Source organism: Sphingobium mellinum (assembly GCF_037860795.1).
GTDB lineage: Bacteria > Pseudomonadota > Alphaproteobacteria > Sphingomonadales > Sphingomonadaceae > Sphingobium > Sphingobium mellinum.
Map to the genome: position 1 here is coordinate 56,743 of NZ_JBANRK010000012.1, position 44,217 is coordinate 100,959.

Consider the following 44,217-nt stretch of genomic DNA (forward strand, 5'->3'; position numbering starts at 1 on the left):
CATGCAGAAATAGAAAGCGATCTCCACCGTCAGCGTCCAATAGGCGCCGTCCACTTCGGGCAGGAAGGCAAAGCCCTGCAACATCGTCATATTGGCCAGGATCGCGCCCGGCCCGATCAATAGTTGTGACGCCTTGGCAAGATATTCTATTGCCAGCGTCAGCAGCATCGCGGTCAGATAGGCGGGATAAAGCCGGGCGAAGCGGTTGACCACGAAGTCGGCGACGCTGCCGATCCGTTCCAGCGTGAAGAAGATCGCAAAGCCCGAAATCGCGAAGAACAGCAACACCCGGTAATTGCCGCCCGGAAAGCTGAAAGGCACATGCGCCGCCTGCGGAAACAACTCATGGAAGCGCGTGGAATAATGAAACACCAGCACGCACAGCGCCCCAATGCCGCGCAAGGCGTCCAGTTCCGTCAATCGGCCACGAGGCAGCGCTTCACTCACGCAAGCGCGATAGCAACCAAACAGCAATCAATCGTTAAAAATGAGCGGGATAAGCGCGCCGGAAATGCGCAACCGTTCACCAGGCAGCGGTCATGCTGGAGACTGCCCCTGCCCGCCACGCAGGGGCACCGCCTTACAGAAAAGGCCCCTGCCCCTGCCTCCCCCGCGTCGGGTGGCGGCATTGGCGCTACAGCTATGCCTAGCTTGCCACCATCTGGAAGGTCGAGCCAGAATGGCGACACACGGTGGCGCTATCGGCCGCGATGTCGGCATTGTTATCGATCGCGAACCCTGCCTCGCTGCGGTCCGTGACGGCAGAATGGGCCGGAGCGGCCATCGCCACACCCGCCCATCCCACAGTGATGATCTTGCGCATTTCCATGCCCTCCATATCGAAGGGCCACCTGGCTCAGCCGGCCTTGCCGTCCAAGATGGCGGCGATCGCGACCGTCACATCGTCCATGTCGGCCATGCCGTCGACCCGCGCCACAATGCCGCGCGCCTCGTAGATCGGCAGGATGGGCGCGGTCTTGGCGCGATATTCGGCCATGCGTGTGCGCACCGTGTCCTCATTATCGTCCGGCCGGCGCTTGAATTCGTGGCCGTGGCACTTGTCGCACTCGCCCTCGACCTTGGGCTGCTTGAACCTGTCGTGATAGCCTTCGCCGCAATTGGCGCAGGTGAAACGGCCCGTAATACGCTCGACCAGCGCGTCCTCGTCCACCTCAAGCTCGATCACATGATCGAGCGAGCGACCGCGCTCGGCCAGGATCGCATCGAGTGAATGGGCCTGTGCTTCAGTGCGCGGATAGCCGTCGAAGATCACGCCCGTGCCGGCCGACAACCCATCCAGCGCCTCGCCGATGATGCCCGACACGATTTCGTCAGACACCAGTTCGCCTGCTTCCATGACCGCCTTGGCCTTGAGGCCGATCGGCGTGCCAGCCTTGACGGCGGCGCGCAGCATGTCGCCTGTGGACAGCTGCACCATGCCGCGGCTTTCCACCAGACGGGTGGCCTGGGTTCCCTTGCCAGCTCCCGGAGGGCCGAGCAGAATGATGTTCATGTCGCGCATTCTCCCCTGATTTCGCGCTCTTTGATCCTGTGCGGCTTAGCGCAGGCGCCCCTTCAGCTTCGCCTTCTTGATTAGGTCGCCATATTGATGAGCAAGCAGATGGCTCTGGATCTGCGTGACCGTGTCGACCGTCACATTGACCACGATCAACAGGCTGGTGCCACCCAGATAGAAGGGAATGCCCGCCCGGGCGATGGCGAATTCCGGCACCAGGCAGATGACCGCCAGATAGGCCGCGCCGATCACCGTGATCCGGGTCAGCACATAGTCGAGATAGTGTTCGGTATTCTTGCCCGGGCGAATGCCCGGAATGAAGCCGCCATTGCGCTTCAGATTGTCCGCCGTCTCTTCCGGATTGAACACGACAGCCGTGTAGAAGAAGCAGAAGAAGACGATGCCCAGGCCATAGAGCGCCATGTAGACCGGGCTGCCGTGGGAGAGATACTGGTTCAGCGTCAGCACGAAATCGCCCAGCTTGCTCTCGCCCGCCACAGTCCGCCCGGCAAATTGCGAGATGGTCAGCGGCATCAGCAGCAGCGAACTGGCGAAGATCGGCGGAATGACACCGGCGGTATTCACCTTCAGCGGCAGGTGGCTGCGATCCGCCTGCATCAGCCCTTGGCGCGTCTGACGCTTGGGATATTGAATCAGCACGCGCCGTTGCGCCCGTTCCATGAAGCAGATGAGCAATATGAGCCCCACCGCCATCGCGATGACCAGCACGATCAGCAAGCCGGAGATCGACCCTTCGCTACCCGACTTGAACAGGTTGCTGAGCGTCACCGGGAGCTGCGCGACGATTCCGGCCATGATGATGAGCGACACGCCGTTGCCAATGCCGCGCGAGGTGATCTGCTCACCCAGCCACATCAGGAACATCGTGCCCCCGATCAGCGAGATGACTGCCGCGATCCGGAACAGAAATCCGGGATCGACCACCGCCTGCACGCCGGACTGGGCGCCAAAGCTTTCAAGGCCCATGGCGATGAAATAACCCTGCACCGCGGTCAGGCCGACCGTGCCATAGCGGGTATATTGATTGAGCTTCTTCCGGCCGCTTTCACCTTCCTTCTTGATCGCGGCCAGTTGCGGCGAAAGGCTTGCAGCCAGCTGCACCACGATCGACGCGGTGATATAGGGCATCACGCCCAGCGCAATGAGGCTCATGCGCGAGAGCGAACCACCCGAAAAGGTGTTGAAAATGTCCAGGATGCCGCCATTGGTCTGCTTGTAAAGCTGCGACAGCGCGGTCGGATCGACACCCGGCAGCGGCACGAAGCTCAGGAAGCGGAATACGATCAGCGCGCCGAGCGTGAACCACAGGCGCTTCTTGAGGTCGGTCGCCTGGCTGAACTTCGCCAGGCTGAGATTGGATGCGAGCTGGTCGGCTCTCGATGCCATCGTGGCTGCCCTTCAAAACATCTTGCCGGAGTCACGCCCCGGCCTGAATCGCTAACCCCTTAGCGGGGTCGTGGGGCGCTGTCGAACCAGGAATTGCCGTCGTCCGCTCTGACCCGCCATTGCGTATCTGCGCTCAGGACAACGGATATGGCCGGCCCGCCCCGAAACACGAGACCCCGCCAGCCCATATCGGGCAGCGGGGTCGTGCTTGCAAGACTTTGCAGCCGGATCAGGCCTTCGCTGCGGCCTTCTTGGCGGCAAGGGCGGTGCCCTTCTTCGCCTTGGCTTTCTCAGCGGCGGGAACGACCTCGATCACTTCGACCTTGCCGCCAGCCTTTTCGACCGCCTCGACCGCGCCCTTCGACGCCCCGGCAACCAGCAGGTTGACCTTGGCGGTCAGTTCGCCCTTGCCGAGCAGGCGCACGCCGTCCTTGCCGCCACGGGCAAGCGCGGCCGCCTTGAGCGCCGCATGATCGATGGTCCCGTTGACGTCCAGCTTGCCGGCGTCGATAGCCTTCTGCACCGCGCCCAGGTTCACGATCGCATAATCCTTGGCGAAGATGTTGTTGAAGCCGCGCTTCGGCAGACGCATGTGGAGCGGCATCTGGCCACCCTCGAAGCCATTGATGGCGACGCCCGAACGCGCCTTCGCACCCTTTTGGCCGCGACCGGCGGTCTTGCCCTTGCCCGAGCCGATACCACGGCCAACGCGCATCCGCCCCTTGCGGGCACCGGCATTATCGTTGAGTTCGTTGAGTTTCATGATCTGCACTCGCTTTCGCTATGTTCGCGCGAAGGTTCGCTCCTTACGGACCGAACCGGGGCCCCAGCAAAAGCTGGGGCCGGTTTGATCTGGACGCTTCCTCCCGGAAATCGTCCGTGGCCGGCGGTCTCCTCATCGAGGACGCACCATCCGGCCCGAGATCCCAGCCTGCGCCGGGATGACGAAAGCGCCCTTTAGCGCCCCGTCATAAAGAACGAAAGAGGGGCTTCCCCCTCTCCCGCTTTATCCCGATGCGGTCGGAAGCTTTAGCCTTCGACCACGGCCACCATGTGGGGAAGCTTCTTGATGGCACCGCGGACTTCCGCGGTATCTTCCAGCTCCACCACGCGGTGCATCTTGCCAAGGCCCAGGCCGATCAGAATCTTCTTCTGGTCGGCAGGGCGACGGATCGGCGAACCGATCTGCTTGATCTTGATCTTCGCCATATCGTCTTACTCCGCAATCGCTTCGGCATCAGCCTGCGCGACTTCGGCCGAGGCACCACCGCGGCGCAGAAGGTCGGCGACCTTCTTGCCACGGCGCTGCGCCACCGACTTGGGGCTGGTCTGTTCGCCCAACGCCGCAAAGGTCGCACGGATCATGTTATAGGGGTTCGACGTGCCGTTCGACTTCGTCACAACGTCAGCGACGCCGAGGCTTTCGAACACCGCGCGCATCGGACCGCCGGCGATGATGCCCGTACCGGCCGGGGCCGAACGAACCGTCACCTTGCCCGCACCGAAATGACCAAGGCCATCATGATGCAGCGTGCGGCCTTCCTTGAGCGGAACGCGGACCATCGCCTTCTTGGCCGAAGCGGTCGCCTTGCTGATGGCTTCAGGCACTTCGCGGGCCTTGCCATGACCAAAGCCGGCACGGCCCTTGCCGTCGCCGACCACGACCAGAGCCGCAAAGCCGAAGCGCTTGCCGCCCTTCACGGTCTTCGAGACGCGGTTGATGTGAACAAGCTTTTCGATCAGCTCCTCTCCCTGTTCCTCGTCCCGATTGCCGCGACGGTCGTCGCGGCGGCCACGGCCGCCGCGCTCGCCACGGTTGCGGTCGCCACCACGGCCACGGCCACGGCCGGGACCACGACCCTCGGTCGGTGCGGCGTCGCCGCCCTCGACAGCAGCGGGAGCACCCGCCTGCGACTGGATATCGTTTTCGTCAGCCATGATCAGAACTCCAGCCCGCCTTCGCGGGCGGCATCGGCCAGCGCCTTGACGCGGCCATGGAACAGGAAGCCACCGCGGTCGAACACAACCTTGGTGACGCCGGCGGCGGTCGCCGCGGCGGCGACGCGCTTGCCGACATCGGCCGCAGCTTCAGCGGTGGCGCCGGTCTTGCTGCGCACATCCTTGTCCAGCGTCGATGCAGCGGCCAGGGTCTTGCCCTGCGCGTCATCGATGATCTGGGCGTAAATGTGACGGCCCGAACGGTGGACGCTCAGACGGGGCTTGTGACCCGAAACCGCCTTGAGCGCCGTGCGGACGCGGCGACGACGCCGCGCGAAGAGGGAAAGCTTTGCCATCTTACTTCTTCTTCCCTTCCTTGCGGAAGATGAACTCGCCGGCGTACTTGATACCCTTGCCCTTATAGGGTTCGGGCTTGCGCCAGCGGCGGATCTCGGCGGCAACCTGGCCCACCTTCTGCTTGTCGATGCCGCTGATCTCGACCGTGGTGTTATCCGGGGTCTTGATCTCGATGCCTTCGGGCACCGCGAAATCGACGTCGTGCGAATAGCCGAGCTGCAGCTTCAGGGTCTTGCCCTGCGCGTTGGCGCGGTAGCCGACACCCGTGATCAAAAGCTTCTTCGAAAAGCCTTCGGTCACGCCGGTGACCAGGTTCTGGACCAGCGTGCGCTGCATGCCCCAGAAGGCGCGAGCCTGCTTGGTCTTGTTGGCCGGCTGCACCGAAATGCCGTCATTCTCGACCGTATAGCTGATCTCGTCGCGCAGCGGCATGGCGAGCGTCCCCTTGGGACCCTTCACCGACAGCTGCCCGCCTTCGATGGTCGCGGTAACCCCGGCAGGGATCGCGACCGGCTTTTTACCGATGCGGCTCATCAGAACACCTCCGCCAGCACTTCGCCGCCGACATTCTGTTCGCGCGCTTCCGCGTCGGACAGAACGCCCTTGGGCGTCGAGACAATGGTGATGCCTAGGCCGTTGCGCACCACCGGCAGTTCCTTGGAACCCGAATAGACACGGCGGCCGGGCTTCGACACGCGGGCGACATGCTTGATCGCCGGCTGGCCTTCGAAATATTTGAGCTCGATGCGAAGGCCCGGATGCTTGCCGAGCGCTTCCTCGGAATAGCCGCGGATATAACCTTCGCGCTGCAGCACGTCGAGCACGCGGGCACGCAGCTTCGAAGCGGGGGACACAACGCTGTCCTTCTTCGCCTGCTGCCCGTTGCGGATGCGGGTGAGCATATCACCCAGGGGATCGGTCAATGCCATCTCAAATGATCCTTACCAGCTCGACTTGGTGACGCCGGGGATCAGGCCCTTGTTGGCCAGATCGCGCAGCTGCACGCGGCAGAGGCGGAATTTGCGGTAGTATGCGCGGGGACGCCCCGTCAGTTCGCAGCGGTTCCGAACGCGGGTCGGATTGCCGTTGCGGGGGATCTCCGCCATCTTCAGACGCGCGATCAGACGATCGCTGTCATCGGCCGCGGTATCATTCGCGATCGCCTTGAGCTTTGCATAGCGGCCGGCATATTTCTTCACCAGCTTCTTGCGGCGCTCGTTCTTGTTGATCGAACTCAGTTTCGCCATGACTTAAGTTCTCTTCCTTTGTCTATGCAATGGGAGAGAAGCGGGACCCGTTCAGGCCGCCTGCTTCTGCTCTTCAAGCGGGAAGGGGAAGCCGAAGAGACGCAGCAGTTCGCGCGCTTCCTCGTCCGTCTTCGCCGTGGTGGTCACGATCACGTCCATGCCGCGCACCTTGTCGATGCGGTCATAGTTGATCTCGGGGAAGATGAGCTGCTCCTTGATGCCAAAGGCATAGTTGCCGCGGCCATCGAAGCTCTTGGGGTTCAGACCACGAAAGTCGCGAACGCGAGGCAGAGCAATGTTGATCAGCCGGTCCAGGAACTCATACATGCGCTCGCGGCGCATCGTCACCTTGGCACCGATCGGCATGCCTTCACGCAGCTTGAACTGCGCGATCGACTTGCGGGCCTTGGTGATGACCGGCTTCTGGCCGGCGATCAGTTCCATCTCTTCCGCGGCGGACGTGACCTTCTTCTTGTCCTGCGTCGCTTCGCCCACACCCATGTTGAGGGTGATCTTCTCGATCTTCGGGACTTCCATCACATTCTTGTAACCGAACTTCTCGGTCATCGCCTTGATGATGGATTCATCATACTGCGCCTTGGAGCGCGGGATGTACTTGTCGGCCATTACAGCACCTCACCGGACTTGACGGCCACGCGGACCTTCTTGCCGTCGCGTTCCTCGAAACGGACGCGGGTCGGCTTGCCATCCTTGTCGGCGACCGCCACGTTCGAAATGTGGAGCGGCGCCGGCTTGCGGTCGATGCCACCCTGCGGGTTCGCCTGGTCGGGCTTGCGGTGACGCGCATGCACGTTGATGCCTTCGACGAGGATCTTGTCCTCCTTCGGCAGCACCTGCAGGACGGCGCCGGTGCGGCCCTTGTCCTTGCCAGCGAGCACGACGACCTTGTCGCCCTTCTTGATTCTAGCAGCGCTCATTACAGCACCTCGGGCGCAAGGCTGATGATCTTCATGTGCTGCTTCGCGCGCAGCTCACGAACGACCGGGCCAAAGATACGGGTGCCGATCGGCTCCTGGTTCTTGTTGATCAGCACCGCGGCATTGCCGTCGAAGCGGATCACCGAACCGTCGGCGCGACGGATGTCCTTGGCAGTGCGGACGATGACGGCGCGGTGCACGTCGCCCTTCTTCACCTTGCCGCGAGGCGCCGCTTCCTTGATCGAGACGACAATGATGTCGCCCACGCCCGCGAAGCGCCGCTTCGAGCCGCCCAGCACCTTGATGCACTGGACGCGCTTGGCGCCGCTATTGTCAGCGACGTCAAGATTGGATTGCATCTGGATCATGGATCCGGTTCCTTCTTATTTGGCCTACCGGGACAATCCCGGCGGTTCCGAATTCGTGGTTTCGACCGGAAGATTCGAAATACGAAGCGCGGGCCTGTAACCCCTTCTTTCAGAAAAGGCCAGCCCCGCGTCCGAAATTTCGACCTTCAAGGTCGGTGACTGGCCTCAGGCCGCCGTTTCGGGCGACTTGTGGGTGTCCACGCGCTCAATGACCTTCCAGGTCTTCAGCTTGGAAATCGGGGCGGTCTCCTCGATGCGGACCGTCTCGCCTTCCTTGTAGACATTGCCCTCGTCATGGGCATGATATTTCTTCGAACGGCGGATGATCTTACCGTAGAGCGCATGCTTTACCTTGCGCTCCACGCGAACCACCACCGTCTTGTCGGTCTTGTCGGAAACCACCGTTCCCGTCAGCACGCGCTTGGGCATCGTGTGTTTCCTTCTTACTTCGCAGCCGAGCGCGAACGCTCGGACTGAAGGGTCTTGATCTGCGCGATCGACCGGCGGACTTCCTTCACCCGGCTGGGCTTTTCCAGCTGGTTGGTCGCCGCCTGGAAACGCAGGTTGAACTGCTCGCGCTTCAGGTTGTTCAGCTCGGTCGACAGTTCGTCGTCCGTCTTGGTCTTGAGGTCAGCTACATTCGCCACGGATTAACCCTCCAGGTGGGAGGTGTCGCCGAGGCGAGCGACAACCTTCGTCTTGATCGGCAGCTTCATCGCGGCGCGCGAGAAAGCCTCTGCTGCGAGCGGGCCAGGAACGCCGTCCAGTTCGAACAGAATGCGGCCGGGCTTCACGCGGGCGGCCCAATATTCCACCGAACCCTTGCCCTTGCCCTGACGGACTTCGGCGGGCTTCTTCGAAACCGGCACATCGGGGAACACGCGGATCCACAAACGGCCCTGACGGCGAATGTGGCGGGTGATCGCGCGGCGGGCCGCCTCGATCTGACGGGCGGTGACGCGCTCGGGTTCCAGGGCCTTGAGACCATAGGAGCCGAAATTCAGGTCCGAACCGCCCTTGGCGTCGCCCTTGATCCGGCCCTTGAAGGTCTTCCGGAACTTCATCTTCTTCGGTTGCAGCATGACGCTATTACCTTCTTATCTTCAGCGCGCCGGGCGCACGCCGGAGGTCTGAGCCTCCAGCATCAGCCGGTCGGTGGCCATCGGATCGTGGCCCAGAATCTCACCCTTGAAGATCCAGACCTTGATGCCGCAGACGCCATAAGCGGTATGGGCTTCGGCTTCGGCATAGTCGACGTTCGCACGCAGCGTGTGCAGCGGAACGCGGCCTTCGCGATACCATTCGACGCGGGCGATCTCCGCGCCGCCCAGACGGCCGCCGCAGGTGATCTTGATGCCCTCGGCGCCCAGACGCAGCGCCGACTGCACCGCACGCTTCATCGCCCGGCGAAAAGCCACGCGGCGTTCGAGCTGGTCGGCGATGCCCTGCGCCACGAGCTTGGAATCGATTTCCGGCTTGCGAATTTCGACGATGTTCAGGCTGACGTCCGAAGAGGTCAGGCTGCCCAGCTTCTTGCGCAGCTTTTCGATATCCGCGCCTTTCTTGCCGATGATGACACCGGGACGGGCAGCGTAGATCGACACGCGGCACAGCTTGGCCGGACGTTCGATCACGACCTTGGAGATCGCGGCCTGCGGCAGGTTCTTCATGATATACTGGCGGATCTTCAGATCCTCCAGCAGCAGGCGGCCATAGTCGGCGCCTTCCGCGAACCAGCGGCTGTCCCAGGTACGGTTGATCTGCAGGCGCAGACCGATCGGATTGCTCTTGTGACCCATGTGCTTAGGCCTCCGCTTCTTCGCCAGCTTCACGCACGACGATGCGCACGCGGCTGAAGGGCTTGAGGATCCGGGTCGACTTGCCGCGGCCGCGCGCATGGAAGCGCTTCAGGGTGAAGCTCTTGCCCACCGAAGCCTCCGCGACGACCAGAGAGTCGACGTCCAGATTGTGATTGTTTTCCGCGTTGGCGATGGCCGAAGCCAGCACCTTGCGCACGTCGACCGCCATCGCCTTCTTGGAGAAGGCGAGGATGTTGAGCGCTTCCTCGACCTTGCGGCCGCGGATGAGCGTGGCGACCAGATTCAGCTTCTGCGCCGAACCTCGGATCTGCGTGCCAACGGCCAGGGCCTCATTGTCGGCGACGCGACGGGGAGCCTTTTCCTTGCTCATTAGCGCTTGCCCTTCTTGTCGGCGGCGTGGCCGGGGAAGTAGCGGGTCGGGGCGAATTCGCCCAGCTTGTGACCCACCATCTCCTCGTTCACGGAGACCGGAACATGCTTGCGGCCATTATAGACGTTGAACGTCAGGCCGACGAACTGCGGCAGGATGGTCGAACGGCGCGACCAGGTCTTGATCGGACCCGAACGGCCATTGTTATCCTGCGCGGCTTCCGCCTTCTTCAGAAGGCTGAGGTCCACGAACGGACCTTTCCAGACGGAACGAGCCATCTCGCTTACCTCTTCTTCTTCGCGTGGCGGCTACGGATGATGAACTTGTCCGTCGCCTTGTTGTGGCGGGTGCGCGCACCCTTGGTCGGCTTGCCCCAGGGGGTGACCGGATGACGGCCGCCCGAGGTCCGGCCTTCACCACCGCCATGCGGGTGGTCAACCGGGTTCTTCGCCACACCGCGGGTCAGCGGACGCTTGCCCAGCCAGCGATTGCGGCCGGCCTTGGCAAGGTTGGTGTTGGCATTGTCAGGGTTGCTGACGGCGCCGACGGTGCCCATGCAGTCCGAACGGATGTAGCGCTGCTCGCCCGAGGACAGGCGGACCATCACCATGCCACGATCGCGACCGACCAGCTGGGCGTAGGTGCCGGCCGAACGGCAGAGCTGACCGCCCTTGCCGGGCTTCATCTCGATATTGTGGATGATGGTGCCGACCGGCATCTGGCCGAGTTCCATCGCATTGCCCGGCTTCACGTCGGTCTTCTTGCCGGCGATCACCTTGTCGCCGGGCGCCAGACGCTGCGGCGCCAGGATATAGGCCTGGGTGCCGTCGGGATAGTTGACCAGCGCGATGAAGGCAGTGCGGTTGGGGTCATATTCCAGACGCTCGACCGTACCCTCGACATCCCACAAGCGGCGCTTGAAGTCGATGATGCGATAGCGCTGCTTGTGACCGCCAGCGATGCCGCGCGAGGTCACATGACCCTTGTTGTTGCGCCCACCGGTCTTGCGCTTGCCCTCGGTCAGCGCCTTGACGGGCTTGCCCTTGTGCAGCGCGCTGCGGTCGACGAGGATAAGGCCGCGCTGGGCCGGGCTCGTCGGGTTGTAGCTCTTAAGCGCCATGGTCAGCGCACTCCTTCGGTGATGTCGATCGACTGGCCATCAGCTAGGCGAACGATCGCCTTCTTCACGTCCGAACGCGTGTAGGGCTTGCCCTTCCACTTCTTCGTCTTGCCCTTCGCGACCAGCGTGTTCACGCTCTTGACGGTCACGCCCCAGAGCGCCTCGACGGCAGCCTTGATCTCCGGCTTGGTCGCGTCATTGGCGACCTTGAAGACGACGGCGTTGTTTTCGGAGAGAAGCGTCGACTTCTCGGTGATGACCGGAGCGACAACGACGTCATAATGACGGTTGTCGACCGTTGCGGCCTGCTTCTTAGCCATTGAAACGCGCCTCCAGCTTTTCGACCGCGGCGCGCGTCAGCACCAGCGAATCCGCCTTCAAGATGTCGTAGACATTGGCGCCGACGGCCGGCAGCAGGTCCACGCCGACGATGTTCGCCGAAGCCTTCGCAAAGCTGACATTCACCGCGTCGCCGTCGATGAACAGCGCCTTGTTGAGGTTCAGCTTGGCGAGGTGCGCGACCAGAGCCTTGGTCTTGCCTTCCGCCACGTCGAGATTGTCGAGCACGATCAGCGAACCGTTCTTCGCCTTCGATGACAGCGCCATCTTCAGGCCCAGCGCGCGCACCTTCTTGTTGAGGTCGTGGCCGAAGGTGCGGGCGCGGGCGCCGTGCGCCTTACCACCGCCGATGAAGATCGGCGCCTTGCGGTCGCCGTGACGGGCCGTGCCGCCCCCCTTCTGCCGACCGAACTTCTTGCCGGTGCGGGCGACGTCGGAACGTTCGCGGGTGGCGCGAGCCGGGGCGCGACGCTTTTCCAGCTGCCAGGTGACGACGCGGTGCAGGATGTCGGTGCGGGGCTCGACGCCAAACACGGCATCGTTCAGTTCCACATCACCAGCGGCCTGCGCGTCGAGGGTCTGTACCTTGACCTTCATGATTAGCCCTCCTGGCCTTCGGTGGCTTCGGGAGCGACGGCTTCTTCAGCCGGCGTCTCGGCCGGAGCATTGTTGCTGTTGGCAGCCTGCTTCAGGCTCGCCGGATAGGGAACGTCGGCCGGACGCTTCACCTTCACGGCATCGCACACGGTCAGCCAGGTGCCCTTGGCGCCAGGAACGCTGCCCTTGACGAACAGCAGGCCACGCTCGACGTCGGTACGGACGATCTCGAGATTCTGCTGGGTCCGCTCACGGTCACCCATGTGACCCGCCATCTTCTTGTTCTTGAAGACGCGACCCGGATCCTGCCGGTTACCGGTCGAACCATGGGCACGGTGGCTGATCGACACGCCGTGGGTGGCGCGCATACCGCCGAAGCCCCAGCGCTTCATGGCGCCGGCGAAACCCTTGCCCTGGGTGTGGCCGGCCACGTCGACCAGCTGGCCGGCGATGAAATGATCGGCCGCGATCTCGGCGCCGACGTCGAGGAGCGCATCCTCGGCGACCCGGAATTCGACCAGACGCTGCTTGGGCTCGACTTCCGCCTTCGCGAAGTGCCCGCGCTGCGGCTTGGCAACATTCTTGACCTTGGCGACACCCGCGCCCAGCTGAACCGCGACATAGCCGTCACGTTCGACTTCCTTGCGGGCCACGACCTGATTGCCCTCAAGGGCCAGAACCGTAACCGGTATATGACGTCCGTCCTCCTGGAACAGACGGGTCATCCCGACTTTCTTAGCGATCACGCCTGTGCGCATCACTGTTACTCCCATAGAGGCCCGCCTTAGCAGCGGGCGTATCCAACGAAAAAGACCGCTCAGGATCTCTCCCTCGCGGCCCAACCCCATGATAGATCACCCCGTCCGGGTTGGATGCCGACCCCTGCTCGGGACCGGCGACGGGGGACCAGGACCACGAGCCTTTCCGGTTCACCGGAGGGGCCGTGCGGTATCCCTTGTGTCCTTTGGGCTCACGCCTTGGCGTAATACCCGATACCCTGCCATCCTTGTCGGATAGCAGGGACTTGCCAGCCGTCAGGCCAGCTTGATTTCGACGTTCACGCCGGCAGCCAGGTCCAGCTTCATTAGCGCGTCGACCGTCTGGGGCGTCGGCTGCACAATGTCAAGCATACGCTTGTAGGTGCGGACCTCGAACTGCTCGCGCGACTTCTTGTCGATGTGCGGGCCACGGTTGACCGTGAACTTTTCGATGCGCGTCGGAAGGGGAATCGGACCGCGGATAAGAGCGCCGGTGCGGCGGGCGGTGTCGGCGATGTCGCCGGTCGCCTGATCAAGCACGCGATGATCGAACGCCTTGAGGCGGATGCGGATGTTGCTGTCCATTGTTCCTGTACCGATGCGAAAGAGCCAAAAACAAACCGCCCCGCTTACTGCCCTTCTAGCTCAGCAAGAGCCGGAGAAAGGCGATCCGGGGCGGTAAAAATTCCGAGCGGCGCGAATCAGGCGATTCGCGCCGCTGCGGTCCTATATTACTTCGAGATCGTGCCGACAACCCCGGCGCCGACGGTGCGGCCGCCTTCACGGATGGCGAAGCGGAGACCCGCGTCCATCGCGATCGGGGCGATCAGCTTCACGCCGAGCTTCACGTTATCGCCAGGCATGACCATCTCGGTGCCCTCGGGCAGGATCACTTCGCCGGTCACGTCGGTGGTGCGGAAGTAGAACTGCGGGCGATAGTTCGCGAAGAACGGGGTGTGACGGCCGCCTTCTTCCTTCGACAGGACGTAGACTTCCGCGTCGAATTCGGTGTGCGGGGTGATCGTGCCGGGCTTGGCCAGAACCTGACCACGCTCGACTTCCTCACGCTTCGTGCCGCGCACCAGCGCGCCGATATTGTCGCCCGCACGACCTTCGTCGAGCAGCTTGCGGAACATTTCCACGCCAGTGACGGTGGTCTTGGCAGTGTCCTTGAGGCCGACGATCTCGACTTCTTCACCAACCTTGATGATGCCGGTTTCGACGCGGCCAGTGACGACGGTGCCGCGACCCGAGATCGAGAACACGTCTTCGATCGGCATCAGGAACGGCTTGTCGACCGGACGCTCGGGCTGCGGGATGAAGGCGTCGACCGCTTCCATCAGCTTCAGAACGGCGTTCTTGCCGATCTCGTCATTCGAACCGTCCAGCGCCTTCACGGCCGAGCCGGGGATGATCGGAATATTGTCGCCGTCGAAGTCGTAGGACGACAGCAGCTCACGGATTTCCAGCTCGACCAGCTCGAGGATTTCCGGATCGTCGACCAGGTCGACCTTGTTCATGAACACGACCAGCTGCGGCACGCCGACCTGGCGGGCGAGCAGGATGTGCTCGCGGGTCTGCGGCATCGGACCGTCGGTGGCCGATACGACCAGGATGGCGCCGTCCATCTGGGCCGCACCGGTGATCATGTTCTTGACGTAGTCCGCGTGGCCCGGGCAGTCGACGTGCGCATAGTGGCGGGCTTCGGTCTCATATTCGACGTGGGCGGTCGAGATGGTGATGCCGCGCTCGCGCTCTTCGGGGGCCTTGTCGATATTGGCATAGTCAACGAAGGTCGCGCCGCCGGTTTCGGCCAGCACCTTGGTGATCGCCGCGGTCAGCGAGGTCTTGCCATGGTCGACGTGACCGATGGTGCCGATGTTGCAGTGCGGCTTGTTCCGCTCAAACTTAGCCTTAGCCATTTTTTCCTACCTTCTAATCAAATCAGCTTGGTCAGACCGCTCGGCCGCGCCTCGCGAAGGCGCGTCCATAGCAGCAAATTCACAGATTACCAGCCCAAAACCGAGCCGCCTGCGCGGCCCGCTTTTGGGAAATCTTCAGGCCATCTTCGCCTTGACTTCGTCCGCCACATTCTGGGGCACTTCGTCATAATGCGAGAAGATCATCGAGTAATTCGCGCGGCCCTGGGTGAAGGAGCGCAGCGAATTTACGTAGCCGAACATGTTGGCCAGCGGCACCATCGCCTCGACCACCTGGGCGTTGCCGCGCGTGTCGGTGCCCTGGATCTGGCCGCGACGGCTGTTCATGTCGCCGATGACGTCGCCCAGATATTCCTCAGGGGTGACGACCTCGACCTTCATGATCGGTTCGAGCAGGGTGATGCCTGCTTTCTGCGCCGCTTCGCGCATCGCGGCGCGGCCAGTGATTTCGAACGCCAGCGCGGACGAGTCGACGTCGTGATAAGCGCCGTCATAGAGCAGGATTTCGAAATCGATGATCGGGAAGCCGATCAGCGAGCCGGTGGCCGCCGTCTCGCGCATGCCCTTTTCGATCGCGGGGATATATTCCTTGGGAATATTGCCGCCCTTGATCTCGTCCTTGAAGATGATGCCCGCACCACGCTCGCCCGGCGTCAGCTTCACCTTGATGCGGCCGAACTGGCCGGTGCCGCCCGACTGCTTCTTGTGGGTGTAGTCGATGTCGACCGGCTTCTTGAGATATTCGCGATAGGCGACCTGCGGGGCACCGACATTCGCCTCGACCTTGAACTCGCGCTTCATGCGGTCGACCAGGATTTCGAGGTGCAGTTCGCCCATGCCCTTGATGATGGTCTGGCCCGATTCGTGATCGGTCGTGACGCGGAAGGACGGATCTTCGGCAGCCAGGCGGTTGAGCGCGACGCCCATCTTTTCCTGGTCCGCCTTGGTCTTGGGTTCGACCGACAGCTCGATGACCGGCTCGGGGAATTCCATCCGCTCCAGGATGATCGGCTGGCGCTCGGCGCACAGCGTATCACCGGTGGTGGTTTCCTTCATGCCGGCCAGCGCGACGATGTCGCCAGCATAAGCGGCATCGATGTCCTCACGCGAGTTCGCGTGCATAAGGAGCATACGGCCGATCTTTTCCTTCTTGTCCTTGACCGAGTTCAGATAGGTGCCCTTGGTCAAGGTGCCCGAATACACGCGCAGGAAGGTGAGCGAACCGACGAACGGATCGTTCATGATCTTGAACGCCAGGCCCGAGAAGGGCGCGTCGTCTGAGGTCGCACGGCTGTCAGGCTGATCGTTGTCGGGGTTGATGCCCTGAACGTCTTCGATATCGAGCGGCGAAGGCAGATAGTCCACGACCGCGTCGAGCAGCGGCTGCACGCCCTTGTTCTTGAACGCCGATCCGCACAGCACCGGCACGAACGACTGGTTCAGCGTACCCTTGCGGATCAGCTTCTTGAGCGTTGCGGTGTCGGGCAGATTGCCTTCCAGATAGGCTTCCATCGCCTCGTCGTCCTGTTCGACGGCAAGTTCGATCAGCTTTTCGCGATAGTCGGCGGCCTTGTCGGCGAGGTCGGCGGGAATTTCCTCATAGGAGAATTCGGCGCCCAGATTCTCATCCTTCCAGATGATGGCGCGGTTCTCGACCAGGTCGACCAGGCCCTTAAACTCCGACTCCGCACCGATGGGCAGATAGAGGACGGCCGGGGTGGCGCCCAGGCGATCGATGATCGTCTGCACGCAATAATAGAAGTTGGCGCCGGTGCGGTCGAGCTTGTTGATGAAGCACATCCGCGGAACCTTGTACTTATCCGCCTGGCGCCACACGGTTTCCGACTGCGGCTCGACGCCGGCAACGCCGTCGAACGCGGCGACCGCGCCGTCCAGCACGCGCAGCGAACGCTCGACTTCGATGGTGAAGTCGACGTGGCCGGGGGTGTCGATGATGTTCAGACGATGCTCGGGGCCCTTGCCCTCTTCGGCCTTCCAAACGCAGGTCGTCGCAGCCGAGGTGATGGTGATACCACGCTCCTGCTCCTGCTCCATCCAGTCCATGGTGGCGGCGCCGTCATGGACTTCGCCGATCTTGTAGGACTTGCCGGTATAGTAAAGGATGCGCTCGGTCGTCGTGGTCTTGCCGGCGTCGATATGCGCCATGATACCGAAATTGCGATAGCGTTCGAGCGGATGGCTGCGGGCCATGATGCTTCTCCGTTGCCGGCACACCGGCGGTGAGTGAATGAGTCTTGCGGCTGGCCCCTAAACCAATCCGTCCGCCATGGGTAGCCCCACGGCGAACGGACCGATATTCAAAACCAGAATGGCGAAGCGGGCACACAAGCGCCCGCTTCTCTTTACCAGCGGTAGTGCGAGAAGGCGCGGTTCGCTTCCGCCATGCGGTGCGTGTCTTCGCGCTTCTTGACGGCATTGCCGCGGTTGTTGGCGGCGTCCAGCAGCTCGCCCGACAGGCGGGCAGCCATGGTGGTTTCGCTGCGGTTGCGCGAAGCCGTGATCAGCCAGCGGATCGCCAGCGCCTGGGCGCGCTCGGGGCGCACCTCGACGGGGACCTGGTAGGTCGCACCGCCGACACGGCGGCTGCGGACTTCGATGCCGGGCTTCACATTGTTCAGCGCATCATGGAACATCGCGATCGGGTCCTTCTTGGACTTCGTCTCGACGGTTTCGAGCGCACCGTAGACGATGGACTCGGCGACGGCCTTCTTGCCGTCCTGCATGATGCTGTTCATGAACTTCGACAGCACGATATCACCGAACTTGGGATCGGGCAGGATAACGCGCTTTTCGGGGCGACGACGACGTGACATATTCTAGTCTCCCTTACTTCGGACGCTTCGCGCCGTACTTCGAACGGCTCTGCTTGCGGTCCTTGACGCCCTGGGTATCCAGAACGCCGCGCAGCACATGATAGCGCACACCGGGAAGGTCGCGAACGCGGCCGCCGCGGATCAGCACGACGCTGTGCTCCTGAAGATTGTGGCCTTCACCCGGAATATAGGTGATGACTTCGCGCTGGTTGACCAGGCGCACCTTCGCCACCTTGCGGAGAGCCGAGTTCGGCTTCTTCGGGGTCGTGGTGTAGACACGGGTGCAAACGCCGCGCTTTTGCGGGTTCGCTTCCATGGCAGGGACCTTCGACTTGGTCTTCTGCAATTCGCGGCCTTTGCGGACCAGCTGGTTGATCGTTGGCATGAAGCCCTTCACCTTTTTCAGTTACTTTACCGCATGCATTCCCGCTTGTCCTTGCCGCAAGGAAGCAATCGCGTCCAAACAGCAAAGGCCCCGGCGGCGATAACCGCCCGGAGCCGCAAGAGCACCGGCAATGTTCAGCTCTGACGCCCCAAGAGCCAGATTGAGCGAACGAATCCGTCCAGCCAGGTGCTTTGGGCAGGCGGGCCTATAGCGATGCGGGTTCGACGGGTCAAGGATGCGGCTGGACCGTTTGTCCGGACCCACGGAACCGCCGCAGGAATTTTCGCCAGACCACGGAACAAATGGATCGCGAGCACGTTCTGCCCCACCTTCGTTTCGACTCGTCACGACTCCGCCTTGCCGGATTCGCGCGATCACGCGGCTTTTGCTAGCGGCCCGATTCTCAAGAGAAGTCGGGGTCGCAATTGTCGCAGCATATATTCCGGAGGGCTTGCGCCTTCCGACGTCGTCTCATTGCCTTGTGCCCGGATCGAGAGTTGTATCTCCATTCGAACGGCGAATTTCGGTGCCTGCATATCACCCGTGGAGCGCAGTTCATCGCCGCCGGTCTGGTCGCTGCCCTGCTGATCGGCGGAGTGGCGCTCACCTTGTTGATTGCGTCCGGCCTTTCGGCCGTGGGGCGCGACCGCGCCCCGCTCGCAGCGGGGAACCAGGCGATTGACCGCGCCGCAGGAAAGGCCGCAACGTCTCGCAAATCCATCGAAGCTCTCGCCCGCAAGCTCGAAGCGCGGCAGGACTTCATGGACGATCTCTACCGCACCCATTTCGGCCATGAGGGCGTCGCCGCGACGGAGGGCCTGGTCGGCAATCCAGATGACGCTCCGCGCGCGCCAGGCGGCCATAGCCTCAAGACCCGCATCAGCACCGCCCCCGAAGTCGCACCGCTGCAGAAGATCGACGCGCGACAGCGCCGGTTCGCCATGCTGCTCACGCGCGCCGTCGAGCGTCGCTCGGACAAGACCGCCGCCGCGATCCGCAGCTTCGGCCTCAATCCCGACGCGCTCGCCCGCACCGCCGCCCGCGCCCAAGGCGGGCCCTTCGTGCCCTGGCATGGTCAGGACGACGCAATGCCGGGTGAATTCGAACGGCTCGCCACCGCGCTCTCGCGCATGGAATTTCTCGAATCCAGCCTGATGACCATTCCCTCGGGTCGCCCCACCGCTGCGCCGATGCTGTCCAGTTCCTATGGCTATCGCCGGGACCCGTTCAACGGCCGCGCCGCCTTTCACGCCGGCCTCGACTTTCCCGGTCGCCACGGCCAGCCCATCCTGGCGGCCGCCGCCGGCCTGGTCAGCTTCGTCGGCCAGCGCACGGGCTATGGCAATGTGGTGGAGATCGATCATGGCAACGGCATCATGACCCGCTATGCCCATCTCTCCGGCTTCGAAACGCGGGTTGGCCGGCGAGTGAGCCGGGGCGACCGGATCGCCCGCATGGGTTCAACCGGCCGCTCGACCGGCGACCATCTCCATTTCGAGGTGCGGCTGGCCGGCGAGCCGATCAACCCCCGCCGCTTCCTGGAAGCGCGGCAGGATGTCGCGAAGATCCAGCAACTCGCCAAGGCGCGGCTCGCCGAGGTCGCAGGCCGGAGCTGACCTCCGGAAATTCAGTTCACCGGCGGCCGCCGCCGGTAGCTGAGCGCTTCGGCGACGTGCACCCGGCCGACATGTTCGGCATCGGCCAGGTCGGCGATGGTCCGCGCGACGCGGAGCACCCTTGTATAGCCGCGCGCTGACAACTTCATTGCCACCGCCGCCTGCGCCAGCAGTTCGCGGCCGGCGGAATCGGGGCCTGCGACCTCTTCCAGACGGTCGCCATCCACCTCGGCATTGGTCCGCACCGGTGTGCCGGCATAGCGCCGCGTCTGCGCCCCGCGCGCCGCCGCCACTCGATCGGCCACCTCGGCCGATCCTTCCGCCGGCGGCGGCAGGACGAGGTCGGCGGCGGTCACGGCCTGCACCTCGACATGCAGATCGATGCGGTCGAGCAGCGGCCCCGACACCTTGGCCTGATAGTCCGCCGCACAGCGCGGCGCGCGCGAACAGGCAAGCGCCGGATCGCCCAGATGGCCGCAGCGGCACGGATTCATCGCCGCAATCAGCTGGACGCGCGCGGGAAAGGTCACGTGCGCATTGGCCCGCGCGACCGTCACTTCGCCCGTCTCCAGCGGCTGGCGCAGCGAATCCAGCACGGCGCGCTGAAATTCGGGAAGCTCGTCAAGGAACAGCACGCCCAGATGCGCCATGCTCACCTCGCCCGGCCGCGCCTTGAGCCCACCCCCGACCAACGCCGCCATCGACGCGCTGTGATGCGGATTGCGGAACGGCCGGGCGCGGCTGATCCGTCCGCCCTCCAGCGTGCCGGCGACGCTCGCGACCATGGATGTCTCCAGCGCCTCGGCCGGGGTCAGCGCGGGCAATATGCCGGGCAGGCAACTCGCCATCAGCGACTTGCCCGCGCCGGGCGGGCCGACCATCAACAGATTATGGCCGCCGGCCGCGGCGATCTCCAGCGCGCGCTTCGCGCTTTCCTGGCCCTTCACCTGACGCAGGTCGGCGCCGCGCAGGGGCGGCTCCACCGCGCCCGGCTGCGGCGGAGACAGGGCTGCCGTCCCCTTGAAATGGTTGAGCAGGCCGAGCAGGTCAGGCGCGGCGATGACCTCCACCTGCCCCGCCCAGGCCGCTTCCGCGCCCTGTGCCATCGGACAGACGAGTCCCAGTTCCTTTTCCACCGCATGCATCGCCGCCAGCAGCACCCCCGGCGTCGGCGCGATACGGCCGTCCAGCCCGAGTTCGCCCACGACCACATAGCCGGCCAGCGTCTCGGCATCGATCACCCCCATCGCGCCCAGCAGCGCGAGTGCGATCGGCAGATCGAAATGCGATCCTTCCTTCGGCAGGTCCGCCGGCGACAGATTGACGGTGATCCGTTTGGGCGGGAGCGAAAGCCCGATCGCGGCGATCGCGTTGCGGACCCGCTCACGGCTTTCCGCCACCGCCTTGTCCGGCAGGCCCACCACGATGAAGTTGGGCAGGCCAGGGACGAGCTGGCACTGCACCTCCACGCCACGTGCCTCCAATCCTAGATAGGCGACCGTCGATACCGTCGAAACCAAGATGCCCCCGATTATGCTGTGAAACGACCCCCCAAGCCGCGGCGTCAGCCTGCGTCGTCGGGTCGACCTTTGAAACCCTGCGCCACGACATACCATTCGACGCTGCCCTTGCGACTGGCGGGCGGCTTGGCATGCTTGATGGTCGTGAAATGCTTCTTCAACAGGGCGAGCAGTTCGGCATCGGTGCCCCCTGCGAAGACCTTGGCGACGAAGCTGCCGCCCTTGCGGAGATTTTCGACCGCGAACCAGGCTGCCGCTTCGACAAGGCCCATGGTCCGCAAATGATCGGTCGCGGCATGGCCCACCGTGTTGGCCGCCATGTCGGATATGACGAGATCGGGCGCGTCACCCAGCGCTTCGGCCAGCACCGCCGGCGCCTTGTCGTCCATGAAGTCCATCTGGAACAAGGTGACGCCGGGGATGGGATCGGTGGGCAGAAGGTCGATGCCGACCACCTTCGCCTTGGGCGCCAGCTTGCGGACCACCTGCGCCCAGCCGCCGGGAGCGACGCCCAGGTCGACGACGGCCCGCGACCCTTTTACAAAATGGAACTTCTCATCCAGTTCGATCAGCTTGAACGCGGCGCGGCTCCGCCACCCTTCCGCCCTGGCGCGGCGGACATAGGGATCATTCAGCTGCCGCTCCAGCCAGCGCGTGGACTGCGCCGTGCGGCCCTTTGCGGTCTTGACCCGGACCTTGCCGGTGCCCGCGCCCCTCACATTGCCGCTCCGTCACGGTCCATCAGGCCACGCAATATGCCTTCGCGGATGCCCCGATCAGCGACGCCCAGCCGCTCGGCGGGCCAGATGTCGAGGATCGATTCCAGGATCGCGCAGCCCGCCACCACCAGGTCCGCCCGTTCCGCGCCGATGCAGGGCAGACTCTGGCGTTCACACAGGGGCATGGCCGACAACCTGCCCGAAATTGCGCGCATCGATGCCGTCGGCACGATCAATCCGTCGATCGCCTGCCGATCATAGCGAGGAAGGTTCAGGTGCACGCTGGCCAACGTCGTCACCGTGCCCGATGTGCCGAGCAGTCGCATCGCGGGCGCATCGCGCGGCAGGCGACGGGCAAGCGGCGCGAAGGCATCCGCCACCCGCGCCCGCATGCGTCCATAGGCCGCGATGCGCTCGCCCGGATCGCCATGGTCGAACAATTCGCTTTCGGTCAGCGACACAACGCCCCATGGCGCGCTGACCCAGTCGACGATGTGCGGTTCGCCCGAATGATGGACATCCACCAGAACCAGTTCGGTCGAACCGCCGCCAATGTCGAAGATCAAAGCAGGCCCGTCACCGGGTTCCAGCAGGGCGTGGCATCCCATCACCGCCAGCCGCGCCTCTTCCTGCGCGCTGATGATGTCGAGCACGATGCCGGTTTCGCGATAGACGCGCTGGATGAACTCCGCGCCGTTCGACGCGCGGCGGCAGGCCTCCGTCGCGACCGATCGCGCCAGCGTGACATGGCGCCGCCGCAGCTTGTCTGCACAGACGGACAGGGCCGCAATCGCGCGCTCGATCGCGGCATCGCTGATCCGCCCGGTCGCGGCCAGCCCCTCGCCCAGCCGGACGATGCGCGAAAAGGCATCGACGACGATGAACCCGTCGGAGGACGGCTTGGCGATCAGCAGGCGGCAATTATTGGTGCCAAGGTCAATGGCGGCATAGGATCGCCGTCCGCGTGGCGGATGAGGCAAAATGCCCCGCTGCTTCGACGGGGGAGGTATGGCCGCAGCCTTGCTCCCATTACTCTGGCCGGAACGGGCGCCTTGGCCCGAAACACCCCCAGAGGGACCGGAACTCTGCGGCGATGGGCGGCTGTGCTGCACCATGGCCGTATCTCTTCTTCTTCGCCTCCACCGAAAGGTGAAGGAACTTGCGGTAAGACTATGCGGATGCGACCAAAAGCGCAAGACGGGCCAAGGCATGGCGACAAGGTGGCCGGCCTGGCCGCTCCCGTGGGCGGCAGATGCCGGCGATGGCCGCGTCAGAGCGGCAGCAGGGCGGCGATGATCCAGCGCTCCTCGGCCCGCAATACGCCCCAGGCCCGGGCGGCCGCGCGGCTATCCATAGCTTCCACGCCAATGCCGCGTCCTTCCAGATCGGCGACGAGGGCGCGAGGCGGCCGGCGCATGCTACCCCCGGTGCCGAGCAGCAGGAATTCGGGCGGCGGATCGAGCGACAGCAGCGGCACGAGCGCCGCCAATGTTAGATCCCCGAGCGCAGGCGCATCATCCCAGCCCAGCGCCAGCGCAGGCGTCAGCAGCAGTCCGGTCGGAAACACATCGTCGCGGACGCGGAAGCCGCGTCCCGCGAAGCCGGTGATGATCGGCCCGTGCCCCGTGTCGTCCCGGCGCAGTTCCAGTCCGATCCGCTTGTCGGTCAGGGCCGCGCTCCATCGTCGCGCGGGCCCATCCGCTCCGCCTGGGCGGCAAGGCCGCTCTTGGCGGCCTTGCGTTCGCTGATCTGCGGGCTGAGGCCGAGCGTGATCAGCAGCGAGGAGGACACATAGACCGACGAATAGGTGCCAACGACAATGCCCAGCATCATCGCTGCGGTGAAGCCGCGCAGCACATGGCCGCCAAACAGCAGCAGCGCGCCCAGCGCCAGCATGATGGTGAACGACGTCATGACGGTGCGGGGCAGCGTTTCGTTGACCGACAGGTCGATCAGCGACTTTATGTCCATCTTGCGATATTTCCGCATATTCTCGCGGATACGGTCGTCGATGACCATCTTGTCGTTGATCGAATAGCCAACGATCGTCAGCACGGCGGCAACGATATTGAGGTCGAATTCCAGCTGGGTGACGGCGAAGAAGCCGAGCGTCATCAGCACGTCGTGCATGATCGCGACGAAGGTGGAGACGCCGAACTGCCATTCATAGCGGAACCAGGAGAAGATCGCGATGCCGATCACCGCCAGCATGACGGCGAGCACGCCGTTCTGGATCAGTTCGCCCGAAACCTTGCCAGAGACGGTGTCGTAGCGCGAGAAGGTGACGCCGGGGAATTGCGCCGTCATCGCCTTGCGCGCCTTTTCGACAATGGCGTTGGCCGCGCCCGCGCCGCCCTGTTCGGGAAGCGGCAAGCGAATCTGCACCGTTTTCGGGTCGCCGAACTGCTGGAGCGATCCGTCGCCGACACCGAGACGGTCGATGGTCGTGCGCACCCGGTCGAGCGGCGGCGGCTGTTCGAACCTGGCCTCGATCATCAGGCCGCCGACGAAATCGACGCCCAGGTTCAGGCCGCGATAGGCGGTCGCGCCCACCGCCAGCACGGTCAGCAGCATCGTCAGGGCAAAGGCCCAGTGCCGCAGCTTGACGAAGCCGATATTGGTGTTGTCGGGGACGAGCTTCAGAAGTTTCATGGGTTCTCTCCCGGCCCCTTAAATGTGGATCTCGGTCGGGCGCTTGGCGCGGAGCCAGCGCGACGCGAGCAGGCGGGTGAAGGTGACGGCGGTGAACACGCTGGTCGCGATGCCGATCAGCAGCACGATGGCGAAGCCCTTCACCGGGCCGGAGCCGAGCGCGAGCATGATGCCGCCGGCGATGGCGTGGGTCACGTTCGCTTCGAAGATGGTGCGGCTGGCTTCCTTATAGCCATGCTCGATCGACTGGACGACGTTGCGCCCGCGCCGCCGCTCTTCACGGATGCGTTCGTAGATGAGGACGTTGGCGTCGACCGCCGTGCCGATGGTCAGCACGAAACCGGCGATGCCCGGCAGCGTCAGCGTCGCGCCGAGCATGCCCATCACGCCCAGGATCACCAGCACGTTGATGGTGACGGCCAGGTTCGCATACATGCCGAAGCGGCCGTAGCTGACGAACATGAAGGCGGCGACCGCGACCACCGCGATGAGCGAAGCGACAAGCCCCGCGCGGATCGAGTCCGCGCCCAGTTGCGGCCCGACGGTGCGTTCCTCCACCACGGTCAGCGCGACGGGCAGCTTGCCCGACCGCAGCGCGATGGCGAGCTGGTTGGCGCTTTCGACGGTGAAGTTGCCGCTGATCTGCGCGCTGCCGCCCAAGATCGGTTCGTTGATATTGGGGGCCGACAGCACCTGCCCGTCGAGGATGATGGCGAAGGGGCGGTTCACATTCTGCGACGTGACCTGCCCGAATTTCCGGCCGCCCGATCCGTTGAAGCGGATATTGACGATGGGCTGGTTATTCTGGTCGAAGCCCTGCGTTGCGTCGGTCAGGTCCTCCCCCGACACCATGACCTGCCGCTTGACCGCGATCAGGGGAACGCCGGACGGATTGCCGGGATAGGGCAAGACTTCGCTGCCCACCGGCGCGCGGCGCTGCGCCACTTCGGCGGGGTTGGCGGTGGCGTCCACCAGCTTGAATTCGAGCTTCGCAGTCTGGCCGAGCAGGTCCTTCAGCGCCTTGGGGTCCTGAAGCCCCGGCACCTGCACGACGATGCGATTGTCGCCCTGCTGCTGAATGGTGGGTTCGCGCGTGCCCATTTCGTCGATGCGCTTGCGGATGACTTCGGTCGCGACTTCCATCGCGCTCTTCACCGCATTGTTGATCCCGGCGTCGGTCGGGGTGACGACGATGGTGGAGCTGTTGACCACCTCCACATTGAAGTCGCGCTGGCCGGTGAGGCCCGCACCCTGCGTCAGCGGGCGGATGCGTTCCACGGCTGCGTCGACCTGCGAGGGGTCGCGGACCATGAAGCTCAATTTGCCGTCGCGGCTGGAAATGTCGCCGATCGCGATCCGGGGCGAACCCCGGCGCAATTCGGTGCGGACCTGCTCCTCCATATTGGTGAGGCGCTGCTTCGCGACGTCCTGGGTCGAGGCTTCGAGCAGCAGGTGGCTGCCGCCCGACAGGTCGAGGCCCAGATTGACGCGGGTCTGCATGAAGCCGGGAAGCTTCGAAACGACCGGGTCCGGCAGGAAGCTCGGCACGGCGCAGACTATGCCGATAAGGAGCGGCAGCAGGATCCCGGCAATGGCCCAGCGCGAGAAGTTCAGCATCGAGCGGCTCAGTCGTTCGCGGGCTTGGCGGTCGTGGGATCGACGACGTCGGTCAGGGTGGACTTGACCGCCTTCACCTTCATACCGGGCGCGAGTTCGACATCGACGTAAAATTCGTCGACGCGGGTCACCTTGCCAACGAGGCCGCCGCCGGTGACGACCTGATCGCCCTTCTTCACGGCGTCGATCTTGGCCTTGTGATCCTTCATCTTCTTCTGCTGGGGGCGGATGAGGAGGAAGTAGAAGACCAGACCGAGAAGCGCAAATTGGGCAAGCAGCCCAATGGTGCCGCCCATGTTGGAGGCCGCACCGCCTGCTTGGGCAAAGGCTGGGGAAATGAACATGATGGGACTTTCGCCTTGATTCTCTTGTCCGCCGTGGCGCTCACGAAGGAACGGCCACGGACCAAGGGCGCGCGGCTAACACAGATGAGGCGCGGGAGGCAACATGATTAGGGATTGCGGCGGGCGCGCAAAAAGCGCCCTTCAATCCCTTGCATGTTGATCGACATGCTTCTATTGGGCGCCCTCCGGTCGGGACGTAGCGCAGCCTGGTAGCGCATCACACTGGGGGTGTGGGGGTCGGAGGTTCGAATCCTCTCGTCCCGACCAAGATTTCAATGACTTAGCCAATATTTTTACCCCGCCGGGGGCCGCCAAATTCGCTCTGGTGGTGCGCTGGTGGTGCAAATTTAATCTTGGCGATGGCCACGCAGTGCATCTCAACGCCTCGACATCGCACGCGTCCGGCACCCTTCCGATTGAAGATTCGCCTCACTCTGCTTATGCCAGCCGATAGATGCGAGAGCAGTTGCCTCTTCGCCCCGCCGAGTTCGTCAAAATTCGGGATGGCTATATTGCGTTTCTGAAACGACCAGCAGGAACGACCTTGACCGCCATCATCCCGACAAGTGTGCTCGGCGCGATGGCATCGGCGGCGAAGCGCGGACGCAAACGTCGCAACGGACTCCATTTAGCGCAATTGGCCTCGGTAGTCGTCGTATTGCTAGCTGTGGTACTGATCGCTTCTCAGGATCGGATCGCACACGGCGGCGGTTTGGTCCTGCTTTTTGCTGGAGGCTGCACCTTCATATGGGCGCGCAAACGCGCCAAGGTGCGCGATGAACCGGAAATCGAGGAAATGCTCACCGAGCCGGATGAAACGCTGGCGCGTAATCTGCGGGCGCTTGACGACTTTCGAAAACAGATCGCCAGTGGCGACATCCCATGCATCGAGCGATTTCCCGATGGGAACCTTAAGCCCGTTACGAAGAGCGCCCTTCGCGCATTTCTTGCTGATCATGGCACGCTTCTCATTGTCAGCCGGGATCAAAACCTTTGGCAATGCATCCCGCACCGTCCAATTCCCATGAGCGAATTGCTGGTCAAGCTGGGCGGTCGCGTTGCCCCTGCCCTCGTCACCTCCAGAACATTGCTCGACACCGCCGACCGCGACTTATTCGACCGCCGCATAAAGTGGCTTCTTGCCCATTCCGAAGCAGACCCACGTGCAAACTCCTTCCGCGAGGCGATCCAGATCATCATAGCTTTGCGACGCCCCGAACTCGACCGACTGACGTTCGAACGAAAGAAGGAAATCCTTGGCAAAGAGAGGATTAGCGATAGCCGGATGGAGAAAATCCATGCTGGCGTCTATCCAGCCTTCAACAATTATCTGCGCCAATTGCCCATGCATGAATTCCCGTGAATGCGGAACTGAATAGCGTCCAGCGCCTCCCAAAGCCACGTCCTGCACTCCAAACAGTGGAAAGGACGCCTTCATGCCCCCTGATCGCAACCAACTTCTGACTGTCGTGGACGTGCTCAACGTCACCGGCTTCAAATCTCGGACCACCCTCTATCGCCGCGCCCGCAACGGTAGCTTTCCCAGTCCCTGCCACATTGGCTCTGGCAAGATTCGATGGCGATCCGGCGATGTCGAGGAATGGCTGAACAGCCTTCAGCCCCGCCGTTACTGAACCAAACCCCGGATACTGCCCGGCCTTAGCCTGATCGACGGGCGGTCCGGTCACCGCTGAATCTCCCAGCACAGATTCCATGCAATCGTGATTTCACGAAAGGATGACCCATGCCTTCAATCCGCAACTCCATTGATCGGCTGGCCGCGTGGCTGGCAGACCGATCCTATGTCACACTGCGCTTCACGGTTCACAAGCGGCTTGCGCCCATCGTGGAGCCGCTGATCGAGCGGCTGCTGCCCTTAGATGACGATGGCGAGACCTACCGTTGCTCGATCATTCAATGGACGCTGAACGAACGTCCCGTTCTGCATACTCATCGTGGCGTCGTATCGATCTTGCGGGTAGATGGCCCGTTGCAGGACGCGGGCCAAACCTGTTTCCCCCTGGGCGGGCTGCTCGAAGCCCCGCATGTTACCGCGCATCTTGATCCCATCGCTGCACATCGGCTCGATAGCCGGTTGCAGGACGCCATCGACCGGGTGATCCAGGACTGGATCGTCGAATACGGCCTTTACGATCATCCACGCCAGCGTCGGGAGATTGACCGCCCCAAGGCCGACCAAGAAGCCAAGGCCATGATCGCCGCTTGGGTATCAGACACTACCAACACCAGCCACGACGATGCGGGAAAATGCCTTTCCAGCTTCACTGCTGACACCCCGTGCGCAGCTTGCCGGGAAGGATCGCGCCATGCCTGATCCGGTCGTCCCTTCTGCAAAGTTGCAGGGCTGCGATGCTACGCATCGAGCCAACAATTCAGATACACACCTCACGCACGGGCGCATCCAGCTTTTCTGCGGGTTTGGCGGGATGCTGATAGCATCTCGCCAAAAGCGGCGGCGCGGAAACGGCACAATTCCACCATTTCGCGCGATGGCGAATAGCATCTCGCCGGGAGCGGCACGATGAGCGCCCGCGCCCAGACCGTGCGGCTCTCTCCGGCCCAGCACCGCACCCTTGCCAACTTCGCCAGACAACGCGGATTGAGCGAATATGCCATGCTCGCCCGCGTCGTGGACACGGGGCTTGCTGCCCTCGTTCACGGAACGGGCAGCACAATCGACACCCGCGAGATCGTGACCGAACTAGCATCGGTCGGCACGCGTATTTTCGATGTCGAGCGGATGCTGGACCGCGCGCTGTTCACCGCCTGCGCTGCCTATTGCTACGCCCGCAGCGCGGCGAGTGGTGCGCGCAAGAGCGACGCGATCCTCACCGAGGAGATCACGGCCGCCTACAATCGCCAGCGGGGCCTTGCGCGGGAGAGCCGGCCGTGACCCGCCCCGACGATCGCCGCAACCATGCCGATGCCCTGCGCAAGCATCATCTCAGCACCCAAGGCGCGCGCCTCAAACGGCACGCCATCGTCATGCTGGCCTCCGTTGCCCTCGGCGGAGTGGGATTGCCCAACATTATGCTGGGCCGGGACGTGATGCTCGCCACCGGCACCTATTACTGGGCAAGGACCAAGCTCTGGGCCGTGTCCGGCTGGGAGGCCGATACTGGGGTAGACGTCCATTATCCCGACCATGTCGAAGAAGGGCGATCGGCACGTCAGATCATAGCGCATCCCTATTTCCGGCGGCGCGTCGATCTTGTCTGGTCCTATGCCAGATTGGGTAGCGCGTTAGGCTTTGGCGGATGGTTTGCAGCCCTGATTGCCCTGCGCGGCGCGATGGCGCGGCGACGCGAGCGCCTGCTCGCCGATCGATGGATCGGAGGAACGCGGGTGGTAGACGAGAAACAGCTGGCCAAATTGACCGGCAGGAAAGCCGACGTCCGCACACTGTCCATCGGCAAAGTGGGTATACCAGCCCGGCTGGAAACCAGGCACGTGGCGATGATCGGTACGACAGGCAGCGGTAAGACCACAGCCTTGCGTCAGTTGCTTGACGGCATCGAAGCACGGGGCGAAGCAGCCCTGGTCTATGACACCAGCGGCGAGTTCATCGCGCACTATTATAATCCAGCGCGCGGCGACATCATCCTCAATCCGTTCGATGCCCGTTGCGCCTTTTGGTCGCCCTTCGCCGAGATCGCACATCCCGCTGATGCCGACCGCATCGCACACCAGCTTATCACCGAGACGGGCCAGCATGATAGCGACGTGTGGCTCGACACCAGCCGCATTCTTGTCGCCAATATGATCCGAGCTTTGTGGCAGGAGAACAAGCGCACGCTGCCCGACCTACTCCATGCCCTAAAGAACCGGCCGAAAGACGACCTTAAGGAATGGCTGGCCACCAGCTCATCGGCACGGACCTTCGCGGACGATGCCGACCGGGCGACCGGCAGCGTGCTGTTCATGTTGGCCAAGGCAGCGGACCTGATCCAGTTCCTACGCGCCGAAGACGACAAGTCCAAACCCTTCGCCTTCCGCACCTTCATTGAAAAGCTGGACCAGCATCCTGGTGCGCGGCCCTGGATATTCGTGCCAAGGAAGGAGGACTATTTCGAGGCATCGAAGCCCCTTCTCGCCTGCTGGCTGGAATGTGCCGCCAGCGCCATGCTGGGCCTGCACCCTTCCGAAGACCGGCGCATCTGGTTCGTGCTGGACGAACTGGCCGACCTGCCCCGCGTTGATAATCTGGCGCGGCTGCTGCCCGAGGGTCGCAAGTTCGGCGCGGCAGTGGTGCTGACCTTTCAGGCGCTGGGGCAGATGCAGCACCGCTATGGGCCTCAGATTGCGGAATCCATGCTGGGCTGCTGCAACACCAAGCTGTTCCTGCAAACCATCGACAGCGACACCCGCCAATGGGCCAGCCAAACGATCGGCGATTGCGAAATGGAGATCCGGACCAAAACCGACATGCTCGGAGACGGCGATGAGGGCCACCGCATCAATCTGGGCAGAATGCGTGAGGTGCGGCCTGCCGTCATGGAGAGCCAGCTACGCCTTGCGCGGCACGAGGGCTATCTGTTGCTGCCCGACGGCTTGCCGGTGGCGAAGATCAGGCTGACCGCCGATCACATTGCGCGGCGCGGTACCCCCCGCCAGCAGGGATTCATCGCTGCCGATCCGGCGACCATGCTCTGGGGACAGGCCGCGCGAGCCGCGCCGCCACCACCAGCGCCCTCGTCGTCGCCATCCACGAAGCCCGACAGTCAGGGGCCGGTGTGATGGTGGCGTCGGTATCGGCGCTGACCAGTTCGGCGCAGGCCAGCAGCTATTATGAAGTCGACGACTATTATGCCGAGGGCGGGCTATCGCCGTCCCAATGGCAGGGCAAAGGCGCAGAGGCGCTAGGCCTGACCGGGGAGGTGGACCGCGATCAGTTCCGCGCCTTGCTCGACGGCAGGATCGACGATCAGCAGCTTGGTACTGTTCGGGACGGGCAGGTGGAGCATAGGCCCGGATGGGACGTGACCTTGAGCGCCCCCAAGTCCGTGTCGATCATGGCGGAGGTCGCGGGCGACCGGCGGCTGATCGAGGCGCATGGGCAAGCCGTGAAAACCGCCATGGCCCATGTCGAACGGCATATGGCCGCCACCCGTATACGCGACGGCGGCAACGTCACCCGCGAGGCGACCGGCAATCTGGTCGTCGCCAGCTTCCAGCACGGCACCAGTCGCGCGCACGACCCACAGCTTCATACACACAATGTCATCATGAACGCGACGCAGGGTGAGGACGGTGCCTGGCGTAGCCTTGAGCCGCGCGCGATCTATCAGCTTCAGAAGCAGATCGGCGCGATCTACCGACAAGAACTGGCGATGAAGGTTCGCGAACTCGGCTATGAGATAGAGGCAGGTAAGGAGTCCATGTTCGAGATCAGGGGTGTCTCCACCGAAGTCATCGAGGCCTTCAGCACCCGCAGCGCCGAGATCGAGGCGGCACTAGCGGAGCGCGGCACGTCCCGCGAGGCGGCCAGCGCGATCGAGAAACAGGTTGCCACGCTCGACACACGCGAGGCCAAGGTTGCCGCCGATCATGCGGGGCTTGTCGCGGAGTGGCGCGAGACTGCGGTCAAAGCGGGGTTCGGGGCGGAGGCAAGGTTGGCGATGGTCAGGCACGCAGAAGCCAAGGCCGCCGATCTGGCCTATCGCGCCGCCATCGACATGCAGGGCAACGGGGCCGCAGCCCGCGCCGTCGCCTATGCTGCCGACAAGTTGGGCGAACGGCAGTCGGTATTCTCTGCCGCAGCCTTACAGGAGGAAGCCGGGCGGATCGGGTTGGGCAAGATCGGTTACGCCCAGATCGGAACTGCCATCGAGACGGCGACGAAACAGGGCGAGTTGATTGACCGTATCCATATTGATCGGCGCGGAGCGGCGTTTGCCGGGTTCACCACGCGCCAGAATGTTGAGACCGAAGCCAGAATGCTGCGGATCGAGTCCGAGGGGCGTGGCATGTTTGCCCCCATCGCATCACCGCTTGCCGCCGCCAAGGCTGTTGCCGGCGCAGCGGCGCAGGCCGAGCGCGCGGGCCATAGCTGGAATACCGATCAGCGCGTCGCTACCGAGCAGCTTCTGACCAGCCGCAACCGGATCACCGCCGTTCAGGGCTATGCCGGCACCGCCAAGACCACAACCGTGCTGGCGACCTTCGCCCGCGAGGCCGAGGCGCGCGGGACTGCGGTGACGGCCCTGGCTCCGACTGCTTCGGCGGCGATGGTGCTGGGCGAAGCGCTGGGCACGCGCGGCGATACCGTCGCTCGGCACCTGCTGTCGCCAGAGCGTGGCGATCCCACCCGGCCCGCCGCGTGGATCGTGGACGAGGCGTCGCTGTTGTCAGCGCGCGATACCACGCGGCTGTTCGATCTGGCGATGAAGCATAATGCCCGCATCGTGCTGGTCGGCGACGTGAAGCAACTGGGGTCTGTCGAGGCGGGTGCGGCCTTTGCCCAGTTGCAGGGCGCTGGTATGGAAACCACCAGGCTGGCCGAGATCGTCCGGCAGACCAACCTCGCCACCAAGGAGGCCGTGCTGGCGTCGATCGAGGGGGATGCCAGGAAGGCGCTGGCCGCGCTGGACCGGGGTGGTGGGCAGATCATCGAGAGTGCTGAACGCTCGACACGCTTCGCTGCCATTGCCGAGCGGTATGCGGCGCTGGACAAGGCAGAGCGTGCCAGCACCATGGTGATCGAGCCATCGCGTGAGGGACGCGATGCGCTGACCGCCGACATTCGCGCGGCGCTCACCCGGTCGGGGGCGCTGACCGGGCCTGCCGTCACCGTGGAAGCCCTCGTCAACAAGGGGCTGACACGCGTGGAGGCGCGCGATCCCTTGAGTTACGACATGGGCGATGTGATCCGCTTCACCCGCGACTATGCCGACAAGGGCGTGGTGCGGGGTGCAGCCTATCGCGTCGAGAGCATCGACCCAGTCAGGGCCGCCATCGCGCTCAAGGCGGAAGATGGACGCGAGGTGGACTGGCGGTTGCGGCAATGGGGTGCGGGGCATGCCCAGGCGTTTGCGCCGCAGCCGATAGACCTGAAAACGGGCGACAGTATCCGCTTCGCCCGCAACGACCGCGAGGCTGGCCGGATCAACGGCGAGCGCGGCGAGGTGATCACTCTGGACCAGCAGGCCCGCACGGTCACAATCCAGACTCAGAGCGGCAAAACCGAAACGCTCCGTCTTGATACCACGCGCGACCGGCATATCGCCCATGCCTATGTGGATACCGCCTTTGCTGCGCAGGGCCGCACCGCCGATCATGTGATGATCCATGCCGACAGCAAGGCGGCCAACCTTGTCGATCAGAAGTCCTTTTATGTGGGGATTTCCCGGGCGAAGGAATCCGTAACCATCTTTACTAACGATCGTGGCAAGCTGGTTGCCGCGATTGGTGAACGGGCTGGGCAGGTGCAGGCTGCTATCATTCAGGCTGCGGCCTCGGGGCTGGCGGCGGGAAACACGAAAGGAGCTGGTCTGGGATGAGGCTTGGCTTACGCCCACAAGCCTAACGGGACGGGGGATCATCTGACTTATCCCGCTTTTCTAACCGGCATTTGTTTGTCTGCCTTCATCGTAAAGGAATGACCGATGCGTTGGACACTCCGGAACGGCGGGTTCCGGAGATGAGATTGGCGGAAACGGTCGTTCCTTCAGCCAGTTGGCTACCCGCTTTGGGAGCAGAGCGTCGCCCCGCATGATAATTTCGACGCATTATCAAGACGCCAAGTGCCAAGGTGAATCGTTGTCGCTACCGATGCGGTTGCGAACGGATCATATTGAGGAAATGCGCACAACAGCTTATCAAACCGCCACAGGAACAGTCGGTTTAATTTGAACACGGTTCAGCACCTGCGTGTAAACTTCTGCTTCGCCAGGCATTTCGAGTGTCGTTACAATAGCGAAATTTGCGGCCATGTCGCCATCGTCGACCTCACGCTGCACATCGATATCGAAGAAGCCCGCCGCTGCAATTGCAGCTGCCTTTTCGCCATCCCACCTTCGATGGACGACAGTTCCCTTGTGCGCCTGCTTCGGGTCCGGTTGGATGCCGCTGGCCTTGAGGCCCGCCGCACCAAGCTGGTTGGGCTCAACGATCTTCATCCGGACTGAGCGGTAGGCAACCGCACCCGGGCGCGGCGGCGAGAACCAAGCGAGTGTCGCCGAGAGACCGTGCGGCTGCGCCTTCGCCGACATCGTTGCGGGCCAAGGTACGCGAAAACGCATACCCTGATCCGAAGCAAGCGCCCCCACCGCCCAGAGGGTGGCTCTGTCATCAGCGCAATTGATGATGAGTTCTGGATTATAGGCCCCGAACCCGAGATAGCGACGAACATTATCTTTCTGGCGATAACTGTATTTGCCCTCAGGCGGTCCTAGCACCTCGACCAGAAGGTCACGCGCATCCGTCCATCGAGCGCCGTGGACGAGCAGGGCCTTAAGCAGGCAAGCTCGTTGTGCGCTCGGGATCGCCCCGAAATCGGGATATGCTGCCTCGAGAGCTTCGTGCGCGCGCGCAGCGACGCCGGTAGCGAGCGCAGCCGCGACACTCGTTCCAATCGATCTCGCGGTGACGTTGGGTCCGAGCGATGTCGCCGATGGCGGCGCGGCGACAGCAATCCCGCCAAAGGCGGCTGCGTTGGTCGTGAGCGGCTGGAGGCGGTGGTCATCGCCCTGCGGCCAAACCATCACGTGATGGCGTCCACCGGGCGCGAGGATGTCGGGCTTGGTTGCACCATTATGCCCCGGCCCCAAACCACTCGAGACAGTGCACAGGCCGGTATCCTCCCAGATGTTGCAATAGGAAGCCGGCAAAGCGTGCGGATAGGCGAACTGGTCAGCGTGGAGCGCGCCTACCGTGATCGCGTTCATCGACTCCGCCGGCGCAAGGATGCGCCGCGACGCCATTTGCGCAGCGCTCGCCTTAAGTGCGACACGCACCTTCTCCGGGGCGGTCAGCGCTTCGAACTGGCCAGCGGTCATCGCCGCAGTCTCGAGCGGCGCGTCATGATTGCCTGCGCTGATGATGAACAAGATTCCGTAGGTGCTGGCGAGATGGTCGACGACCCGTGCCCAGCCTGACAGCCGGCCGGCGAACGGCTTGTTCGGGTCTCCAAGCGACGCGTTGATGATGAGCACGTGGCGCGCAGTCGGGGCATCGCCGGTGCGCATTGCCAGGATCGCGCGCTCGAACATGTCGGCAGGCAGTAAGTCGGGGAAGCGCTCGGGCTGGTTCGCGTCGGCGGTCGCGTAGAGCATGTTGACAAAATGAACGCGGCGCTCGAGCGGGCGATCCCATACGCCGTTGATATCGCCATGGATGACGGCCGAGGCCATCGCCGTCCCGTGCTTGCGCGCGCCGACCGCCAAGCCATCGAGGCCGAACAGGTCATCGATGCTGAGCGTCCCAGCGAGGCGGGGGTGCGCCGACAAGGGTACCGCGTCGAAGATCGCCGCGATCGGATCACCGGCAAGCACTGGCGCGCCGCCGTCCGGCAGGCCAGCGACCTCCTCGGACGGCGTGATCTGGAAGATGCTCTGCGGCCGGATCTGGAGTATCGATTCGCGACCGGCAAGACCGGCCGGGTTGCGCGCAACCACGGCTTGCAGCGCCGCTGCCGGAATATCGGCGAGCAAGGCATGATAGCCGGCGCCGGCGATGCGCGAACGCGAGACGATGGTGCCGCCTACGGCCAGAATGCCGGCGCGTGCGTCGGCCTCGATTGGGTCGCTATCGCGCCGAAAGACGAGCTCGACCTCGACCCGTGCCGCTGGCGCGCCGCGCGCGAGCTCTTCGCTCAGCACGCCGAGATCTTCTGGGGTGACGCGGTCATGCGGACCCCAGGGCCGGATATCGCGGAGCTGCGAGAGCATCGTCTTCCACGCGCTGAAGCGCGGCGGGACAGTGCCATTATTCTGCCAGCCGCGCCACAAAGTGACGATGTTGCGCAGCGCCGCCTCGCTCGGAACCATCAGATAGACTGCTGGGCTCTTGTCGAGATCGTCCTCGTCGAGATCCTCGACGCCCAGGAACTCCAGTCCGGGTACGAGCCGCACCGCTTCGGTGAACTGCATCACTCCGCCGGTCAGCTCGAAGACGAGCAGGCGCTCAGGCGCGAGCGCTGCCGGATCGGCGCGCAGCTGGAGCATCGGAGTGTTGTCGTCGAGCTGGGCAGCGAGTCCGGCGAGCTTCTGGCCCGCAGGTGTCTGGGCTTGGTCGGCCGGTTCGAACTTACGGGAGCGGCCGAACCCTCCCCCGGTCCTTCTTGGAATCGCTGCGGGAGCGCCGAGGCGCAGGAGCGGTTGTTTCGGGGGCAGTGCCATCGCTCTCCGGTCTTATGCGGGTTTTCCAGAGACGCAGCTCCTGAGCGAGGACGCTCTTCAGTGTCTCGGCCCCCTGGGACAATATGTGTCGCCGCCGGATATTCTGGCAGAATTCGAAGATGTCGGCAAAACTAGATGCGCCCATTTGGGCGGCAACCGCAGTTGCTGTCATTCCGGCCGGCTCCGGCCACACCTCGAAAAACCGTTCGATCAGTACCGCGGCAGATTCGCGCGATGGGTGTGGCATGTCGATCCGCAGCTGGAAACGCCGCCACACCGCGCGGTCGAGCAGCTCGGCATGGTTGGTCGCCGCGACGACCACGACATAGCTCGGAAGCTGGTCGAGCTGCATGAGCAGGAAAGAGACGACGCGCTTGATCTCGCCCGTCTCGTGGATGTCGCCGCGTTCCTTACCGACCGCGTCGAACTCATCAAAGAACAGGACGCATGGCGTCGCCCGCACATATTCAAACAGGCGGGCGAGCCGCGCATTCGTTTCGCCGAGATATGCGCCAACCAGCGCATCGTAGCGGACTGTGAGCAACGGCACCGCGATCGCCTCGGCGACGGCCTCGGCGAGCGAAGTCTTGCCGTTGCCGGGCGGGCCCGACAGCAAGATGCGATGGCGCGGCTGCATACCTTGCGCGCGCAGCAGGTCGGCACGGTGCTGCTCTTCCACCAGCTGGCGAGTGAGCCGCTCGGCCGGGAGCGTCAGGATGAGGCTGTCCAGCGCGACGCGCGGCTCCGATTCGATTACGAAGTCGCGACCCGGTGCGCCGGTCCGCCGCAATTCGCTCGACGCAGTGACCGGCACCGAGGCCAGGGCGCGGTGAAGCTTGTCGGCCAGGATATGGTGGCTTTTGGCGCGTTCGTCGGCGACGAGCGCCTCGACGGTGGTGGTCAATGTCGAACGGTCGCCAGAAGCTCCTGCCTTTACCAACGAAACAAGGAGATCACTTCTAGCCATCGATCAACCACACCACCCCTTCGCCTGCGGGCGAAGAGTAACATGCTGTCAGCTTCCTGTGAATCCCTGTCGGTTCCAAAAGCATAACAGCTTGCCAGCCGCGCCTTCGTCGGGGCGATTACGGCTCCGGCGCGGCCTAGTCGAGCTCGATCACTGTACCAGAGCTATAGGGCTGGAATTCGGGCAACATGGACAGGATCGAGCCATCGGGCTGCAGGAATTCGTGATTCGCGCCCGGGATCAGCTCGGGATCGAGCGGGATGCGGGCGTTGGGATTGTGGAGGATCACCATCCCCTCGACCCATTTCTCGGCATAGCCGGGCGCATGGACATCGCGCGAGAACGGCAATGGCCCGGGACCATCGGGATCAATTTCGCCGCGGCGGATGCCACTATGCGTCATCTTGATTCGGCGATCGCCGAAGCCTGCGACAAACCCCATGCGATTGAATTTCGGGATCGTCCCGATGGGATTGAGCATGACGGCGCTCACATTCTCCGATTCGGGCAGCCCGAAGAAATGCGACGGCTCGTGCGACCGTCGGTAGACGTGCTTGTGGAGCCGTTCGATGCGTCGCTTGCCATCGACGATCGAATGGCGAACGCCGAACACATATTCGGTCGCCGGCATGATGATGCGCGACATCGCCTGCGGCGCATGGAAATCCTGGAGCGCGATAAGGAAGGGGATGTCCTCGACACCCGGTACCGTCCAGTAGCGGGTCTTGTGGTAGAGCTTGCGCGTCAGCGCGCGGGCGAGCTTGATGGGAACATAATTCTCGATGTATGCGCGCGCTTCGGCGAGGTTAGCGGGCTTTGGCACGCTGCCTTGCTGTGGCGGATTAACTGTTGTCGCCTCGATGGCGAGCCGTCCGCTCGGGCCGGTCAGCAGCAGATCGGGGACAGCGGCACCCTCCTCACGCGCGAAGCCGAGCTCGGTGAAGGTGGCGAACAGATAGAGCTCCCACACCCGCGGATCGAACCCGCCGGTCTGGAACTGCTCGATGAAATTGCCGTCGGCATCCTCGTAGAAGCGCATCATCGCCTGGATCAACTCGCGCGCCGGAGCGTAGCGCGGTTCCTCGAGCAGGATGCGGAAGGTCGGGTTGAGGCGCGCCTCGGGAACGATCGGCGCGAAGAAATCGACGGGCGCGCCGGCCTCATCGCCCTGATGATAGCTCTGGTCGGGTTCCGCCGCATGCGCGGCCATGGCGGTGTCGAGCGACGCCCGCGCCTGCGCGAAGCTCGCAAGCGACGCTTCGACAGCAATCCCACGGAAGCGCAGCCGGCGGTCGCGGCCCAGTAGCACCCAGCCATAATCGCGGTCGATGCGGTCCCAGGTTACGACGCCGATCAGTCGCTCATCGGCCGTCGCGAACCACGCCGCTTCCTGCAACAGCGTGACGAGGTCCGGCCGCCGGGTGTAGCCGGCGAGCGCTTCGAAGCGCTGCTCGGAGAGCTCTTTCACGCGCCCGCATGCCCAGCTAATGCAGTCACGGGCTGCCAAGCCCGTATGCCGGCTTCGGCGGTCGCGATCATCTCCGCGATCGGGTCTCCCGGCAGGTCGTTGCCGCGCGCGCGGCCGGGACCGACGCGTTCGATGCAGGCGAAGAAATGATCGCTAATCGTGCGCGCGTCCCGCTTGGACCACCAAGCAGCGAGCGCTTCGCCTAAGCTCGACTGATCCTCGTTCGGCTCCGGGCCAAGCAGCAGCAACGGCGCGGCCTCGGCGAGCGCGCGGTCGCACGTTGCCAAGATGTAGCGTTTGCCGGTGCGTTCGCCGGCCGGGATGAGCCGGACGAACTCGCTGAGATAGGTGATGTCCCATGCCGTGTTGCGGGCGCCGGCGACGGCTTTTTCGCGATCGGGCGACTTCACATGCTTGATCATGCCGCCGCGAACACTGTGAGTCGAAAAACAACGGGCGGCGAAGATGACCGCCGGACCCGCCAAGATGAAGTCGTCGATCATCCAGTCGAGTAGCGCGATCACGCGTTCGACCGGGCGCAGCGAGGTCCGCGCCAGCTCCGCGATCTTCATGGCAACGATGTAATTGCGATCCCAGCGGTTCGGCGGATAGGCGAGGTCGTGGGTCTCCAACGCTTCGGCATGGCCGAGGTCGACATTTCGGGAGCGACCCAAGGCAAGGTCGATCCATGGCCACGCGTTGCCACGATCGGCGGCGCGAAACCAGGTCAGCTCGTGGTGCGCTGTATGATTTCCGTCGCGATGCGCGAGCTCGTGGAAGGCGATACCGGGATTAATGTCGAGGTTCATCGCCTGGGCGAACGCCATCAGCTGGATCGCGACTTGAGTGACAGGGTCGTCGAGCGGGTAGTTTTCCTGCGTCGCGACGCGCGCCATTCGCGAAGCGATGTTGCGATCCGGGATCAGGATCGTCGAGAGATTTTCGATCTTCTCTGAGAAGACAAGCGCGCTGACGTCCAGAAATCCGATGGGTGCCGGGATATAGCCGGGTACGAGAGCACCGGAAGCGAGAAGCCGGCCACCGAGTTCTTGCACGTCCTTAAGCGGAAAATCGGGGTCGAGGAACAGGATTACTTCTTCCGACATGCGACTCTGCTCAGGATCAATGGCGTGGCGTGCATGATGCTTCTTGATCGTAATGGACGCCGTCCGGCAGACCCGCGATTCGCGCGTTTGATCGCCCGCACGCCACCATAATAGCTTTCCGCAATTTTGCGACTTTGCACCTTAGGTATCAAGAAAGTCCCAACGTCGGTCTATAGCTGTCAGCGACGGCCGGATGAACGAAGGGCAGGTGTCAGGGAGTCGTTTTGCACGGTCGAATGTCGGCTTTGTCGGCGGGACCACGCGCCAGCTCCAGGCCTTGATCGAAGCGATACTCGCAGAGGAACGCGCCGCGGCGATCCAGCACAGTTTTCGCTGATTTCGGATTGAGCCGATCAATTCAGGCTGCCTCGAGCTTCTGCATTCCCATCAGACCGTCCTCGACAAGGCGGTCGATCAGGTCGAGCGCGCGGGTTCGGCGCAGGGGGTGGTCGATGTTCGAGGCATAGAGCTTAAGCGCCAGCTCGCCTATCTCGTGCAATTCATAGGCCCGGGGATCATTATTTCCTTCGGTGCGCGCCTTGAGTGTATCCTCGAGTAGCCTGAGCACGAGCTCGTCGAGCCCGGGCGGCGCGTGTTCCAGCCGGTGTAGGAAATAGGTCCGGTCGGTTTCGAAATATCGGGACGCGACATAAGCTTCGAACAGCTCCGCATGCGAGGCGATGTCCGAAGTCCTCATGCGCCGGAAACAGTCACTCGCTTCGTGCCGTACCGTCTCATCCTCGTCGTCGAACAAGCGAATGAGCCAATCGGTGCAGGTTGTGCCGAAACGGACGGATTCGAAATTCGCGGCTGCAACGGCGGCGGCCGCAGAGCGATAGTCAGCGCCGGATTCCAGCAGATTCTCGGCGAGCGGCAGCCATTCGGGATCGTCCAGGCTATGCTGGAAAACCGCCAAGGCAGCAAAGCCACGCGCGAGCGGGTCCTGATTGATCAGGTAGAGATTGATCAGCTCGGCGAAGCTGGCGATGTCCAAGTCCGCGACCCACCCGACGATCTGCTGGCCGTTATTTGTGTAGAAAGCTTCCGGACACGCGCGCACGATGCGTAGCGCCCAGTCGATACCGTGTTTCCCCTCATGCTTGAGTGCGCTCATCAGCAGCCCGCTGAGCGACGAATGGACATGGGCGGCGGCCGGGACGCCGATAATTGGATCAAGGATCGGCCGATATTTCTCAAACGTCTCCTTCGAGCTCCAGCACATGCCGCCGAGCATTTCCAATGCCGAGCCTCGCGCCGAATTTATCGCCTTGCCGTTCAAGTCGCTGCCCAACGTGAAGGCGCGCTTCCAGTCGGGTTCCTTGGCGCGTTCGCCATCCTTGATGTCGCCGATGCCAGTACTATCGTCATCGCCGGTGGCGACCGTCAACAGCAAGCTCTCGGCACGTGGCCCGAGTGCCCCAGTGCAAGCTCGGATCATCCAGATCAGCGAGCGGTCGTCCGGCCTGGCCGCGGGGTTGGCATCCACGATTGCGAGCACGCGCTCGATTATGTCGGTATCAGGCTTAGTCTCGGCGATCCCGGCGATGATCCCCCAAGCGAAATCCTGATATGTGTCTTCTGGAAACCGCGCGAGCAACGCGAGGAACCGCTCGGGCGCTTCCTTCGCGCGCTCCTTCAATTCGCGCGACAACTCCATTGCGCCGCCAGTGAGGCCATCGCCACGCCACCGCATTTCTTCTCGCGGCCGGCTGAACTTGCGGATCGCGGTCAGCCAGGCATCATCGTTCATGAACTTGGTGCGCTCGCTGGCGATCGGTGAGCGTACCATGCCCCCGCGAATGCCGTCGGGCTGTTCGGGCCTTTGGCCACGGAATTTGCGCTCGAGTTCGGCGAGCCGCTTTGCCGCGCGTGGCGATAGCTGGTTCGCTCCGATCTGCAGCAGTACGGACCATTCTCGCTTACCCGACTCATTGAGGCAATAACTCGCATAACCCCGGGTTTGGTACGGCGGCTGGGGCTCGTCGGTATCACTCTCCGCACGCGCAAGGGCGCGCTTGGCACAGGCGATCTCGGGTCGGAGCGCGAGGATCGCGGCTTCCGCCCGCGCCCGCTCAGTCTCAGTTAGCCATGGCATGGCCGAAGCGATCGCGAGGCCCGCCGAATGCCCGTCAGCGCTGTACCAACCTGCCTTGAACAAGCCGGGATTGTCGAATTGCTCGACCAGCAGATCCCGCAAACCTTGCGCGTTTGTCGCAACGGTTTCGAGCAGCAGATGGAGGCTGGTGATATGAGCCTCGGGTCGCAGGTCACGGAGCAGTCGCATGACCGCTTGTGGGTCGCTGCGCGCGACTTCCGCGAGAGCGGCGCGCACGATGTCGAGAAGATCGACCGATCGCACATCAGTCCGGTCCCAGCGCCGCCAATACCAGATAGCGTCCTCGGCGGGTAGCTCCTCATCCTTGCGCGCGCGTTCCATCGCCAGGCGCATGAAGGGCAGAAGTTGCTCCAGAAGCGCGAGCGGCGCGGCCTTGGCGAGCTCACTCAGCCAGTGCATCGCTGACCCGCCATCTTCATAGCGACGCTTGAACGGGTGCCCTTCGGGATTGAGGCGAAACCAGCGCCCTAGCTGCGCGCCGAAGATCCGCGCCGCCTCTTGGGGAGCGGTCTTGATCCACGACGCGTAATAATCGTCCCAATCATTGCCGCCATTCTCCCAATCCTCAGGAACCGAGTGGTTGAGTGCGGTGATGAGGCTGTCAGCGAGCGGCCGAGCATCGGCCTTAGGGTCGATGAACCGCAGCGTCCCGAACACGTCGCGCACGTGATCGGGACGGCGTTCAAGAAAATCGTTGATCAGCGCCGCGACCTCGAGCGACGCCACCGAGCGCAGAAAACCGAGCGCCCAGCTGAGATCGTCACCGTCGCTGGCGAGCCAGACTTCGAGCACGCCGTGGGTACGCAACAAATCGAACCACGGTCGGCGCTCGAAAATGACGTGCCCCGCCTTGCGCGGCAGTCCGTCACACGCGGCATAGCGAGCGACCAATTCCCATTCGCCAAGCGTTGGGTCCGCAACTGTGGCGAGCCACCGCACGATCGTCTCGCGGATATGCGGCCGAACGCGCGCATCGCTCAGGATCGCTTGCAAGTCGGTGAGATAGCGGGCGGGCTCGAGCTCGCGTTCGAATGCGAGGATCTGCCGCGCTTGGGTTCGGCGAAACAGCGTTTGTTCGCTTGCCAGCAGGAAGTCGATCAGCGGCTTGCGCTCCTGCACGAACGTCCGCGCATGGAGATAGTCGAACAGCGATTCGTGGATGAAGCCAACCCGATGGCCTCGCACCACTATCAGCCCGGCGCGCTGGAGTAGATCGAGCGATCCGGCGAATGGGTCCAGCGCCGCCACGGGTGCAATCAGCTCCTGGCGCTCGCTCATCGCCGTGGCGAGCGCGGTCAGCGGCGAATAGACGCTCCAGCCCGGGCGGAAGTCGCGCTGGATTTCCTGATCACGCGTTTGGAGCAGGCGTCCGTAAAGCTCGGAAAGATGCTCAACGCGACGCAAGTCGCTGATCCCGCTTTGCGCGAGCGTTGCCGCGAGCGTCAGTCCAATCGGCAGTACAAGCAGCGCCATCAGCCGGGCATTGCTGGCGTCATGGAAGATACCGAGCCGGGTGAGCACCGGATCGATCTCGGTGCGCGCGAACGGCCCGACATCGACGCGAACATTGCCTTGGGTCGCGGCGATATCGCGATAGCCGTGGTCGTTCTCGAGATCGAAGCTGCGGCACGCAAAGATCAGCTGGACGCGCGGATAGAGCGCGGCCTTGCGGACCAGGTCAAGCACGACGCGGCGTAGCTGGGCGGTTCGGCCCGACACTTCGGTAAGCGGGGTCTGACGGCCGCCTTGCGCCGCTCCCGATCGCCGGGATGATTGCCGCTCTTTGAGCGGAGTGGCGGG

At 63.5% G+C, this 44,217-nt stretch carries 48 protein-coding genes and 1 tRNA gene (1 of these 49 only partly in view); 8 read left to right on the forward strand and 41 right to left on the reverse strand.

Annotated elements, in window-relative coordinates; genetic code table 11:
* The 29 genes from AAC640_RS12940 to rpsL all read right to left on the reverse strand — a co-directional run.
* On the reverse strand, positions 1–447 hold the start of the coding sequence (locus tag AAC640_RS12940) for an acyltransferase family protein (protein ID WP_340266897.1). The gene continues 591 nt to the left of window position 1, outside the view; the window shows 447 of its 1,038 coding nt (coding positions 1–447); it begins with the start codon at positions 445–447; its stop codon lies off the left edge, out of view.
* A 199-nt stretch (positions 448–646) separates the two neighbouring features.
* Complete coding sequence (locus AAC640_RS12945; RefSeq protein WP_340266898.1) at positions 647–823, reverse strand: hypothetical protein; 177 nt, start codon at positions 821–823, stop codon at positions 647–649.
* Between the two features lie 33 nt (positions 824–856).
* Positions 857–1,513, reverse strand: a complete 657-nt coding sequence (locus AAC640_RS12950) for an adenylate kinase (RefSeq protein ID WP_340266899.1) — start codon at positions 1,511–1,513, stop codon at positions 857–859.
* A 45-nt stretch (positions 1,514–1,558) separates the two neighbouring features.
* A complete protein-coding gene (gene secY / locus AAC640_RS12955) occupies positions 1,559–2,923 on the reverse strand; it encodes a preprotein translocase subunit SecY (RefSeq protein WP_340266900.1) in 1,365 nt (454 codons plus the stop codon).
* A gap of 229 nt (positions 2,924–3,152) precedes the next feature.
* On the reverse strand, positions 3,153–3,686 hold the full coding sequence (gene rplO, locus AAC640_RS12960) for a 50S ribosomal protein L15 (protein ID WP_340266902.1): 534 nt from the start codon (positions 3,684–3,686) through the stop codon (positions 3,153–3,155).
* A gap of 266 nt (positions 3,687–3,952) precedes the next feature.
* Complete coding sequence (gene rpmD / locus AAC640_RS12965; protein WP_066560520.1) at positions 3,953–4,132, reverse strand: 50S ribosomal protein L30; 180 nt, start codon at positions 4,130–4,132, stop codon at positions 3,953–3,955.
* A 6-nt stretch (positions 4,133–4,138) separates the two neighbouring features.
* Entirely contained in the window at positions 4,139–4,861 is a 723-nt protein-coding gene (gene rpsE / locus AAC640_RS12970) for a 30S ribosomal protein S5 (RefSeq protein ID WP_340266903.1), read from the reverse strand.
* Between the two features lie 2 nt (positions 4,862–4,863).
* Positions 4,864–5,217, reverse strand: coding sequence for a 50S ribosomal protein L18 (rplR, locus tag AAC640_RS12975; protein ID WP_340266905.1), 354 nt, complete (start codon positions 5,215–5,217; stop codon positions 4,864–4,866).
* Between the two features lies 1 nt (position 5,218).
* Entirely contained in the window at positions 5,219–5,752 is a 534-nt protein-coding gene (rplF, locus tag AAC640_RS12980; RefSeq protein WP_340266907.1) for a 50S ribosomal protein L6, read from the reverse strand.
* Entirely contained in the window at positions 5,752–6,147 is a 396-nt protein-coding gene (gene rpsH / locus AAC640_RS12985) for a 30S ribosomal protein S8 (RefSeq protein WP_340266909.1), read from the reverse strand. The genes rplF and rpsH overlap by 1 nt, the downstream gene beginning before the upstream one ends.
* Before the next feature lie 12 nt (positions 6,148–6,159).
* Complete coding sequence (gene rpsN, locus AAC640_RS12990) at positions 6,160–6,465, reverse strand: 30S ribosomal protein S14 (protein WP_007707881.1); 306 nt, start codon at positions 6,463–6,465, stop codon at positions 6,160–6,162.
* A gap of 51 nt (positions 6,466–6,516) precedes the next feature.
* Positions 6,517–7,092 carry a 50S ribosomal protein L5 gene (gene rplE, locus AAC640_RS12995; protein WP_340266912.1) on the reverse strand — a complete coding sequence of 192 codons (576 nt, stop codon included), beginning with the start codon at positions 7,090–7,092 and terminating at the stop codon, positions 6,517–6,519.
* Entirely contained in the window at positions 7,092–7,403 is a 312-nt protein-coding gene (rplX, locus tag AAC640_RS13000; RefSeq protein ID WP_340266913.1) for a 50S ribosomal protein L24, read from the reverse strand. The genes rplE and rplX overlap by 1 nt, the downstream gene beginning before the upstream one ends.
* Positions 7,403–7,771, reverse strand: coding sequence for a 50S ribosomal protein L14 (gene rplN, locus AAC640_RS13005; RefSeq protein WP_066700946.1), 369 nt, complete (start codon positions 7,769–7,771; stop codon positions 7,403–7,405). Before rplN ends, rplX begins: the two co-directional genes overlap by 1 nt.
* A gap of 165 nt (positions 7,772–7,936) precedes the next feature.
* A complete protein-coding gene (gene rpsQ / locus AAC640_RS13010) occupies positions 7,937–8,200 on the reverse strand; it encodes a 30S ribosomal protein S17 (protein WP_006960320.1) in 264 nt (87 codons plus the stop codon).
* A 14-nt stretch (positions 8,201–8,214) separates the two neighbouring features.
* On the reverse strand, positions 8,215–8,418 hold the full coding sequence (gene rpmC / locus AAC640_RS13015) for a 50S ribosomal protein L29 (RefSeq protein WP_293985319.1): 204 nt from the start codon (positions 8,416–8,418) through the stop codon (positions 8,215–8,217).
* A 3-nt stretch (positions 8,419–8,421) separates the two neighbouring features.
* Positions 8,422–8,853: a 50S ribosomal protein L16 gene (gene rplP / locus AAC640_RS13020; protein WP_267249803.1), complete on the reverse strand. Its 432-nt coding sequence runs from the start codon at positions 8,851–8,853 to the stop codon at positions 8,422–8,424.
* Positions 8,854–8,874: 21 nt separating this feature from the next.
* Complete coding sequence (gene rpsC, locus AAC640_RS13025; RefSeq protein ID WP_021239758.1) at positions 8,875–9,570, reverse strand: 30S ribosomal protein S3; 696 nt, start codon at positions 9,568–9,570, stop codon at positions 8,875–8,877.
* 4 nt (positions 9,571–9,574) lie between these two features.
* On the reverse strand, positions 9,575–9,961 hold the full coding sequence (gene rplV / locus AAC640_RS13030; RefSeq protein WP_037464431.1) for a 50S ribosomal protein L22: 387 nt from the start codon (positions 9,959–9,961) through the stop codon (positions 9,575–9,577).
* Positions 9,961–10,239, reverse strand: coding sequence for a 30S ribosomal protein S19 (gene rpsS / locus AAC640_RS13035; protein ID WP_340266926.1), 279 nt, complete (start codon positions 10,237–10,239; stop codon positions 9,961–9,963). The genes rplV and rpsS overlap by 1 nt, the downstream gene beginning before the upstream one ends.
* A 5-nt stretch (positions 10,240–10,244) precedes the next feature.
* Positions 10,245–11,081 carry a 50S ribosomal protein L2 gene (gene rplB / locus AAC640_RS13040; RefSeq protein ID WP_013039174.1) on the reverse strand — a complete coding sequence of 279 codons (837 nt, stop codon included), beginning with the start codon at positions 11,079–11,081 and terminating at the stop codon, positions 10,245–10,247.
* Positions 11,082–11,083: 2 nt separating this feature from the next.
* Complete coding sequence (locus AAC640_RS13045; RefSeq protein WP_066525425.1) at positions 11,084–11,401, reverse strand: 50S ribosomal protein L23; 318 nt, start codon at positions 11,399–11,401, stop codon at positions 11,084–11,086.
* Positions 11,394–12,017, reverse strand: a complete 624-nt coding sequence (gene rplD / locus AAC640_RS13050) for a 50S ribosomal protein L4 (RefSeq protein WP_340266931.1) — start codon at positions 12,015–12,017, stop codon at positions 11,394–11,396. Before rplD ends, AAC640_RS13045 begins: the two co-directional genes overlap by 8 nt.
* A gap of 2 nt (positions 12,018–12,019) precedes the next feature.
* Positions 12,020–12,775, reverse strand: a complete 756-nt coding sequence (rplC, locus tag AAC640_RS13055; RefSeq protein ID WP_340266933.1) for a 50S ribosomal protein L3 — start codon at positions 12,773–12,775, stop codon at positions 12,020–12,022.
* 276 nt (positions 12,776–13,051) lie between these two features.
* Positions 13,052–13,360 (reverse strand): 30S ribosomal protein S10, encoded by a 309-nt coding sequence (gene rpsJ / locus AAC640_RS13060; protein ID WP_007686587.1) that lies wholly within the window; start codon positions 13,358–13,360, stop codon positions 13,052–13,054.
* 146 nt (positions 13,361–13,506) lie between these two features.
* Complete coding sequence (gene tuf, locus AAC640_RS13065; protein ID WP_340266935.1) at positions 13,507–14,697, reverse strand: elongation factor Tu; 1,191 nt, start codon at positions 14,695–14,697, stop codon at positions 13,507–13,509.
* A 135-nt stretch (positions 14,698–14,832) separates the two neighbouring features.
* Positions 14,833–16,926, reverse strand: a complete 2,094-nt coding sequence (gene fusA, locus AAC640_RS13070; RefSeq protein ID WP_340266937.1) for an elongation factor G — start codon at positions 16,924–16,926, stop codon at positions 14,833–14,835.
* A 152-nt stretch (positions 16,927–17,078) separates the two neighbouring features.
* On the reverse strand, positions 17,079–17,549 hold the full coding sequence (rpsG, locus tag AAC640_RS13075) for a 30S ribosomal protein S7 (protein WP_037464411.1): 471 nt from the start codon (positions 17,547–17,549) through the stop codon (positions 17,079–17,081).
* A gap of 13 nt (positions 17,550–17,562) precedes the next feature.
* The gene (gene rpsL / locus AAC640_RS13080) at positions 17,563–17,934 is read right to left on the reverse strand and encodes a 30S ribosomal protein S12 (RefSeq protein ID WP_007686591.1); all 372 of its coding nucleotides are present in this window, start codon (positions 17,932–17,934) and stop codon (positions 17,563–17,565) included.
* A 425-nt stretch (positions 17,935–18,359) separates the two neighbouring features.
* Between rpsL and AAC640_RS13085 the strand changes: the two genes are divergently transcribed.
* Positions 18,360–19,550 carry a M23 family metallopeptidase gene (locus AAC640_RS13085; protein ID WP_422794994.1) on the forward strand — a complete coding sequence of 397 codons (1,191 nt, stop codon included), beginning with the start codon at positions 18,360–18,362 and terminating at the stop codon, positions 19,548–19,550.
* A gap of 11 nt (positions 19,551–19,561) precedes the next feature.
* On the opposite strand, the gene AAC640_RS13090 is transcribed toward AAC640_RS13085, so the two are convergent.
* The 7 genes from AAC640_RS13090 to yajC form a co-directional block, all read right to left on the reverse strand.
* Positions 19,562–21,070: a YifB family Mg chelatase-like AAA ATPase gene (locus AAC640_RS13090; protein ID WP_340266943.1), complete on the reverse strand. Its 1,509-nt coding sequence runs from the start codon at positions 21,068–21,070 to the stop codon at positions 19,562–19,564.
* A gap of 44 nt (positions 21,071–21,114) precedes the next feature.
* On the reverse strand, positions 21,115–21,789 hold the full coding sequence (locus tag AAC640_RS13095; RefSeq protein WP_340266945.1) for an RlmE family RNA methyltransferase: 675 nt from the start codon (positions 21,787–21,789) through the stop codon (positions 21,115–21,117).
* Positions 21,786–22,904, reverse strand: a complete 1,119-nt coding sequence (locus tag AAC640_RS13100) for a Ppx/GppA phosphatase family protein (RefSeq protein ID WP_340266947.1) — start codon at positions 22,902–22,904, stop codon at positions 21,786–21,788. The genes AAC640_RS13095 and AAC640_RS13100 overlap by 4 nt, the downstream gene beginning before the upstream one ends.
* A gap of 155 nt (positions 22,905–23,059) precedes the next feature.
* Positions 23,060–23,398: an MTH938/NDUFAF3 family protein gene (locus AAC640_RS13105; protein WP_340266980.1), complete on the reverse strand. Its 339-nt coding sequence runs from the start codon at positions 23,396–23,398 to the stop codon at positions 23,060–23,062.
* A 56-nt stretch (positions 23,399–23,454) separates the two neighbouring features.
* Positions 23,455–24,441, reverse strand: coding sequence for a protein translocase subunit SecF (gene secF, locus AAC640_RS13110; protein ID WP_340266949.1), 987 nt, complete (start codon positions 24,439–24,441; stop codon positions 23,455–23,457).
* An 18-nt stretch (positions 24,442–24,459) separates the two neighbouring features.
* Complete coding sequence (secD, locus tag AAC640_RS13115) at positions 24,460–26,058, reverse strand: protein translocase subunit SecD (RefSeq protein WP_340266951.1); 1,599 nt, start codon at positions 26,056–26,058, stop codon at positions 24,460–24,462.
* A gap of 8 nt (positions 26,059–26,066) precedes the next feature.
* The gene (gene yajC, locus AAC640_RS13120) at positions 26,067–26,402 is read right to left on the reverse strand and encodes a preprotein translocase subunit YajC (protein ID WP_340266953.1); all 336 of its coding nucleotides are present in this window, start codon (positions 26,400–26,402) and stop codon (positions 26,067–26,069) included.
* A 190-nt stretch (positions 26,403–26,592) separates the two neighbouring features.
* Here yajC and AAC640_RS13125 point away from each other — a divergent pair.
* From AAC640_RS13125 to mobF, 7 genes are all read left to right on the forward strand, one after another.
* A tRNA-Pro gene (locus AAC640_RS13125) sits at positions 26,593–26,669 on the forward strand.
* Positions 26,670–26,946: 277 nt separating this feature from the next.
* Positions 26,947–27,765 carry a hypothetical protein gene (locus tag AAC640_RS13130; protein WP_340266955.1) on the forward strand — a complete coding sequence of 273 codons (819 nt, stop codon included), beginning with the start codon at positions 26,947–26,949 and terminating at the stop codon, positions 27,763–27,765.
* A gap of 73 nt (positions 27,766–27,838) precedes the next feature.
* Entirely contained in the window at positions 27,839–28,036 is a 198-nt protein-coding gene (locus tag AAC640_RS13135) for a helix-turn-helix transcriptional regulator (protein ID WP_340266957.1), read from the forward strand.
* Positions 28,037–28,146: 110 nt separating this feature from the next.
* On the forward strand, positions 28,147–28,737 hold the full coding sequence (locus tag AAC640_RS13140; RefSeq protein WP_340266959.1) for a hypothetical protein: 591 nt from the start codon (positions 28,147–28,149) through the stop codon (positions 28,735–28,737).
* 207 nt (positions 28,738–28,944) lie between these two features.
* Entirely contained in the window at positions 28,945–29,316 is a 372-nt protein-coding gene (locus tag AAC640_RS13145) for a hypothetical protein (protein WP_340266960.1), read from the forward strand.
* Positions 29,313–31,160, forward strand: coding sequence for a type IV secretion system DNA-binding domain-containing protein (locus AAC640_RS13150; protein ID WP_340266962.1), 1,848 nt, complete (start codon positions 29,313–29,315; stop codon positions 31,158–31,160). The genes AAC640_RS13145 and AAC640_RS13150 overlap by 4 nt, the downstream gene beginning before the upstream one ends.
* Positions 31,160–33,922 carry a MobF family relaxase gene (gene mobF, locus AAC640_RS13155; protein ID WP_340266964.1) on the forward strand — a complete coding sequence of 921 codons (2,763 nt, stop codon included), beginning with the start codon at positions 31,160–31,162 and terminating at the stop codon, positions 33,920–33,922. The genes AAC640_RS13150 and mobF overlap by 1 nt, the downstream gene beginning before the upstream one ends.
* Before the next feature lie 318 nt (positions 33,923–34,240).
* Here mobF and AAC640_RS13160 read toward each other — a convergent pair whose 3' ends face one another.
* The 5 genes from AAC640_RS13160 to AAC640_RS13180 all read right to left on the reverse strand — a co-directional run.
* Entirely contained in the window at positions 34,241–36,760 is a 2,520-nt protein-coding gene (locus tag AAC640_RS13160) for a S8 family peptidase (RefSeq protein ID WP_340266966.1), read from the reverse strand.
* The gene (locus AAC640_RS13165) at positions 36,669–37,664 is read right to left on the reverse strand and encodes an AAA family ATPase (protein WP_340266968.1); all 996 of its coding nucleotides are present in this window, start codon (positions 37,662–37,664) and stop codon (positions 36,669–36,671) included. The genes AAC640_RS13160 and AAC640_RS13165 overlap by 92 nt, the downstream gene beginning before the upstream one ends.
* A gap of 199 nt (positions 37,665–37,863) precedes the next feature.
* On the reverse strand, positions 37,864–39,195 hold the full coding sequence (locus AAC640_RS13170) for a hypothetical protein (RefSeq protein WP_340266970.1): 1,332 nt from the start codon (positions 39,193–39,195) through the stop codon (positions 37,864–37,866).
* Positions 39,192–40,301 (reverse strand): hypothetical protein, encoded by a 1,110-nt coding sequence (locus AAC640_RS13175; protein ID WP_340266972.1) that lies wholly within the window; start codon positions 40,299–40,301, stop codon positions 39,192–39,194. The genes AAC640_RS13170 and AAC640_RS13175 overlap by 4 nt, the downstream gene beginning before the upstream one ends.
* 358 nt (positions 40,302–40,659) lie before the next feature.
* Positions 40,660–44,217: NACHT domain-containing protein (locus AAC640_RS13180; protein ID WP_340266974.1), on the reverse strand; the 3,558-nt coding region annotated here is incomplete at its 5' end.

What these genes read in the sequence shown, in the direction of transcription:
- tuf (WP_340266935.1), bottom strand. Translation starts at nt 14,697, where the DNA reads ATGGCTAAGGCTAAGTTTGAGCGGAACAAGCCGCACTGCAACATCGGC.
- secD (WP_340266951.1), bottom strand. Translation starts at nt 26,058, where the DNA reads ATGCTGAACTTCTCGCGCTGGGCCATTGCCGGGATCCTGCTGCCGCTC.
- rplN (WP_066700946.1), bottom strand. Translation starts at nt 7,771, where the DNA reads ATGATCCAGATGCAATCCAATCTTGACGTCGCTGACAATAGCGGCGCC.
- secF (WP_340266949.1), bottom strand. Translation starts at nt 24,441, where the DNA reads ATGAAACTTCTGAAGCTCGTCCCCGACAACACCAATATCGGCTTCGTC.
- rpsS (WP_340266926.1), bottom strand. Translation starts at nt 10,239, where the DNA reads ATGGCTCGTTCCGTCTGGAAAGGTCCGTTCGTGGACCTCAGCCTTCTG.
- rplO (WP_340266902.1), bottom strand. Translation starts at nt 3,686, where the DNA reads ATGAAACTCAACGAACTCAACGATAATGCCGGTGCCCGCAAGGGGCGG.
- AAC640_RS13145 (WP_340266960.1), top strand. Translation starts at nt 28,945, where the DNA reads ATGAGCGCCCGCGCCCAGACCGTGCGGCTCTCTCCGGCCCAGCACCGC.
- rpsJ (WP_007686587.1), bottom strand. Translation starts at nt 13,360, where the DNA reads ATGGACAGCAACATCCGCATCCGCCTCAAGGCGTTCGATCATCGCGTG.
- AAC640_RS13100 (WP_340266947.1), bottom strand. Translation starts at nt 22,904, where the DNA reads ATGGTGCAGCACAGCCGCCCATCGCCGCAGAGTTCCGGTCCCTCTGGG.
- rplX (WP_340266913.1), bottom strand. Translation starts at nt 7,403, where the DNA reads ATGAGCGCTGCTAGAATCAAGAAGGGCGACAAGGTCGTCGTGCTCGCT.
- AAC640_RS13140 (WP_340266959.1), top strand. Translation starts at nt 28,147, where the DNA reads ATGCCTTCAATCCGCAACTCCATTGATCGGCTGGCCGCGTGGCTGGCA.
- rpsQ (WP_006960320.1), bottom strand. Translation starts at nt 8,200, where the DNA reads ATGCCCAAGCGCGTGCTGACGGGAACGGTGGTTTCCGACAAGACCGAC.
- rplB (WP_013039174.1), bottom strand. Translation starts at nt 11,081, where the DNA reads ATGGCGCTTAAGAGCTACAACCCGACGAGCCCGGCCCAGCGCGGCCTT.
- yajC (WP_340266953.1), bottom strand. Translation starts at nt 26,402, where the DNA reads ATGTTCATTTCCCCAGCCTTTGCCCAAGCAGGCGGTGCGGCCTCCAAC.
- AAC640_RS13135 (WP_340266957.1), top strand. Translation starts at nt 27,839, where the DNA reads ATGCCCCCTGATCGCAACCAACTTCTGACTGTCGTGGACGTGCTCAAC.
- rpsC (WP_021239758.1), bottom strand. Translation starts at nt 9,570, where the DNA reads ATGGGTCACAAGAGCAATCCGATCGGTCTGCGCCTGCAGATCAACCGT.
- mobF (WP_340266964.1), top strand. Translation starts at nt 31,160, where the DNA reads ATGGTGGCGTCGGTATCGGCGCTGACCAGTTCGGCGCAGGCCAGCAGC.
- rpsH (WP_340266909.1), bottom strand. Translation starts at nt 6,147, where the DNA reads ATGGCATTGACCGATCCCCTGGGTGATATGCTCACCCGCATCCGCAAC.
- AAC640_RS13175 (WP_340266972.1), bottom strand. Translation starts at nt 40,301, where the DNA reads ATGTCGGAAGAAGTAATCCTGTTCCTCGACCCCGATTTTCCGCTTAAG.
- rplC (WP_340266933.1), bottom strand. Translation starts at nt 12,775, where the DNA reads ATGCGCACAGGCGTGATCGCTAAGAAAGTCGGGATGACCCGTCTGTTC.
- AAC640_RS12950 (WP_340266899.1), bottom strand. Translation starts at nt 1,513, where the DNA reads ATGAACATCATTCTGCTCGGCCCTCCGGGAGCTGGCAAGGGAACCCAG.
- fusA (WP_340266937.1), bottom strand. Translation starts at nt 16,926, where the DNA reads ATGGCCCGCAGCCATCCGCTCGAACGCTATCGCAATTTCGGTATCATG.
- rplD (WP_340266931.1), bottom strand. Translation starts at nt 12,017, where the DNA reads ATGAAGGTCAAGGTACAGACCCTCGACGCGCAGGCCGCTGGTGATGTG.
- secY (WP_340266900.1), bottom strand. Translation starts at nt 2,923, where the DNA reads ATGGCATCGAGAGCCGACCAGCTCGCATCCAATCTCAGCCTGGCGAAG.
- rpsN (WP_007707881.1), bottom strand. Translation starts at nt 6,465, where the DNA reads ATGGCGAAACTGAGTTCGATCAACAAGAACGAGCGCCGCAAGAAGCTG.
- AAC640_RS12945 (WP_340266898.1), bottom strand. Translation starts at nt 823, where the DNA reads ATGCGCAAGATCATCACTGTGGGATGGGCGGGTGTGGCGATGGCCGCT.
- rplP (WP_267249803.1), bottom strand. Translation starts at nt 8,853, where the DNA reads ATGCTGCAACCGAAGAAGATGAAGTTCCGGAAGACCTTCAAGGGCCGG.
- rpsG (WP_037464411.1), bottom strand. Translation starts at nt 17,549, where the DNA reads ATGTCACGTCGTCGTCGCCCCGAAAAGCGCGTTATCCTGCCCGATCCC.
- rpmD (WP_066560520.1), bottom strand. Translation starts at nt 4,132, where the DNA reads ATGGCGAAGATCAAGATCAAGCAGATCGGTTCGCCGATCCGTCGCCCT.
- rplE (WP_340266912.1), bottom strand. Translation starts at nt 7,092, where the DNA reads ATGGCCGACAAGTACATCCCGCGCTCCAAGGCGCAGTATGATGAATCC.
- rplF (WP_340266907.1), bottom strand. Translation starts at nt 5,752, where the DNA reads ATGAGCCGCATCGGTAAAAAGCCGGTCGCGATCCCTGCCGGGGTTACC.
- AAC640_RS13045 (WP_066525425.1), bottom strand. Translation starts at nt 11,401, where the DNA reads ATGGCTAAGAAGCAGGCCGCAACGGTCGACAACCGTCATTATGACGTC.
- rplV (WP_037464431.1), bottom strand. Translation starts at nt 9,961, where the DNA reads ATGAGCAAGGAAAAGGCTCCCCGTCGCGTCGCCGACAATGAGGCCCTG.
- rpsE (WP_340266903.1), bottom strand. Translation starts at nt 4,861, where the DNA reads ATGGCTGACGAAAACGATATCCAGTCGCAGGCGGGTGCTCCCGCTGCT.
- AAC640_RS13160 (WP_340266966.1), bottom strand. Translation starts at nt 36,760, where the DNA reads ATGGCACTGCCCCCGAAACAACCGCTCCTGCGCCTCGGCGCTCCCGCA.
- rpsL (WP_007686591.1), bottom strand. Translation starts at nt 17,934, where the DNA reads ATGCCAACGATCAACCAGCTGGTCCGCAAAGGCCGCGAATTGCAGAAG.
- rplR (WP_340266905.1), bottom strand. Translation starts at nt 5,217, where the DNA reads ATGGCAAAGCTTTCCCTCTTCGCGCGGCGTCGTCGCCGCGTCCGCACG.